Source organism: Kitasatospora sp. NPDC001664 (assembly GCF_053596675.1).
Genome location: NZ_JBSFGS010000005.1, coordinates 57,672 through 115,342, shown reverse-complemented (window position 1 = coordinate 115,342; position 57,671 = coordinate 57,672). Strand labels below are relative to the sequence as shown.

Here is a 57,671-nt window from a genome sequence, read left to right as displayed (position 1 = left end):
GCTCAGTTCGTGCAGCGTCACCCCGTGCGAGGCGGCCAGCTCGCCGATGTGGGCGAGGTCGCCGTCCTCGATCTCGTAGGCGCCGTCCGGCCCCGGGGTGGCGTTCAGCCCGGCGCCGTGCAGCGCGGTGAGCAGCTGCTCCACGTGCGGGGTGCGGACCCGGACCGCCGAGCGGGAGTTCTGCTTGATGAACTCCGCCATCGAGAGGTTGGCCAGCAGCCGGCCGCGGCCGATCACCACGAGGTGGTCGGCGGTCAGCGCCATCTCGCTCATCAGGTGGGAGGAGACGAAGACGGTGCGGCCCTCGGCGGCCAGACCCTTCATCAGGTTCCGGATCCACAGGATGCCCTCGGGGTCCAGCCCGTTCACCGGCTCGTCGAACATCACGATCTCCGGGTCGCCGAGCAGCGCGGAGGCGATGCCGAGCCGCTGCCCCATCCCGAGCGAGAAGCCGCGCGAGCGCTTGCGGGCCACGGCGGTCAGCCCGACCAGCGCGAGCATCTCGTCCACCCGGGCGCGCGGGATGCGGTTGCTCTGGGCCAGCCAGAGCAGGTGGTCGTACGCCGTCCGGCCCGGGTGCACGGCCTTGGCCTCCAGCAGCGCGCCGATGTACTTGAGCGGCTCGCTGAGCTGCCCGTAGCGCTTGCCGTCGATGGTGACCCGGCCGCTGGTCGGGCGGTCCAGGTCGAGGATCATCCGCATGGTGGTGGACTTGCCCGCGCCGTTCGGCCCGAGGAAGCCGGTGACCACCCCCTGGGGGACCTGGAAGCTCAGCCGGTCCACGGCGACGGTGTCGCCATAACGCTTCGTCAGCTCGTGCAATTCGATCATTTGCGCTCCCTCACTCTCCGTCAGGCTATGACAAAGCGGACAGAGCAGCGCGCTGCTGCGGCCGGTCGGTGTGCCGCCATACGGTGGGCACCATGACTCTCCCCGCTCACGGCACCCACGGCGTCGGTACGCCGCTGGTGCTCCTGCACGCCTTCCCGCTCTCGGCCCGGATGTGGCAGGCCCAGCTCGCCCCGCTCGCCGACGTCGCCACCCTGATCACCCCCGACCAGCGCGGCTTCGGCGCCACCCCCGTCGGCGACGCGCCGCCCTCGCTCGACACCGTGGCCGACGACCTGGTGGAGCTGCTGGACGAACTGGGCCTGGAGCAGGCGGTGTTCGGCGGCCTCTCGATGGGCGGCTACGTCGCGATGGCGCTGGCCCGCCGCCACCCCGAGCGGATCGCCGGACTGCTGCTGGCCGACACCAAGGCGACGGTGGACACCCCCGCAGCCAAGGCCAACCGGGAGCGGATCGCGGGGGCCGTGCTGGCCCGGGACAGCGTGGCGCTGCTGGCCGAGGAGAAGATCGAGGACGGGCTGCTCGGGCCCGGTGCGGACCCCGAACTCACCTCCCACGTACGGGAGATGATCGCCGCCGCCTCGCCCGCCGGAGTGGCCTGGGCCCAGCGGGCGATGGCCGCCCGGCCCGAGTCGCTGGCCGCCCTCCGGGCCCTGGACGTGCCGGCGGTGGTGGTGGTCGGCGAGCACGACGCCCTCACCCCGCTGGCCGAGGCCCGCCTCATCGCGGAGGCCCTCCCCGGCGCCGAACTCACCGTCATCCCGGGCGTCGGCCACCTGAGCTCCCTGGAGGCCCCCGAGAGCTTCAACGCCGCCGCCCGGGCCCTCCTCCGCCGCTGCTGACCCGACAGGCCGTCAGCGGCCCTCTGACGGCCCGCCAGGCAGTGGCCTCAGGGGCGCGGGGCTCTGCTGATCGGCGGCTCCGCCGCGGGGCGCGCGGGGGAACGGCAGCACGGGCAACTGGCTCGCCTGCCCCGACCTGGCGGTGGTCCGCCTTCCGTACTCGCGCAGTTCCTCGCGCCCCTGGGGCCTTCGGCCCCGAGGCGCTGCCCTGCCGGGCGTCGCCGCGCATGCCAAAGGGCCCGCACGACCTCCCCGGAGGGGGTGTGCGGGCCCTGAGGGTGGGTCAGCGGGACTGCTGGGCCGGGACGCCGAGGGAGTCGTCGGTCGGCAGCGAGGCGGCCGCGACGGCGGCACCCGTGAGGGTGGCGAGCATCTCGCGGACGTTGGTGAGCTGGGCGTTGATCGAGTCGCGGCGGTTGGTGAGGGCCGCGAGCTCGCGCTCGGACTCGCTGCGGATGCGGTCGGCCTTGGCGTTCGCGTCGGCCACGATGTCCTCGGACTGGCGCTGGGCCGTCTCGACGGTCTGGCGGGCGCGGCGCTCGGCGTCGGTGCGGAGCTTCTCGGCCTCCAGGCGGAGCTGCTCGGCGCGGTGCTCGATCTCGGCGAGGCGCTTCTCGGCCTTGGCCTGACGGGCCGCCAGGTCACGCTCGGACTGCTCGCGGCGCTTGGCCAGGTTGGTCTCGAACTCGAGGGCGGCCTGGGCGGCCTTGGTGCGGGTCTCCTCGAAGAGGGCGTCCGCCTCCTCGCGCTTGTTCTGAGCGTCCTTGTTGGCCTCGGCGCGCAGCTGGGCGCTGTCGCTCTTCGCCTTGTCGACGATCCGCAGACCCTCGTCCTCGGCCTTGGCCTTGCGGTCCTTGGCGTAGTTCTCCGCCTCGGTGCGGACCTGCTGAGCGGCGGCCTCGGCCAGCTCGCGGTGCTGCTCGGCGGCGCGGTGCGCCTCGTCGCGCAGGTCCTTGGCCTCCTCCTCGGCGAGGCGGAGGATCTTCTCGACCCGGGCACCCAGGCCGGCGTACGAGGGCTCCTGCTCGGAGACCGCGGCCTGCGCGCTCTGGGTCTCCAGGTGGAGCTCCTCGATGCGCTTCTCCAGCGCGCCGATCCTGGTCAGGGCGGAGTCGCGGTCGGCCACCAGCTTGGTGATCCGCTCGTCGACCTGGGCACGCTCGTACCCACGGCGCACCAGGTCGAAGCCGTGAGGGGAGTGACTGTCGCTCATGGGGTTCTGGGCTTCCTGTCGTTAACCGCTGAGGTGGTTGAGGGAATCCTGACACGTTATCGGAGTGTCTACGGCGAAACGCCGTTGCTCCACGGACAATGTCCGCTCAATCGGGTGGTGCGCTGCCGGTGCGATTGCCCCCCGAACGGGGAGAACCGACACCGGCACCGGCCTTCGCCGCCCCGTCCTTCTTGCCACTGCTTCCCCCGTTGGCCTGGGCGACCGGTGACGGCGCCTCGAAGGCCTCCAACGCGGACAGGACGTCCTGCACCCGAGAGATCTCGGTGTTGATGTCCTTGCGCCGGCGGACCAGTTCGTCCAACTCCCGGCGGCCCTCGTCGGTCACGCGCTGCGCCTCGGCCTTCGCCTCGGCCAGCATCCGCTCGGCCTCCTCGGCCGCCAGCGCGAGCTGCTCCTCGGCGGTCTCGTCGGCCCGCTTCAGCCGCTTCTCGGCCTGGTCGGAGGCGGCCTCCAGCTGCTGCTCGGCCTCCTCCTGAGCGGCCGTCAGCTTCTGCGCCGCCTCCTCCTCGGCGGCGGCCAGCGCGGCCTCCGCGTCGGTGCGCAGCCTGTCGGCCCGCTCGGTGGAGGCGGCGAGCTTCTGCTCGGCCTCCTTGAGCAGGCCCTCCGCCTTGCGGACGGCGGAGATGCGCACCTTGCCGGCCTCGGCGGAGGCCTCCGAGGTGAGCTCGGCGGCCTTCTCCTCGGCGTCGGCGACCAGCTTCGCCGCCTTCTCCTCGGCCTCGGCGACGGCCGTGGTGGCCTGCTCCTCGGCCTCGGTGAGCTGTTCCTGAGCCGCCGTCACCAGCGCGTCCACCCGCTCGCCGGCCGACTTCATGGCCTGCGCGTTCTCCTTGCGGGCCCGCTCGTGCAGGGCCTCGATCTCGGAGTCGGTGCGCTCGCGCAGCTCCTCGGCGCGCTCGCGGATGCCGGTGGCGTCCCGGCGGGCCTCGGAGAGCAGCGCGTCCGCGTCGGCGCGGGCGCGCTCCACCTCGGCCTGGCCGGCCGCCTCGCCGGCCGCGGTGAGCCGCTCGGCCTCCTTGCGGGCGGCCGCGACCATCGCGTCGGCCTGCTCCTCGGCGGCGGCGGTGGTGGCCAGGGCGGTGGCCTGGGCGTCCTCGCCGAGCGACTCGGCGTCCGCGAAGGCCTTCTCCAGCACGGACTTGGCCTGCTCGCGGGTGGCCCGGTCGAACTGCTCGGCGGCCTCGCGGGTCTCCGCGTCGTAGGCGTCGGCCCGGCCACGGGTGGCCGACTCGTAGTCCTCGGCCAGGGTGCGGGTGGCGAGGGCGTACTCCTCGGCCTCGGCCCGCAGCGCGGCGGCGAAGTCCTCCGCCTCGGCGACGGCCGCGGCGCCCCGCTGCTCGGCCTCCGCCGTGGTCCGGCGGGCCTCCTCCTCGGCCTCGGCCCTGGTCCGCTCGCCGAACTCCAGCGCGTCCTGGCGCTCGGCGCGGGCCTCGGCGCGCAGCTGCTCGTCGTAGGCCTCGGCCTCGGCCCGGTCCCGGGCGATGGTGTCGGCGGTGCGCTCGCGGTCGACGGCGAGCTCGGCGGCGATCCGCTCGCGCAGCGCGGCGGTCTCCTCCTCCGCGTCGGAGCGCAGCGCGGCCACCTCGGCCTCGACGGCGGCGCGCAGCGCCTGCGTCTCGGCGGCGGCCAGCTCGCGCTGCTCGGCGGTCTCCAGCTCGGCCAGCTCGCGGGTGTCGGCGGCCTCCCGCTCGGCGGCTGCGCGCAGTTCGGCGATCTGCTGGGAGGCGGCTTCGTGCAGTCCGGCCACGGACTGCCGGACCTCGGCGGCCTCGTCCTCGGCGGCCGAGACCAGCCCGGCGGCCTCCTTCTCGGCGTTGGAGCGGAGCTCGGCCAGCTCGGTGGTGGCCAGGGCCCGCAGCACGCCGACCTCGGTGACGGCGGCGGCCGCCTCCTCCTGGGCCTGCGCCAACTCCCGGGCACCCTCGGCCCGCAGCTCCTCGGCCTCCCGCCCGGCGGCGGCCAACTGCTCGGCCACCTCGGCGGCGGTGCGCTCGCGCAGCTCGGTGGTCTCGGTGCCGGCCTCGGTGCGCAGCGCGGCCACCTCGGCCTCGACCGCGGCGCGCAGGGCGTCGGTCTCGGCGGCGGTGCGCTCGCGCAGGGCGTCGGTCTCGGCGGCCGTGCGCTCGGTGAGTTCGGTGGTCTCCCGGGCGGTGCGATCGGTGAGCTCGGCGCTCTCCCGGGCGGTGCGCTCGCGCAGCTCGGTGGTCTCCGCCTCGGCGGCGGCCCGGAGTTCGGCGGTCTCGGCGGCGGTCCGCGTGGTGAGCTCGTCCGCTTCGAGCGCGGCGGCCTCCCGGTCGGCCCGGGCGGCGGCCAGCAGTTCGGCGGTCTCGGTCTGCTCGCGGTCCAGCGCGGTCTGCGCCTGGGCCCGCTCGCGGCGGCTCTCCTCGCGCAGCGCCTCGGCCTCGGTCTCGGCCTCGCCGCGGCGGCGGACCGCCCAGGCCTCGGCCTCGGCGCGGTGGCCGTCGGCCCAGTCGGAGGCCTCGGTGCGGGCGGCCTCGGCGGCGGCCCTGGTCTCGGCAGCCAGCGCCTCGGCCGCGGCCTGCGCCTCGGCCCGCACCCGCTGGTCGAACTCGACGGCCTCGCGCCGGAGTTCGGCGGTCTCCCGCTCCGCGGCGGAACGGTTCTCGGCGGCCGCCGCCTTGGCTGCGGCCAGTGCGTCCTGGCCGCGCTGCTCGGCGGTGGCGGTGACCTTGCGGGCCTCCTCGCGGGCCCGGGTCAGGGTCTGCTCGGCCCGGCCCTGGGTCTCGGCGGCCCGCTCCTCGGCCTCGGCCCGCAGCCGCTCCAGCTCGGCGGCGGCCCCGGCCCGCAGCTCGTCCGCGTCGGCCTTGGCCTTGGTCAGCAGCTCCTCGGCGGTCTTCGCGGACTCCTCGATCCGGAGCACCGCCTGGCGCCGGGCCTCGCCCTCGACCCGCTCCGCCTCGGTGGTGGCCCGTGCGTGCAGCTCCTCGGCCTCGGCGCGCAGCCGCTCGGCCTCCTGGTGCGCCCGGGTGAGCTGCTCGCGGATCGCGGCGGCGTCCTCCTGGGCGGCGTTCTGTGCCTGTTCGACGGCGGCCTGAGCCTCCGTCAGCAGCTGGTCGGCCTCCTCGGCCGCCTCGGTGCGCAGCCGCTCCGCCTCGGCGGTGCCGGCCGCGACGGCTTCGGCCGCCTCCCGGGCGGCCCGGGCGACGGCCTCCTCGGCCTGCTTGGCCGCCTTGGCCAGGTGCAGGGCCGCGTCCTTGGCGCCCTCCGCCCGGCCGGCCTCGCGGGCCTCCTCGTGCAGCCGGGCGACGGCGGCCTCGGCCTCGGCGCGCTGCTCCGCGACGGCCCGCTCGGCCTCGGCGCGCTGCTCGGCGATGGCCGCCTCGGCCTCGGAACGCAGCTCGTTCGCGACCGACTCGGCGGCACCGCGCAGCCGCTCGCCCTCCTCGGCGGCGGCGGCCCGGGCGGCCTCGGCCTCGGCCTTGACGGTGGCGGCCTCGGCCTTGATCCGGTCGGTCTCCTTGGTGGCGGTGGCCACCATCCGGGCGATCTCGGCCTTGGCGGTCTGCGAGCGCTGGTCGGAGGCGGCCTCGCCGTCGGCGACCAGCCGCTGGACGGCGGCCTCCGCCTCGGCCAGCTGCTGCTCGGCGGCGGCCTCGGCCTGCGCCCGCAGCTCGGCGGTCTCCTGGCGGGAGCGCTCGGCCTCGGCCAGCACCTCGGCCCGCAGCCGCTCTATCTCGGCCTGGGCGGTGCCCAGCGCCTCGGTGGCGCGCTGCTGGTCCTCGGCGGCCTTCAGCTTGAGCTGGCTGATCTCGGCCTGGGCCTCGTCCAGCCGCCGCTCGGCGGCGGCCTGGGCCTCGGCCAGCCCCCGCTCGGCGGCGGCCCGGGCCTCCACCAGGCGCTGTTCGGCGGCGGCCTGGGCGCCGGCCAGCTGCTGCTGGGCCTCGCCCGCCACCGCCTCGGCCTGGGCGTTGGCCTGCTGGGCCTGCTCGGAGGCGGCCCGGAGCAGGCGCTCGGCGTCGTTCTGGGCGCGCAGCAGGGCGGCCTCGGCGGCGGCCTGGGCCTCGCCGCGGGCGGCGTCCACGTCGGCGGCGGTCTGCGCGCGGGCCTGGTCGGCCAGCGCCTCGGCCTCGGCCCGGGCGGCGGCGACCAGTCGGTCGCACTCGGCGCGGGCGTCCTGGAGCAGGCGCTGGGCCTCCTGCTCGGTGCCGGAGCGGGTCTGCTCGGCCCAGGCGACGTTCTCGTTGACGTGCCGTTCGGCGCTGTGCCGGAGCTCGGCGAGCTCCTCCTCCAGCTGGCGGCGGCGGGCGTTGTACTCCGCCTCGATGCGGGCGGTGCGCTCGGCCGCCTCGGCCATCAGCCGCTGGGTGGCCTGCTGGGACTCGTGCAGCTGGCGCTCGGCCTCGGCACGGAGCTGCTGGGCCTGCATCTCGGCGTTGCGGAGCATCTGCTCGGCCTGGCCGGAGACGGAGTCGAAGGCGCGCGGCTGGGCGAGCTGCCGACGGGATTCGTGCAGCTTGGCCCGGAGCACCTCGACCTGGTAGGCGAGGTCCTCGGCATGCTGGACGGTCTTGTCCCGCTCCTTGCGAGCCCGATCCAACTCGGCCTCGAACTGGGAGAGGTGATCGTCAGCCTCGTAGCGGTCGTAGCCCCGCACTCCGCGGTCCCATCCATCTCCTGGTCGCGTCCTCGACCCGGCCCTCGCGACCCCCGTGGCGGGGTCGTTCCGGCTGGTCCTTGCAGCCGTGGCGGGTGCCACGGTCGGAGCCCGGGGGCGTCCGGCGCGCGGTCGTTCCGCGCTCCGCCGTCCGGGTGGACTCCTGAGCGAACTCTTGCCTGTGGAGAATGGTGACAGATCCGAACTGCGACCGTGTCGTCGCGCCCGGTTGGTGGACTCCCCTTGAGCCGGGACCAGCCTCGGCTGCCCCCGTCATCGGCCGTGCCCGCAGGACCGGTCCTCCCCGGAGCTCCGCGCACCCGGGCATTGTAGTGGGACGGCCTGCGGAGGGAATGGCCCCGGTGCGCTTTTCGGAGGTTACTGACGGGTCGCCACCCGGTGGACGGTGCGGGGCCGTACGGGCACGACCCCGCCCCGGGCTCAGTGGGCCTCGTGCGCGCCGCCCTCGGCGGAGGTGACCAGCTCGGTCAGCACGCCGCCGCAGTCCTTGGGGTGCAGGAAGGTGATCCGGGAGCCCATCGAGCCGATCCGCGGCTCCTCGTAGAGCACCCGGACGCCCTTGGCCTTGATGTCGGCCGCGTCGCCGTCCACGTCGGCGGTGCCGAAGGCGATGTGGTGCACGCCCTCGCCGTTCTTCGCGAGCCACTTGGCGACGGTGGAGTCCTCGCGGGTCGGCTCCAGCAGCTGGAGGTAGGACGCGCCGCCGTCCGAGGTGTCGTTGATCTTGAGCATGGCCTCGCGGACGCCCTGCTCCTCGTTGACCTCGCTGTGGAAGACCTCGAAGCCGTAGGTGGCGCGGTAGAACTCGACCGTCTTGTCGAGGTCGAAGCAGGCGATCCCGATGTGGTCGATGCGGGTCAGCACGGCTGGCCTCCGGGGGAGAGAGTGAGGGGTTTGGAAGGTGGGTACCAGTGCAGCGCACCGAGTTGACGCAGCGCCAGCACGTCACGTGCGAGCCTGCTCACAATTCACCGGCCCGTGCTGACACAGTGTTGACCGATGGGTGACACGTGCCGCTGATCACACCTCGGCTCCGGTGACGCCCGGGTTACGGCTCAGTACATTGAGGCGGCATCCCCACACCCTCATGCCTGACGCGCGAAGGGGCTCGTCTCATGACTACTTCAGTGATCGTCGCCGGTGCCCGGACCCCCATGGGGCGGCTGCTCGGTTCGCTCAAGGGCTTCTCCGGCGCCGATCTCGGCGGCTTCGCGATCAAGGCCGCGGTGGAGCGTGCGGGCCTGACCCCGGACCAGGTCCAGTACGTGATCATGGGCCAGGTGCTCCAGGCCGGCGCCGGCCAGATCCCGGCCCGCCAGGCCGCCGTCAAGGCCGGCATCCCGATGAACGTCCCGGCACTGACCGTCAACAAGGTCTGCCTCTCCGGCCTGGACGCCATCGCGCTGGCCGACCAGCTGATCCGCGCGGGCGAGTTCGACATCGTGGTGGCCGGCGGCCAGGAGTCCATGACCAACGCCCCGCACCTGCTCCCGAAGTCCCGCGAGGGCTTCAAGTACGGCGCGATCGAGATGCTCGACTCGATGGCCCACGACGGCCTCACCGACGCCTACGAGTCCATCCCGATGGGCGAGTCCACCGAGAAGCACAACACCCGTCTGGGCATCGAGCGCGAGGTCCAGGACCGGCTCTCCGCGCAGTCCCACCAGCGCGCCGCCGCCGCCCAGAAGAACGGCGTCTTCGAGGCCGAGATCGTCCCGGTCGAGATCCCGCAGCGCAAGGGCGACCCGGTGCTGTTCTCCCAGGACGAGGGCATCCGGGCGGACACCACCGTCGAGGGCCTCGCCAAGCTCCGCCCGGCCTTCACCAGGGACGGCACCATCACGGCCGGCTCCGCCTCGCAGATCTCCGACGGCGCCGCCGCGGTGATCGTGATGAGCAAGGCCAAGGCCGAGGAGCTGGGCCTGAGCTGGATCGCCGAGATCGGCGCCCACGGCAACGTCGCGGGCCCGGACAACTCGCTGCAGTCGCAGCCGTCCAACGCGATCAACCACGCCCTGTCCAAGGAGGGCATCGGCGTCGAGGACCTCGACCTGATCGAGATCAACGAGGCCTTCGCCGCCGTCGCGTACCAGTCGATGCTGGACCTCGGCGTCTCCGAGGACAAGGTCAACGTCAACGGCGGCGCGATCGCGCTGGGCCACCCGATCGGGATGTCCGGCGCCCGGCTGGTGCTGCACCTGGCGCTGGAGCTCCAGCGCCGCGGCGGCGGCACCGGCGCGGCCGCCCTCTGCGGCGGCGGCGGCCAGGGCGACGCCCTGATCGTCCGGGTGCCGCGGCAGAGCTGAGCGTAGGTGGTCATCCCGGGGGCGCGGGGAACTGCGCGCAGGGGAACGGCAGCACCGGCAACTGGCTGATGGAGCCTCAGTTGCAGGTGAGTGGCCTTCCGCCTCGCGCAGTTCCTCGCGCCCCCGGGCGTAACCACGTACGTTCCCTGCGCCCTGCGGGGCGTGACCACGATCGAGGAGTGCGAAATGGTCGACGTTGCGGCGCTGGTCGAGCAGGCCCGGGAGGGCCGGCCGCGGGCCGTGGCGCGGTTGATCTCCCTGGTGGAGAACGCCGCGCCGCAGCTGCGCGAGGCGATGGCGGCCCTGGCGCCGTACACCGGGCGGGCGTACACGGTGGGGCTGACCGGGTCACCGGGGGTGGGGAAGTCGACCTCCACCTCGGCGCTGGTGACGGCGTACCGCAAGCTCGGCAAGCGGGTCGGCGTGCTCGCGGTGGACCCGTCCTCGCCGTTCTCCGGCGGGGCGCTGCTGGGCGACCGGGTGCGGATGCAGGACCACGCGACCGACCCGGACGTGTTCATCCGCTCGATGGCCACCCGGGGGCACCTGGGCGGGCTCTCCTGGGCCGCTCCGCAGGCGCTGCGGGTGCTGGACGGGGCGGGCTGCGAGGTGATCCTGGTGGAGACCGTCGGGGTCGGGCAGTCCGAGGTGGAGATCGCCGCGCAGGCGGACACCTCGGTGGTGCTGCTGGCCCCGGGGATGGGCGACGGGATCCAGGCGGCCAAGGCCGGGATCCTGGAGATCGGTGACGTCTTCGTGGTGAACAAGGCGGACCGGGACGGCGCGGACGCCACCGCCCGGGAGCTGAACCACATGCTGGGCCTGGGCGAGGCCCGGGCGGCGGGGGACTGGCGGCCGCCGATCGTGAAGACCGTGGCGGCCCGCGGCGAGGGCATCGACGAGGTGGTCGAGGCGCTGGAGAAGCACCGCGCCTGGCTGGCGGAGAGCGGTGAGCTGACGGTCCGCCGGCGGCGCCGCGCGGCGGACGAGGTCGAGGCGATCGCGCTGTCCGCGCTGCGGGCGAGGATCGGCGACCTGCGCGGGGACCGGCACCTGTCCGCACTGGCGGAGCGCGTGGCGGCCGGCGAGCTGGATCCGTACGGTGCGGCCGACGAGCTGGTCGCCGGGCTCACCGAGGCCTGAGACGCGCGTCGGCCGGACACCCGGGGGTGTCCGGCCGACGGTGCGTCAGGCGCCGGTCAGCTGCGGCCCTTGAGGCCGCGCAGGTGCTCCGCGACCGGGGCGAGGGCGGCGAACAGGGCGTCGATCTGCTCCGGGGTGAAGCGGTCGATGAAGTGGTGCCGGACGGAGCGCACGTGGTCGGGGGCGACCTTGCGCAGGATGTCCCAGCCGTGCTCGGTGAGGTGGGCGAAGAGGCCGCGCCGGTCGCCCGGACACTCCTGACGGAGCACCAGGCCGGCCGACTCCATCCGGGTGATCTGGTGCGAGAGCCGGCTCTTGGACTGCAGCGTGGCGGTGGCCAGGTCGGTCATCCGCATCCGCCGGTCGGGGGATTCGGAGAGCACGACCAGGATCTCGTAGTCGTTGTTGGCCAGCCCGTGGGGCTGCAGTTCGCGGCCGAGCTGGTACTCGAGCAGGTGGCTGACCTCCAGGTGGGCGCGCCAGAACTGCTGCTCCTTGGCGGTGAGCCAGGGGGTCTCCTCCTCCGCCACCGGCGGGGAGGAGACCTCTGCGGGGGTGTCGGTAGAGGCGTCCATGGCAGACAGCATACCGAGATAGTTCAAAGTTCTACAATCGTACGGCGGGCCCTAGAGTCCGAACCGCCGCCCGAGATCGCCCAGGTTGCCCAGCCCCGGGACGTTGATGTTGGGCAGCTGCTGCCCGCCGTGCCCCGCCTGGTGGGGTACACCGTACCCGCCGCCGGGGACGCCGGCCTCGGCGTGCACCACGCCGACCGAGCGCTCGGCCATCAGGGTCTCGCTGGACTGGATCAGCACCGTTCCGGCCCCGATGAACTCGAACTGGTGCTCCTCGCCGGAGGCGCCGCCGATCCCGGTCAGCTGGCGCAGCCCGCCGAGCAGGCCGGTCATGTAGCCGTGGTCGTAGTGGTGGCAGGGGGCCGGGCAGTCGGCCCAGCCGACCAGCGCCTGCGGGTCCACCTTGATCGGCGGCTCGACGAAGTGCACCGGGCCGTTGGAGGCGGCCACGAACTTGCCGGTGCCGATCAGGGTGAGGAAGCCCGGGATGATCGACTGCTTGAGCTGGAGGGTCGGCTCGAAGGCCAGCAGGTTCCCCGAACGGACCGTCAGGTTGCCGTTCTCCAAGTCGTAGGAGTTCAGGTCGAAGGCGCGGTCGGCGAGCAGCAGCTTGCCCCGGCCCTCGGCCACCACCCAGTCGGAGGCGTGCAGCGGGGAGTTGAAGTTGCGCCCCAGTGCGCGGTCGATCGAGCCGTGGCCCACACCCGTGAAGCGGACGTCGCCGTAGTAGGCGATCATCTTCCCCTTCTGCAGGTAGTAGGGGCCGTTCAGCTCGACCGAGAAGCAGTACGGGTTGACGTTGTCGTTCACCGGCAGGCTGTGCACGTCGTGCACCGGCGGCGGCTCCGGCATGCCCTGGCCGGGCTGCGGCATGTGCTGGGTGGGCGCCTGCGGCGGGTACCCGGGCTGCTGCTGGGGGTAGCCCGGTTGCTGCCCGTACGGCTGCTGGGGCGGCGGCGGGTAGCCCGGCTGCTGGCCGTAGGGCTGCTGCGGGGGGTACGGCTGCTGCGGCGGGTAGGACATCAGAGCTTCTCCTCGCTCGCCTGGACGTACACCACACCGTGGCCCGAGAGCTCCAGCTGGAACGCCTCGCCGGAGCCGCGGCCCACCATGTCGCGCCACCCCAGCGAGGTGGACAGCTTGTTCTGCACCTGGCCGCGGTGCGCCACGTAGGCCTGCGGGTCCACGTGCACCGGCTGGCCCGGCTGGATCTGCAGCTCGACGAAGCCGCCGTGCGCCATCACCGCGACCGAACCCTGGCCGCTGAGCTGGGTGGTGAACAGGCCCTGGCCGCTCATCTGGCCGCGCACCATGCCCATCACCCCGCCCTGCGAGCCGAGGAAGACGGTGGACTGCTGGAGCGTGCCGTCGAAGGCGAGCAGCCGGTCGGCCTCCACCAGCAGGGTGTCGCCGGTGAGTTCGATGATCTGGATGTGGTGGCCGCCGTGGCCGAAGAGCACCGAGCCCTGGCCCTCGACGTTCATCAGCGGGGTGTCCTCGTTCGCCACCCGGCGACCGATCATGCCCATCACACCGCCCTGACCGCCCATCACGTTGGGGGTGAAGGAGACCTCGCCGGTGTAGGCGATCATCGAGCCGCGCTGGCTGAGGATGCGCTGGCCGGGGAAGACCTTGGCCTCGATCAGCTTGGAGTTGACCTTGGTGAACGGCATCAGACGTCGCCCCCGATGGTGAGCCGCTCGGAGGGCTGGACGTAGACCAGGCCCTCGCCGTTGAACTCGACCTGCACGGCCTCGCCGCCGCCCTCGCCGATCAGGTTGGCGGTCCAGCCGCCGCCCGACTTCAGCGCCCGGTTGAGGTTCCCGGTGTGCGCGATGTACGCGCCCGGGTCCACCCGCAGCGGCAGCCCCTGGGAGACCCGCAGGATGACCGCCGGGCCCTTCGAGGTGACGGCCGCCCAGCCGTGGCCCTCCACCTTGGTGGTGAACAGGCCGGTGCCGGAGGCCATCCCGTTGAGGCCGGTGAAGCTGGTGCCGGTGCTGAGGCTCGCCTCGGTGCAGAGGAGGTTGTCCGCCTCCACGTAGAGGGTCTCGCCGTTCAGCCGGACGAGGTTGATCTCGGTGGCCCGGTCGGCGAAGTAGCAGGTGCCCTGCCCCTTCACCTCCATGACCTCCATCTGTTCGCCCGTCAGCCGGCGGGTGACCATGCCGCGCAGGCCGTCACCACCGCCACTGAGCTTCTTGAAGTTCATCTGTCCGGTGTACGCGACCATGCAACCGTTGCGGGCCTTGACCGAGTCGCCCGCCAGGTCGACGGCGAGCACTTTGGAGCCCTGGAGTCGAAACTGTGCCACGCGCTGAAGATAGCGGTCCGGTTCGCGCCGGGGGAGGGGCCCCGGGGCCACTGGTACAGATCCGGTACACGAGGGCCCCCGCCGTCCGGGTGAAGGTAAAGGGCGGGTCATAATGGCGGGGCCGGTTTGTGCGCCGGTTCACAAGCCCGCCGACGTTACGAGGTACCCACCGTGAAGAGCAGTGCCGTCCACCGCCTGCGCCTGGTCTCCGCCCCCGAGGGCCTGTCCTTCATCCTGCTGCTGATCTGTTCGCTGCTGAAGCGGACGACCGACTTCAACGCGGTGCCCGTGATGGGCATGGTGCACGGCGTGCTCTTCGTCCTCTACGTGGTCTTCCTCGCGCTGGCCTGGCAGAAGCAGCGCTGGGACGCCAAGCGCGGCATCGTGCTGTTCGTGCTCTCCGTGCTGCCCTTCGGCGGCTTCGCGGCCGAGCGGATGCTGGCCAAGGAGGAGCGCGGCGAGTACCCGGCCGCCGGGCAGCCCGCCGCGGCCTGACCGCCCGGAACGACACGAAGGCCCGGTCCTCCCCTCCGGAGGGACCGGGCCTTCGCGCGTTCAGGCGGTACTAGCGGTGCTGACGGGACGTCACTTGACGTTGACGCCGGTCCAGGCGGCCGCCACCGCGTTGTACTCGGCGCTGCCGGTGCCGTAGAGGTCCGCCGCCGCCTTGAGGGTGCCGGTGCGGGCGCCCGCGTAGTTGGTGGTGGAGGTCCAGTACACGGTCAGCGCGCGGTACCAGATGGCCGCGGCCTTGGTCCGGCCGATGCCGGTCAGGGTCGAGCCGTTGGCGGTCGGGCTGTTGTAGCTGACGCCGTTGACGGTCTTGGCGCCGCTGCCCTCGGAGAGCAGGTAGAAGAAGTGGTTGGCCACGCCCGAGGAGTAGTGGACGTCCAGGTTGCCGACGCCGGAGGACCAGTAGTCGGCCGAGCCGCCGTCCTTGGAGGGCTTGTCCATGTAACGGAGCGGGGTGCCGTCACCGTTGATGTTGATCAGCTCGCCGATCAGGTAGTCGCCCTTGTCGGCGGCGATGTTCGCGGTGAACTCGACCATGGTGCCGAAGATGTCCGAGGTGGCCTCGTTCAGGCCGCCGGACTCGCCCGCGTAGTTGAGGCCCGCGGTGTTGGAGGTGACGCCGTGGGTCATCTCGTGGCCGGCCACGTCCAGCTCGGTGAGCGGGTGGGTGTTGGAGGCGCCGTCGCCGTAGGTCATGCAGAAGCAGCCGTCGTCCCAGAACGCGTTGACGTAGTTGCGGCCGTAGTGCACGCGGCTGTAGGCGCCGACGCCGTCGTTGCGGATGCCGAGGCGGCCGAACGAGTTCTTGTAGTAGTCCCAGGTGGCCGCGGCGCCGAACTGGGCGTCCACGGCGGCGGACTGGGCGCTGGAGACGGTGCCGGTGCCCCAGACGTTGTCCGCGTCGGTCAGCAGGGTGCCGTTGCCCGAGGTCTTGTTGTTGAGCGTGGTGGTGTACATGTTGCCGCGGCTCGGGTCCTTCAGCTGGTACGTCGAGCCGGAGGTGTTGGTGGTCAGGGTGACCGAGCCGACGAAGACGCCCTTGCCCGAGCCGGTGGCCGCGGCGGCCAGGTACTGCTCGTGGGTGGAGAGCACCTCGCCGGTGGCGGCGTCGGTGACCAGCTTCTGCGCGGACGGGATGTCGTTCTCGCGCACGCCCTCGACCACGGTCTCGTAGGCGAGGCGCGGGGTGCCCGAGGTGGCCCAGACGATCAGCTTGGCGGCGGAGGTGCCGGTGACCTGCTTGATCGGGGCCTCGTCCTTGTCCACCGTCAGGCCGACGGTGGCCTGCACGGCGCCCTTGGCCTGCTTGGCGGCGTTGTCGGCCGGGACGGCCGGGGTCAGGCTGGGCAGCGCGATGGCGGCCTCGGTGGCCTTGTCCACGGAGAGGACCTTGCCCTTGGCGCTCAGGTGGGCGACCAGGTCGCCACCGAGCACCGACAGGCCGGCGTAGGTGCGCTCGAAGCGCAGGTGCCGGGCACCGTCGGCGTCCACCACGGCGTCCTTGGCGACCAGGGCCTCGTCCTTGCCCAGGCCGAGGGCCTTGGCGACGGCCGGCGCGTACGACTGGGCCAGCGCCTTGAGCTCGGCGCGCTGGGCGGTGACGGCGCCCTTGCTGCTCGCCGGAACGGGGGCGGCCTGCGCGACGGCGCTGACCTGGATGGCACTGGCGAGGATCACCGAGGCGGAGAGAGCGGCTCCGACAGTCAGCGTGCGCTTCATGTGCGGGTTCCTTCCGAAGTTCAACCGCGTGTGCGCGGTCGCACCTCGCTCCGGGGCGCCGGGGTTGGCGGCCTGTGGGGCGGAACGGGTGCTGACGTGCTGCTCCGTGCGGTCACGCGGCACGGCCGGATGTGGTGGGGCGGCCGTGCCGTACGGGGCTGGCGAGAAGCATGACTAATGCAGGTGCTGAAATGACAGGTCTCAGTCGAGAGTTGGCCAGCACCCGCCAGTTCCGCACGCTCCGTGATGGCCGGATCGACGCCCTGACATGACGGACATGTCGGTCAAATAGGGGCAGCGGTACGGAGTTTCGACCCGAACGGAAGCTGAACGGCCGTCGAAATCCGGCAACTGTCCAGACCAATCCCCGTGTTGCGGACACATTGCGGGTAATCGGGACTCTGGTACGTACCAGAAGTGCCAGTGGCGGGACTTCGCCACCGCGGGCGTCTTGTCGCTTTGACGGTGTACCTGCTAAATGCCGGACGGCCGGCCCCCGGAGAGGGGGCCGGCCGTCGGAGTGCCGTTGAGGGGACGTCAGTTGACGCCCACCGCCGACCAGGCGGCGGCGACGGTCTTGTACTCGGTGCTGCTGGCCCCGTAGAGGGAGGAGGCCGCGCTCAGGGTCGCGGTGCGGGCGCCCTTGTAGTTGGTGGTGGAGGTCATGTAGGTGGTCAACGCCTTGTACCAGATCGCGGCGGCCTTGGTCCGGCCGATGCCGACGATGGTGGAGCCGTTGGAGGTCGGGCTGTTGTAGCTGACGCCGTTGATCACCTTGGCGCCGCTGCCCTCGGCCAGCAGGAAGAAGAAGTGGTTGGCGACGCCCGAGGAGTAGTGGACGTCGATCGAGCCGATGCCCGAGTACCAGGTGTCCTTGGACTTGCCGTCCTGGGAGGGCTTGTCCATGTAGCGCAGCGGCTTGCCGTTGCCGAAGATGTTGATCTTCTCGCCGATCAGGTAGTCACCCGGGTCGACGGACAGGCCGGCGGACCACTCGACCATGGTGCCGAAGATGTCCGAGGTGGCCTCGTTCAGGCCGCCGGACTCGCCGGAGTAGACCAGGCCGGCCGTGTTGGAGGTGACGCCGTGGGTCATCTCGTGGCCGGAGACGTCGAGCGCGGTCAGCGGGTTGGTGTTGCCGGTGCCGTCGCCGTAGGTCATGCAGAAGCAGCTGTCGCTCCAGAACGCGTTGACGTACGCGTTGCCGTAGTGCACCCGGCTCAGCGCGCCGACGCCGTCGTTGCGGATGCCGAGGCGGTTGAAGCTGTTCTTGTAGTAGTCCCAGGTGGCCACCGCGCCGTACTGGGCGTCCACGGCGGCGGACTGCGCGTTGGAGGCCGAGCCGGTGCCCCAGACGTTGTCGGCGTCGGTGAACAGGGTGCCGTTGCCCGAGGTGCCGCCGGCCAGGCCGGAGGTCCGGGTGTTGCCCCGGGTCGGGTCCTTCAACTCGTAGGTGGAGCCGGTGTAGTTGGTGGTCAGGGTGACCGAGCCGACGTGCACGCCCTTGCCCGAGCCGGTGGCGGCGGCCGCCACGTACTGCTCGTGGGTGGAGAGCACCTCGCCGGTGGCGGCGTCGGTGATCAGCAGCTGGGCGGAGGGGATGCCGCCCTCGCGCACGCCCTCGACCACGGTCTCGTAGGCGAGGCGCGGGGCACCGGAGACGGCCCAGACCGTCAGCTTGGCGGCGGAGGTGCCGGTGACCGACTTCAGCGGGGCCTCGTCCGCGTCGATGGTCTGGCCGACGGTGGCCTGCACGGCGCCCTTGGCCTGCTTGGCGGCGCTGTCGGCCGCGACGGCCGGGGTCAGGCTGGGCAGCGCGATGGCCGATTCGGTGGCCTTGTCCACGGAGACGACCTTGCCCTTGGCGCTCAGGTGGGCGACCAGGTCACCGCCGTGCACGGCGAGGCCGGCGTAGGTCCGGTCGAAGCGCAGGTGCTTGCTGCCGTCGGCCTCCAGCACGGCGTCCTTGGCGACCAGCGCCTCCGAGGAGCCGAGGCCCAGCGCCTTGGCCACCACGGGGGCGTACGACTGGGCCAGTGCCTTGAGTTCGGCGCGCTGGAGGGTCGAACCCTTGCTGCTCACGGAGACCGGCGCGGCCTGGGCGACGGCGCTGACCTGGATGGCACTGGCGAGGATCGCGGTGGCGGAGAGAGCGGCGCCGACCGTCAGCATTCGCTTCACGTACGGGTTCCTTCCGTGGGGGCCGACCGCGGTCGCGGTCGCGGGCGGCACCGGCCATGAGGGTGGGGTGGCGGTGCCGTACGGGATGGCCAGAAGCATGACAATCCATCAGGTGAAATGACAGGTCTTCGCCGGGTATTGGCCGGGTCCCGCCAGTGCGCCCCCGCCGTGCGGTGGCCGGATCGCTGCGCCGGGCACAAGGGGCATAGCGGGACGGAACCTCCGTGCTCGCGGGCAGAGCCGCGACGCGGCCCGCCACCGGGCCGTGAGAATCGGCAACTCCCGTTCCCCTGCCGGTAGTTGCTCACCGTAGCGATCGGCTGCACGCTCGGTGGCGATCCGGCGGCCCCGCTGGCGGGACCCCGCCAGGTGTGACCCTTGTCCACCATCGTGGACAGCCGCTACCCAAGGGCCGACTCGCGGGTACGGTGGGGCGATGCCCAAGCCGCTAGCTCTCGACTTCGACCCGATCGCCCGCGCCGAGGCGCACTGGACCGACCGGTGGGGCGGTGCGCCCGCGATGCCGGCGATCACCTCGGTGATGCGGGCCCACCAGATCCTGCTCGGCCGGGTGGACGCGGTGGTCAAGCCGTACGGGCTGACCTTCGCCCGGTACGAGGCACTGGTGCTGCTGACCTTCAGCCGGACCGGCGAACTCTCGCTCTCCAAGATCGGCGAGCGGCTGATGGTCCATCCGACCAGCGTGACCAACACCGTGGACCGGCTGGAGCGGGCCGGCCTGGTGGCCCGCCGCCCCAATCCGCTGGACGGCCGCGGCGTGCTGGCCTCGATCACCGACCGGGGCCGCGAGGTGGTCGAGCAGGCCACCCGGGAGCTGATGGCGATGGACTTCGGCCTGGAGGGCTACAGCGAGGAGCAGTGCCGGAAGATCTTCGAGGTGCTGCTCCCGCTGCGGGTCGCGGCCGGCGACTTCCAGGGCTGAGCGCCCGGGCCGACCCCCGCGGATCGGTGCCCGTGAGGGCGGCTACCCTCGATGCCATGAAGCAGAGTGTGCTGACCCGCTACCGGGCCCTGGCCTACGTCACCGGCGTCCTCCTGATCCTGCTGACCCTCGGCATGGTCGGGAAGTACGCGCTGGACAGCTCCGCCGCGGCCTCGTTCACCTCGGTGGTCAGCATCGCGCACGGGTGGCTCTACGTGGTCTACCTGGTGTTCGCCTTCGACCTGGGCTCCAAGGCCAAGTGGCCGATGGGCAAGCTGGCCTGGGTGCTGCTGGCCGGGACCATCCCGACCGCCGCCTTCTTCGTCGAGCGCAAGGTCTCGCGCGAGATCGCCCCGCTGATCGTGACCGAGCAGCCCGCGCAGGCCTGACCCGACACAGCCCGGCCCCGCTCATCGGCAGCCATCGACATTTACTAGGACGTCCGAGTAAATTGTCGGGACAAGCCGAAGCTGTGCCCTGCCCCACAAGGGCGGCGGCCGTGAGTTGAGTGGAGTCCTGACGTGGACGCCGAGGACATCGAGGCAGGCCGGCAGCGCTGGCAGCAGCGCTACGACAAGGCCCGGAAGCGGGACGCGGACTTCACCACGCTCAGCGGTGACCAGGTCGAGCCGGTCTACGGCCCGGCCCCCGGCCAGCCCGTGGAGGGCTTCGAGCGGATCGGCTGGCCGGGCGAGTACCCGTTCACCCGTGGCCTGCACGCCACCGGCTACCGCGGCCGCACCTGGACGATCCGTCAGTTCGCCGGCTTCGGGAACGCGCAGCAGACCAACGAGCGCTACCGGATGATCCTGGAGGCCGGCGGCGGCGGGCTCTCGGTCGCCTTCGACATGCCGACCCTGATGGGCTACGACTCCGACGACGCCAAGTCACTCGGCGAGGTCGGCCACTGCGGCGTGGCGATCGACTCGGCCGCCGACATGGAGGTGCTGTTCGACGGCATCCCGCTCGGCGACGTCACCACCTCGATGACCATCAGCGGCCCGGCCGTGCCGGTCTTCTGCATGTACCTGGTGGCGGCCGAGCGCCAGGGCGTCGACCCCTCGGTGCTCAACGGCACGCTGCAGACCGACATCTTCAAGGAGTACATCGCCCAGAAGGAGTGGCTCTTCGCCCCCGAGCCGCACCTGCGCCTGATCGGCGACCTGATGGAGTACTGCGCCACCGGCATCCCGGCCTACAAGCCGCTCTCGGTCTCCGGCTACCACATCCGCGAGGCCGGGGCGACGGCCGCGCAGGAGCTCGCCTACACCCTGGCCGACGGCTTCGGCTACGTCGAGCTCGGCCTCTCCCGGGGCCTGGACGTGGACGTCTTCGCCCCCGGCCTGTCGTTCTTCTTCGACGCGCACCTGGACTTCTTCGAGGAGATCGCCAAGTTCCGCGCCGCGCGCCGGATCTGGGCCCGGTGGATGCGCGACCGCTACGGCGCGAAGACCGAGAAGGCGCAGTGGCTGCGCTTCCACACCCAGACGGCGGGCGTCTCGCTGACCGCCCAGCAGCCGTACAACAACGTGGTGCGCACCGCCGTCGAGGCGCTCTCCGCCGTGCTCGGCGGCACCCAGTCGCTGCACACCAACGCGCTGGACGAGACGCTGGCGCTGCCCAGCGAGCAGGCCGCCGAGATCGCGCTGCGCACCCAGCAGGTGCTGATGGAGGAGACCGGCGTCGCCAACGTGGCCGACCCGCTGGGCGGTTCCTGGTACGTCGAGGCGCTGACCGACCGGATCGAGGCGCAGGCGGAGGAGATCTTCCAGCGCATCCTGGACAAGGGGACGGCCGACCACCCGATCGGGCCGATCACCTCCGGCATCCTGCGCGGCATCGAGGACGGCTGGTTCACCGGCGAGATCGCCGAGGCCGCCTTCCAGTACCAGCAGTCGCTGGAGAAGGGCGACAAGCGCGTGGTCGGCGTCAACTGCCACCCGCGCAGCGTCACTCCCGAACTGGAGATCCTCCGGGTCAGCCACGAGGTCGAGCGCGAGCAGGTCCGGGTGCTCGGCGCCCGCAAGGACGCGCGTGACGAGGTCGCGGTGCGGGCCGGGCTGGACGCCATGCTGGCGGCCGCCCGTTCCGGGGAGAACATGATCCCGCCGATGCTCGACGCGATCCGGGCCGAGGCCACCCTGGGCGAGATCTGCAACGCGCTGCGCGGCGAGTGGGGCATCTACCAGGAGACCGCACGGTTCTGACGGACCCTCATCCGGGCCCCCGGCGGCCGAGGCGCACGCGGAAGAGCGCGCCGCCGCCGGGGGCCCGCTCCGCGTCCAGCTCCAGGCCGTGGGCCCGGGCGATCTGCCGGGCCATCGCCAGGCCGAGGCCCGAGCCGGGCAGGGCGCGGGCGGACGGGGCCCGGTAGAAGCGGTCGAAGACGTGCGGGAGGTCCTCCGGGGAGATCCCCGGGCCGTGGTCCCGCACCGTCAACTCCCGCTCGGTGAGCGTCACTTCGACCGGTCCGCCGGGCGGGCTGAACTTGGCCGCGTTGTCCAGCAGGTTCCCCGCCAGCCGCACCAGCCGGGCCGGGACGCCCGGGATCGTCACGTCGGCGGCCAGGGCGGCCTCGAAGCGCACCGCGGGCCAGTGGCCCCGGGCGGTCTCCACGCAGTGCGCCACCAGCAGGTCGAGGCGGACGGTCTCCACCAGGGCCTGCGGTTCCTCGTCCCTGGCCAGCTCGATCAGGTCGTTCACCAGCCCGGTCACCTCCCGCAGCTGCCGCTGCAGCCCGGCGGCCGCCCGCTCCCGCTGCTCGGGCGTCAACCGCTCGACCCGGCCCAGCAGTTCGGCGTTGGTGCGCAGTGCCGTGAGCGGGGTGCGCAGCTCGTGCGAGGCGTCCGCGACCAGCCGCCGCCGGGCCGTCACCGACTGCTCCAACTCGCCCAGCATGGTGTTGAACGCCCGGGCCAGCCGGGTGACTTCGTCCTCGCCGCGGCCCTCGGGCAGCTCGATCCGGACGGTGGCGTCCCGGGTGGCGGCGATCCGCTCGGCGGTCGAGGTCAGCCGGGCCACCGGGGCCAGCCCGGTCCGGGCCACCGCGTAGCCGAGCCCGCCGGCCAGCAGCACCCCGGCCCCGGCCACCGCCGCGAGCAGCTCCCCGGCCTGGCGCACGCCCTGCTCCACCGTGTCGGAGCGCAGCGCCACCTGGACGGCCCGGCCCGGCTCGGCCTCGTAGGGCGTGGTGAGCATCCGCGCCGGGTGCCCGTCCACGGTGACGGCGGTGAAGTACGCCGCCCGCCGCCCCGCCGCCACCTGCCGGGTCGCCCCGGTGACCGGCAGCAGCCAGGGCGCCGACGGGTCCCGGCCCGGGTCGGCCGGGACGATCTGGGTGCAGGGCGGGGCGGCCAGGTAGCCGCACTCGCCGTGCAGCACCTGCGGGGGCTGCCCGCGCTGCTGCTGCTTCACCAGGGTGGCGTGCTGGGTGAGCGTCAGGTCCAGTTGGTGCACCAGCTCGTAGCGGATCACCACGAAGGCGGCGGCGCACACGCCCAGCGCGACCAGGGCCACCGCCGCCGAGGTGGCCAGCGCCAGCCGGGTGCGCAGCGGGCGGCGGCTGCGCCAGCGGGCGTGCTCGCTCATGCGTCACCGAGGCGGTAGCCGACCCCGTGGACGGTGTGTACGAGTCTCGGCTCGCCGCCTGCCTCCAGCTTCCGGCGCAGGTAACCGACGTACACCGCCAGGGAGTTGGAATCCGGCCCGAAGTCCGCGCCCCAGACCCGCTCCATCACCAGCTCGCGCGGCAGGGCCTGGCCCGGGTGGAGCAGCAGCAGCTCCAGCAGGGCCGACTCGGTGCGGGTGAACTCCAGCGGCCGCCCCCCGCGCCGGCCGGTCCGGCTCACCGGATCCAGTGCCAGGTCGCCGTGGGTCAGCGCCCCGTCCGTCGCCTCCGGGGCGGCCCGGCGCAGCAGCGCGCGCAGCCGGGCGGTCAGCTCGTCGAGCGCGAAGGGCTTGGCCAGGTAGTCGTCGGCGCCCGCGTCCAGCCCGTCCACCCGGTCGCTGACCGAGTCCTTCGCGGTGAGCACCAGGATCGGCGTCCGGTCGCCGAGGGCGCGCAGCCGCCGGCAGACCGCCAGGCCGTCCAGCCCGGGCATCATCACGTCCAGCACCAGCGCGTCCGGCTCCCAGCCGCCCAGCTCGGCGAGGGCGGCCAGGCCGTCCGGTGCGCCCCGGGTGGTGTACCCGGCCACCGCGAGACCGTCCTCGACGGCGGCCCGCACCTCCGGGTCGTCGTCCACCACCAGGATCCTCGGGCTGCTGCTCATGGGGACAAGCATGGCAAACCGGGCTATTAGAACTCTCTTACGACGCCCCGTCAGGCTCCTCGGCCATGACAGAACAGAGCTTGTCGGTGGTGATCGGAGCGGGCGGCACGGGTGGCCACATCTACCCGGGCCTGGCGCTCGCCGAGGCGCTGCGCCGGGCCAGGCCGGAGGCGGAGATCTCCTTCGTCGGCACCGAGCGCGGACTGGAGACCACCCTGATCCCCGCCGCCGGGTACCGGCTGCACACGGTGGACATGATCCCCTTCGACGCCTCGCTCGGACTGCGCCGCTACCTGCTCCCGGCCGCTCTGCTGCGCTCCGGCGCGCAGTGCCGGGAGATCCTGCGCGCCCAGGGCGCGCAGATCGCGGTGGGCATGGGCGGCTACCCGAGTGCGCCGGTGATCCTCGGGGCCCGGATGGCCGGACTGCCCAGCGTGGTGCACGAGTCCAACGCCGTGCCCGGCCGGGCCAACCGCTTCGCCGCCCGGCTCACCCCGCACCTGGCCCTGGCCTTCGACCGCACCCGGGCCCACCTGCCGGCCGGGGTGGAGGCGGAGACCGTGGGCATGCCGATGGTCTCCGCGGTGGCCGGGATGGACCGGGCCGCGCTCCGACCGGAGGCGCGGGCCCGGCTCGGCGTGCCGCCCGGTGCCCGGTTGGTGGTCTTCAACGGCGGCAGCCTCGGCGCGGCCCGGCTCACCGAGGCGGCGCTCGGCCTGGCCGAGCTCTGGCGCGGCCGGGACGACGTCCGACTGCTCGTCAAGACCGGCCCGGCGGCGCTGGCCCGGGCCCGTTCGAGCCTGGCGGGGAACCCGGTCGCGGAGGCCGTCCCGTACCTGGACCGGATGGACCTCGCCTACGCCGCCGCCGACCTGGTGGTCTGCCGGGCCGGCTCGGCCACCGTGGCGGAGCTGGCCGGCACCGGCGTCCCGGCCGTGCTGGTGCCCTACCCGCACGCTCCGCACGACCACCAGACCCACAACGCCCGGGTGCTCACCGACGCCGGGGCCGGCCTGCTGCTGCCCGACGCCGAGTGCACCGCCGGGCGGCTGGCCGAGCTGGCCGGCCCGCTGCTGGCCGATCCGGCCCGGCTGGCCGCGATGGGCCGGGCCGCCGACCCGGGGACGCACGCCGAGGCGGCGGACCTGCTGGCGGCCAAGGTGCTGCGGACCGTCCGCGGACACCACCGAGACCTGAGGAGGGTCGCATGAACGACTGGACGGACCGGACGGACTGGACCGGACGGCGCGTGCTGGTCACCGGCGCGGAGGGCTTCATCGGCTCGACGCTGGTCGACCTGCTGGTGGCGCGCGGTGCGTCGGTGCGGGCGCTGGTGCACTACAAGCCGTACGCCGAACGCGGCTACCTGGCGCGCTACCTGAGCGGTGGTCAGGTGGAGATGCTCGCCGGGGACGTCCGCGACCCGGGGCGGGTGCAGGACGCGGTGGCGGGCTGCGACACCGTCTTCCACCTGGCCGCGCTGATCGGCATCCCGTACAGCTACCAGGCGCCCGAGGCGTACGTGCAGACCAACGTGGTCGGCACCCAGAACGTCGCGGCGGCCTGCCTGCGGCACGGGGCCCGGCTGGTGCACACCTCCACCAGCGAGGTGTACGGCACGGCGCGGACGGTGCCGATCACCGAGGAGCACCCGCTGCAGCCGCAGTCGCCGTACTCCGCCTCGAAGATCGGCGCCGACATGGCGGCGCTCGCGCACTGGCACTCCTTCGAGCTGCCGGTGGTGGTGGTCCGGCCGTTCAACACCTACGGTCCGCGGCAGTCCGCCCGGGCGGTGATCCCCACCATCCTGGCCCAGCTCCACTCCGGTGCCCGGCAGATCAGGCTCGGCTCGACCACCCCGACCCGGGACTTCACCTTCGCCACCGACACCGCGGAGGGCTTCCTGGCGGCGGCGCGGTCCGAGGCGGCGCTGGGCCGGGTGCTCAACCTCGGCACCGGTCGGGAGATCTCCATCGGCGACCTCGCCCACCGGCTGATCGCCGCCTCGGGCCGCGAGGCCGAGGTGGTCACCGATCCGGGCCGGCTGCGGCCGGGCGGCAGCGAGGTCGAGCGGCTGCTCTCCGACAACCGCCTGGCCCGCGAACTCACCGGCTGGCAGCCCCGGGTGACCCTCGACCAAGGCCTGCGGGAGACCTCCGCCTGGGTCGCCGCCCACCTCGACGCCTTCGCCCCGGGCCGCTACCAGGTCTGACCCGCCGCAGGGCCGAGCCGTTTCCGGGCCGAGCCGCCGTCACGTCCGAGCCGCCGTCAGCAGGGCGGCCGCCGGGGCGCGGTCGCTCAGCCCAGCCGGGAGTCCAGCGCGCGCTGCCCGCGCCGGATCCACCGCAGCGGCCAGCGCGCAAGCACGTAGAGGCAGGCGGCCCAGCCGAGGGCGTGCACCGCCCAGACGCCGGCCATCGTCGGCCCGCCCCAGGCCTGGTGGTAGTCGGTGTCCCCGTACCAGAGCGGGTAGCCGAAGTTCCGCACGGTGTTGAAGACCGCGTAGGCGACCAGGACCAGGGCCGTCAGGTCCAGCGGCAGCCCGAGCACGCTCCGCGCCAGGGGCCGGCCGGCTCCCCGCCCGGCCCGGGCGGTCCGGAGCAGCCCGGTGGGCAGTGCGAGGCCGGCCCGGAGGGCGTCGGTGGCGAGGTGGCGGGGGTGGGCGAGGGTCGTGGACGGCATCGTGGGCACCTTCTCGGTCGGTCCGGCTGACGGGCCCCACCCTGCCCGGCGCCCACCTGACCCGTCGTCATACCGGGGAGCCGACCGCGGGGTCGTACCACGGTATGACCGGCGGCCCGGGGCGCTGCGGGCGTCCTCGGCGCCGCCGCCTCAGCCGCCCAGCAGGCCCGGGAGGGGGTTGAGGAGCAGGGTGGTGAAGCGGTGCACCCAGTCCGGGGTGACGGGTTCGCCGCTGACCAGCATGCGGTGTTCGACGGTGCCGGCGATGGTGTCGAAGATGATGGCGATCTCCTCGCAGGCGGTGGCCTCGTCCAGGTCCGGTCCGAGTTCGCCGCGGCGCTGGGCGTTGAGCCGGCCCTGCTGGACCAGGTGCTTCTGCGGGTCGACGATCCGCTCGCGGATGCGCCGCCGCAGCAGCGGGTCGCGGGTGCCCTCGGCGAACAGGGCGAGCAGGGCGGCCTGGGTCTCGGGGCGGGCGAGGAGCTCGGCGAAGCGGAAGACCACCGCCTCGATGTCGGCCCGCAGGCTGCCGAGGTCGGCGACCTCCAGGTCGTCGAAGAGGCTGGCGACGGCGTCGACCACCAGTTCGTTCTTGGAGGGCCAGCGCCGGTAGAGGGTGGTCTTGGCGACGCCGGCCCGGGCCGCCACGTGGCCCATGGTGAGCCCGCCCCAGCCGAGCTCGGCGAGGGCGGCCCTGGTCGCGTCGAGGATGGCGGTGTCGGCGGCGGCGCTGCGCGGCCGCCCCTTGCCGCGCGGGTGCGCGGGAGCGGGGGCGAGGGCCGGAGCGTTGTCCGCGGTGAGGGCCGCGTCCGGTTCCGGGGCGGGCTGCCGGGTGGTGGGGGCCACCGAGCCTCCTACGGTTTACCTGCAAGTAACTTGGCCTGCATACGGTAGCGACAGACTGGCCGGAGCGGCATCCGCAGGCCGGGGGAAAGTGGGGCAGCTCACGTCCCCACCGGCCCGGAAGGGCTTGCGGCACCGGCCCGGTGAGCAGATACGCTACGACTCGTAGCGAATAGAGCGACAACCACGCGTCCGGCCCAGGGATCGGGCGGACGCGGGGCGCGGGTGGGGATCCGCGCCAGCCCTCCTTCGACTACGCCGGGAGGCGACTCCCGCCGACGCCGGGGGGACCGCCCGGCGGTGCCGGGCGACCGGCAGTTCCACCGGGCCTTTTCCCGGCGGTTGGCACACGTCGGGGGCGCGGACGGGGGAGGATGGTGCCATGCAGTCACCGAATTCGCGTCTCAACAGCTCCGCCCTGCGTGGTGCGGTCGACCTCGCCGCAGTGAAGGCGGCCGGTGAGGCCGCCCAGAAGGCCGAGCAGGTCCGGGCCGAGCGGGCCCGCCAAGCGGCGGCCGGGGGTGCGGACGACTCCGCCTCCGCCGCCTACCCGCTGGTCATCGACGTCAGCGAGGACACCTTCGAGGCCGAGGTGGTGCAGCGCTCCGCCGAGGTCCCGGTGGTGGTGGACTTCTGGGCCGAGTGGTGCGGGCCGTGCAAGCAGCTCAGCCCGATCCTGGAGCGCCTGGCCGAGGAGTACGCCGGCCGGATCGTGCTCGCCAAGATCGACGTCGACGCCAACCAGCTGATCGCCCAGCAGTTCGGCATCCAGGGCATCCCGGCCGTGATGGCCGTGGTGGCGGGCCAGTTGGTGCCGCTCTTCCAGGGCGCCGAGAACGAGGCCAACGTCCGCAAGGTTCTGGACCAGCTGATCGCCGTCGCCGAGCAGCGCTTCGGCATCGTCGGCGGCGCGGTCTCCGCGGACGGCGCCCCCGTCGCGCCGGTCCGCCCGGAGGACCCGGCGCTGTCCGCCGCGCACGACGCGCTGGACCGCGGTGATCTGGGCGGCGCGATCCAGGCGTACAAGAACGTGCTGACCGACCAGCCGGGGAACACCGAGGCCAAGCTCGGCCTGGCACAGGCCGAACTCCTGCACCGGGTCGAGAAGTTGGACCCGCAGGTGGTCCGCACGGCGGCCGCCGCCGGCCCCAAGGACGTGGCGGCCCAGCTGGACGCGGCCGACCTGGACCTGGTCGGCGGTCACGTCGAGGACGCCTTCGGGCGTCTGGTGGACACCGTGGGCCGCACCTTCGGCGAGGACCGGGACACCGCCCGGCTCCGGCTGCTGGAGCTGTTCGAGGTGATCGGCGCCGAGGACGAGAGGGTCGTCAGGGCGCGTACCGCGCTGGCCCGGGTGCTGTTCTGAGCACGACCCTGGCACGGCGTGTGACCTGCGGTGCCGTGGGAGATTTGGCGACATTGCGCAGGAATCCACAGGCGTTTATCAAATCTTGACCACACCCCCCACTCGTCACCTCCGGTGACGATGGGGGGTGTTTCGTCCCTGTTTCCACTGGATGAAGCCCCCGGTCGGGCGGGCTGGTGTCACTGTCCGTGATGGTGCCTTGGATTCCATGATCAACGGGTGCTGATGTTGGATTACCCGTCAGTAACGCACCTCTTGTACTTCGCCTGGGATTCAAGCACGATCGGCGACGCCCGGTCCTCTCTCCAGAGGTCCCCGCCGGGCCGCCGCCGGTCCCCGCCGGCGGTCGGAGGGCAGGGGGGTATCCGCAGATCCCACACGCGGTTCCTGTCCTTCTTCGGCTGCACATCCGTGCGGTCGTTGGTTGTCGCCGCTACCGAGGACGCAGCTCTCTCCCATCCCAGGTCGGCGCCGGGCACGGGTGGCCCGGCACGGCCAGGAGATGTGCGTCCCAGAAGGAGGACACGCATGTCCCAGACTTTCGGCAAGACCCGCTGGAAGCGCTTCGCGCTCGTGATGGTCCCCAGCATCGCGGCCACCGCCGCGATCGGCGTGGGCATCGCCAACAGTGCCCTCGCGGCCTCGTTCGCCGTCTCCGGGCAGCGCTTCAAGGTCACCGTCGACGAGCTGAACGGTGAGAAGTTCGCCCAGTTCGGTTCCTTCGACGCCGAGGTCAACGGCAAGGTCCACCCGGTCGCCATCTCGGCGTTCGACAAGGCCCGCCTCAAGAACATGTGCCAGTCGGTGGTCACCACCCCGAGCCTGCTCGGTCTGAAGCTGCCCGAGGTCACCATGCGCCTCGAGGCCGGCAACAGCGACGACGTGAACCGTCAGGTCGAGGCCGAGAACCTGCTGATCGACCTGGACAGCCTGCGTGGTGACGCGGAGTTCGGGAACATCAACATCGGCCAGGACGCCTCCACCCTCGACGGCACCGCCACCAAGGACTGGAAGAGCGCGCTCGGCACCGGCAAGCCGGCCGGCGCGATCGGCTTCTCGCAGGCCGCCAAGACCGCCAAGCTCACCAACGTGAAGCAGACCGCCTACGCCACCTCGGCCGGCACCTTCAAGCTTCGCGGCCTGTCGCTCGACCTGTTCCTGGGCAGCAACGGCAAGGGCAAGGAGTGCTTCTACGAGGAGCCGAAGACCGGTTCCGTGCTCGACCCGAACGCGGCCGCGCAGTAGTCGGACGGACCGTCGCACGACGGTCCACCAGGCCGGGGCCGGCCTTCGCCGACCCCGGCCGCACCATCTCGCTCTTCCACCTCGTAGATCCCGTCGAGGAGTTGCATCGTGTCCAGCGCAACTGCCCAGTCCTGGCCGGAGGCCGGGAGCCCGTTCAACCGTGCACGGACCGGGTTCCGCAACTGGCGCCGCTCCAGGCCCTTCTGGGGCGGTCTGCTGGCCATGATCGCCGGTGTGCCGATCCTGTACCTGCCGTACCACAGCCTCAACCTCAACGGGATGACGGTGCAGATGGCCACCACGGCCGGCGCCGGCTCGCTGGTCATCGGCCTGCTGATGATCGCGCTCGGCCTCACCGGCTGGTTCCAGCCGGTCGTCCGGGTCTTCGCCGGGGTCGCCACCACCATCCTCGCGCTGGTCTCCATCCCGATGTCCAACCTGGGCGGCTTCGGGCTCGGCCTGATCCTCGGCCTGGTGGCCGGCGGCCTGCTGGTCTCCTGGGCGCCGAACGAGGCCGAACCGCCGGTGATCGGCGCCGAGTTCACGGAGTACCCGGCCGACGGGCAGCAGGTCGCGCAGTTCCAGGCCGCTCCCGAGCAGGCCGCTCCCGGGCAGACCGACCAGACCGACCAGGCCGCGCAGACCGAGGCGCTCCCCGTCCAGCGCACCGCCGAGGAGCAGCCGGCGCAGCCCGAGCAGGGGGAGCAGCGGTGACCGACGCAGTCGAGCCGGGCGCGGCCACGGTGCCCGGCCCCCGGCACGCCGCGCCGCGCCGCACCGGGCGGCTGCGGGGCCGCGCGTTCGCGCTGGCCGCGGTGCCGACCGCGCTGCTGATGGGCGCGATCCCGACCCTGGCGCAGGCCGAGCCGAAGACCTCCTGCGGTGCGGCCACCGCGCCGGACGCCATCCTGGAGGAGACCCCGGTCCCGAAGAGCGAGCTGACCCCGCTCCCCGGCCCGGGTCTGCCCAGCACGGTGCCCTCCGCGCCCGCGAGCCCGTCGGCCCCGTCCACTCCGTCCGCCTCGCCGACCGCGGCGAGCCTCACGGGCGGCGGACGGACCGTCAGCAACGCGGTCGCGCTGGGCGGTTCCGGCACCGCGAAGGTGTCCCAGGCCGGGCTGATCGACGACCTGCTCGGCGTCTTCACGCCGAAGTCGCCGAGCCCGACCCCGACCCCGGCGCAGCCCCCGAAGCCGGCCCAGGCCACGCCGACCCCGGCGACCGGCCCGGGTCAGCCGGCCACGCCGACCCCGACCGCCGGGACGCCGCAGTCGCGCACCGGCACGAGCGCGGCCCCGCAGTCCCCGGCCGCGCAGCCCTCCTCGGCCCCCTCGGCCAAGGCGGCGGCGAGCCCGTCCGCGAAGTCCGCCGAGAAGGCCAAGCCCGGTGCCGCGCCGAGCGGTTCGGCGAGCCCCTCGGCCGACCCCAACTGCGCGGTGGACACCCGTTCGGCGAAGGCGCTGGCGGCTGGCCCCGGGCACGTGGTGCCGGAGCAGAACTGGACGCTGCGCTCCACCCTGCTGGCCCTGCACGGCTCGGTCTTCAACGGCGTCTACGACGTCCGGACGCCGACCGGCACCAAGCGGGTGCTCAAGTTCACCACCGCCTCCGTGGACATCGAGAACCTCGACATGTCGACGATCGAGGTGCCGGGCTACACCTTCCACGTGAAGGGCGGGCCGGGGACCACCTCGACGATGCGCCAGGGCCCGATCACCATGTACGTGGAGAGCCTGTCCGGCCACCTCACCGAGGTGATCGGCCTGCCGATCCCGATCGACCTGGGCGAGATCACCCTCACTCCGGACACCCTGCCGCGCTGGCTCTGGGACATGCTCAGCACCGTCCCGATCCCGCTGGACCTCAAGCTGAAGGACGCCAAGGCCGTGCAGGCCGGGCAGTTCGGCGGCACGCTGAAGATCCCCGGCATGCGGCTCTACAACGACCAGACGCCTTACTAGGACGCGAAGCGAACGGGCCGTCACCTCCGAGGAGGTGACGGCCCGTTCGGCGTTCCCGCAGGGTCAGGAGCGGGTGCCCAGGTGGTGGACCTGGACCATGTTGGTGTTGCCGGGGATGCCGGGCGGGGAGCCGGCGGTGACGATGACGGTGTCGCCCTCGTTCAGCCGGCTCAGGGCGAGCAGCTCCTGGTCGACCTGGGCGACCATCGCGTCGGTGGTGTCCACCTGCTCGGTGACGTACGCCTCGACGCCCCAGCTCAGCGAGAGCTGGGCGCGGGTCGCGGCGTCCGGGGTGAAGGCGATCACCGGGATCGGCGAGCGGTAGCGGGACAGGCGGCGGGCGGTGTCACCGGACTTGGTGAACGCGACCAGCGCCTTGGCGTTGAGGAAGTCGCCCAGCTCGCAGGCGGCGCGGGCGATCGAGCCGCCCTGGGTGCGCGGCTTGCGGCCCGGGTTGAGCGGCTGGAGGCCCTGCGCGAGCAGCTCCTCCTCGGCCGTCTCGGCGATCCGGCTCATGGTCTTGACCGTCTCGACCGGGTACTTGCCGACGCTGGACTCGGCGGAGAGCATGATCGCGTCCGCGCCGTCCAGGATGGCGTTGGCGACGTCCGAGACCTCGGCGCGGGTCGGCCGCGAGGCGTGGATCATCGACTCCATCATCTGGGTGGCGACGATGACCGGCTTGGCGTTGCGGCGGGCCAGGGTGATCAGCTGCTTCTGGACCAGCGGCACCTTCTCCAGCGGGTACTCGACCGCCAGGTCGCCGCGGGCCACCATGATGGCGTCGAAGGCGAGGACGATCTCCTCCATCGCCTCGACCGCCTGCGGCTTCTCGATCTTGGCGATGACCGGCACACGAATGCCGACCTCGTCCATGACCTTGTGCACGTCGTCGATGTCGGCCGCGTTCCGCACGAAGGACAGTGCGACCATGTCGACGCCGAGCTCCAGGGCGAAGCGCAGGTCCTCCTTGTCCTTCTCGGACAGGGCCGGCACGTTGACCGCCGCGCCGGGGAGGTTGATCCCCTTGTTGTTCGAGAGCACGCCGCCCTCGACGACCACGGTCTTCACGCGGGGGCCGTCGACGCTGACGACCTCCAGGGCGATGACGCCGTCGTTGATCAGGACCGGGTCGCCGGGCTTCACGTCGCCGGGCAGGCCCTTGTAGGTGGTGCCGCAGATGTGCTGGTCGCCCGGCACGTCCTCGGTGGTGATGGTGAACTCGTCACCGTTGTCGACCGTGACCGGGCCGTTGGCGAAGGTCGCCAGACGGATCTTCGGGCCCTGGAGGTCGGCGAGGATGCCGATGGTGCGACCGGTGTCCTGGGACACCTGGCGGACCTTGCGGTACCGCTCCTCGTGCTCGGCGTGGGAGCCGTGGCTCATGTTCAGTCGGGCGACGTTCATGCCCGCTTCGACGATGGCCTTCAGCTGTTCGTAGGAGTCCGTGGCGGGACCCAGGGTGCAGACAATTTTCGCTCGGCGCATATCGGTCAGTCTATCCGTTCGTGTTATCGGTGCATTCGGCCCGAAAGCTGAGGAATCGTCAACGAACTGTCCCGAGGGATGGGATGCTGATGGTTCGTCAGGTTTGGTGTACCAGAGCGAAGGACTGCCTGGCGATTTCCAGCTCCTCGTCGGTCGGCACCACCGCCACCGCGACCCGGGAGTACTCGGGCGAGATCACCCGGGCCTCACCGGAGCGGACCGCGTTCAGCTCGGGGTCCACCGCGATGCCGAGCTCCTCCAGCCCGGCGCAGGCGGCCGCCCGGACGGGGGCGGCGTTCTCGCCCACCCCGGCCGTGAAGGCCACCGCGTCCACCCGGCCGAGCACGGCGTAGTAGCCGCCGAGGTACTTGCGCAGCCGGTGCACGTAGGCGTCGAAGGCCAGCTTCGCCTCGGCGTCGCCCTCCTCGGCGCGGCGCATCACCTCGCGCATGTCGTTGTCCCCGCACAGGCCCAGCAGGCCGGAGCGGCGGTTCAGCAGCTCGTCGATCTGATCGATGCTCAGGCCGCCCACCCGGTGCAGGTGGAAGACCACGCCCGGGTCGATGTCACCCGAACGAGTGCCCATCACCAGGCCCTCCAGCGGAGTCAGGCCCATCGAGGTGTCCACGCAGACCCCGCCGGAGACGGCCGAGACCGAGCCGCCGTTGCCCAGGTGCAGCACGATCACGTTGACCTCGGCCGGATCCTTGCCGAGCAGCCGGGCGGTGGCCCGGGAGACGTACTGGTGCGAGGTGCCGTGGAAGCCGTAGCGGCGCACCCGGTGCTCGTCGGCGGTCTTGCGGTCGATCGCGTAGCGGGCCGCGTACTCCGGCATGGTGGCGTGGAAGGCGGTGTCGAAGACCGCGACCTGCGGGAGGTCGGGGCGCAGTGCCCGGGCCACCTCGATGCCGGTGATGTTGGCGGGGTTGTGCAGCGGGGCGACCGGGATCAGCCGGCGGATCTCGGCCAGCACCTCCTCGGTGACCAGGGTCGGCTCGGTGAACCGCAGCCCGCCGTGCACCACCCGGTGGCCGATCGCGGCCAGCTCGGGGGAGTCCAGGCCGAGGCCGTCGGCGGTCAGCTCCTCGGCGACCGCCTTGAGCGCGGCGGCGTGGTCGGCGAACAGCGCCGAGACCTCGCGCTTCTCCCGGCCGTGCGGGGCGTGCACCAGGCGGCCGCCGCTCTCGCCGATCCGCTCGACCAGGCCGGAGGCCAGCCGGGAGCCGTCCACCATGTCGATCAGCTGGTACTTGACCGAGGAGGACCCGGCGTTGAGGACGAGTACCCGGGTGGCTCCGGTCACGAGGCGGCTCCTTGGTTCTGCGCCGGTCCCTGGCCCTGGGCCTGGATGGCGGTGATGGCGACGGTGTTCACGATGTCCTGGACCAGCGCCCCCCGGGACAGGTCGTTGACCGGCTTGCGCAGGCCCTGGAGGACCGGGCCGACGGCCACGGCCCCGGCCGAGCGCTGCACGGCCTTGTAGGTGTTGTTGCCCGTGTTGAGGTCGGGGAAGATCAGCACGGTGGCCCGTCCGGCGACCTCGGAGCCGGGCAGCTTGGTGGCGGCCACGTTCGGGTCGACCGCCGCGTCGTACTGGATCGGGCCCTCGACCAGGATGTCCGGGCGCAGCTCGCGGACCAGCTCGGTGGCCTTGCGGACCTTGTCCACGTCCGCGCCGGAGCCGGAGGTGCCGGTGGAGTAGGAGAGCATCGCGACCCGGGGCTCCACGCCGAACTGGGCCGCGGTGCCGGCCGCCTGGATGGCGATGTCGGCCAGCTGCTGGGCGTCCGGGTCGGGGTTGACCGCGCAGTCGCCGTAGACCAGCACCTTGTCGGCCAGGCACATGAAGAAGACCGAGGAGACGATCGCCGCGCCGGGCGAGGTCTTGATCACCTCGAAGGCCGGGCGGATGGTGGCGGCGGTGGAGTGCACCGCGCCGGAGACCATGCCGTCGGCGATGCCCTCCTGGACCATCAGGGTGCCGAAGTAGGAGACGTCGGTGACCACGTCCAGGGCCAGCTCGACGGTCATGCCCTTGTGGGCGCGCAGCTTGGCGTAGAGCTCGGCGAACTGCTGGCGCAGCGGGCTGGTGGCCGGGTCGACGATCCGCAGCCGGGCGCCGTCGCCCCGGTCCAGGTCTTCGGCGGGCACCGCGATGCCCAGCGCGGCTGCCTTGCGGCGCACCTCGTCCGGCTGGCCCAGCAGGGTGAGGTCGCAGATGTTGCGGCGCAGCAGCACCTCGGCGGCGCGCAGCACCCGCTCCTCGGTGCCCTCGGGGAGCACCACGTGCCGGCGGGCCGACCTGGCCCGCTCCAGCAGCTCGTGCTCGAACATCATCGGGGTGACCCGCTCGGACTTGCCGAGCTCGATCCGCTTGGTCAACTCGGCGGTGTCCACGTGGAGTTCGAAGAGTCCGAGGGCGATCTCGGCCTTCCGCGGGCTGGCCGGGCCGATCCGGCCCTCCAGGTGGGTGAGGGCGGCGGCGGTCAGCCAGCTGCCCTCGGGGACCACGGCCACCGGGGTGCCGGGGGCCAGCCGGCCGGCCAGCGCCATCACGTTCGGCCCGGGGTGCTGACCGAGGGTCAGCAGCACGCCGGCGATCGGCGGGGCGCCCGCCGCGTGCGCGGCCAGCGAGCCGATCACCAGGTCGGCCCGGTCCCCGGGGGTGACCACCAGGGCGCCGTCGGTCAGCGCGTTCAGGAAGGTCGGCAGCATGGCGCCGCCGAAGACGAAGCCGCGGACGTCCCGGGCCAGCCCGGCCGCGTCGCCGAGCAGCACCTCGGCGCCGGTCGCCTCGACCAGCTGGGCCACCGTGGGGGCGGCCAGCGCGGGCTCCTCCGGGAGGACGTAGGACGGGACGGAGAGCTTCTCGGCCAGCACCCGCTGGATCTGCTGCTTGGCGCCGGGGGCCACCCGGTTGGCGATCATCGCCAGCACCGAGCAACCCAGGTCGCGGTAGGCCCGGTGGGCGTTGCGCACCTCGGCGATGACCGCCGTCGGGTCCTCGTCGTGGCCGCCGACCACCGGCAGCACCCAGGCGCCGAACTCGTTGGCGAGGCGGGCGTTGAAGGCCAGCTCGTCCGGGATGTTGGTGTCCGCGAAGTCGGTGCCGAGCACCAGTACGGCCTGGCAGCGGCGCTCCATCGCGTGGAAGCGCTCCACCAGGGTGGAGACCAGCTCGTCCTGCCCCTGGGCGGCCTGCAGGGCCGCGGCCTCCTCGTAGGTGAGGCCGTACATCTCGTTGGTCGGCAGGTCCAGCCGGTACCGGTCGCGCAGCAGCTCCACCACGTGGTCCGACCCGGCCTCGCCGGGCGCGTTCGCGTGGACCAGCGGCCGGAAGACCCCGACCCGGTCCACCTGACGGGTGAGCAGTTCCATGACCCCGAGTTCGACCGCCTGACGGCCGTCCCCCCGGTCGATCCCGGTCACGTACACGCTGCGCGCCACCTGGCAGCTCCGTTTCGGTCGTCCCTCAGTCAGCGGTCACATCGACCATACATTCGCACTGGTGAGGGACGTCCGCATGTGCGCACACCCGTCGGAGGCAAGGGACGAAGGTCACCGGACCGCCGGGCCACAGGGCCCTGACGGCCGGTCAGCCGAGGCCGTCCGCTCCTGCCGCGGCCCGGGTGGCGGCGGCAGGAGCGGTCCGAGGGACGTCGGTGCGCGTCGGGCGCGGTCAGGCCGGGCGGAGCCAGATGGTGGAGAGCGGGGGAAGGACCAGTTCCGTGCTGCGGGGCTGGCCGTTCCAGGGGGTGGCCTCGGACTTGACGGGGTGGGAGTTGGCGATGCCGCTGCCGCCGTACTGCTCGGCGTCGGTGTTGAGCACCTCTTCCCAGAGCTGCTCGCGGCCGGGGAGCTGGGGCAGGCCGACGCGGTGGCCGTGGCGGACCACGGGGGAGAAGTTGCAGACCGCGACCAGCGGGGTGCCGTCGGCGGCGTGGCGGACGAAGGAGAGCAGGTTGTCCTCGGCCGCGCCGCCGTCCAGCCAGCGGAACCCGTCCGGGGTGGTGTCCTGCTCCCAGAGGGCGGGGGTGGCCAGGTAGGTGTGGTTGAGGTCGGCCACCAGGCGGCGCACGCCGAGGTGGTCCCCGGCGGCCGGCCAGTCCTCGCCGAGCACCCACCACTGCGGGCCGTCCTCGTGGCTCCACTCCGCGCCCTGGGCGAACTCCTGTCCCATGAACAGCAGTTGCTTGCCCGGGTGGGCCCACATGAAGCCCAGGTAGGCCCGGTGGTTGGCCCGCTGCTGCCACCAGTCGCCGGGCATCTTGGAGACCAGGGCGCGCTTGCCGTGCACCACCTCGTCGTGCGAGATCGGCAGCACGTAGTTCTCCGACCAGGCGTACACCAGGGAGAAGGTGATCTCGTCGTGGTGGTGCTTGCGGTGCACCGGCTCCTTGGACATGTAGACCAGGGAGTCGTGCATCCAGCCCATGTTCCACTTCAGGCCGAAGCCCAGGCCGCCGGAGTCGGTGGGCCGGGTGACGCCGTCCCAGGCGGTGGACTCCTCGGCGATGGTGACCACACCGGGGCAGCGCCGGTAGACGGTGGCGTTCATCTCCTGGAGGAAGGCGACGGCGTCCAGGTTCTCCCGGCCGCCGTACTGGTTCGGGGTCCAGGCGCCGCCCTCGCGGGAGTAGTCGAGGTAGAGCATCGAGGCCACCGCGTCCACCCGCAGGCCGTCGACGTGGAACTCCTCGCACCAGTAGACCGCGTTGGCCACCAGGAAGTTGCGCACCTCGGTGCGGGCGTAGTCGAACTCCAGGGTGCCCCAGTCCGGGTGCTCGGCGCGCAGCGGGTCGGCCGGCTCGTAGAGCGGCTCGCCGTCGAAGCGGGCCAGCGCGAAGGCGTCCTTGGGGAAGTGCGCGGGCACCCAGTCGACGATCACGCCGATGCCGTGCCGGTGCAGGGTGTCCACCAGGAAGCGGAAGTCGTCGGGGGAGCCAAGCCGGGAGGTCGGCGCGTAGAAGCCGGTCACCTGGTAGCCCCAGGAGCCCCCGAAGGGGTGCTCCATCACCGGCATGAACTCCACGTGGGTGAAGCCCAGGTCCTTCAGGTAGCCGGGGAGTACGGCGGCCAGCTCGCGGTAGGTGGTCAACTCCGGCCGCCAGGAGGCGAGGTGGAGCTCGTAGACCGACATCGGGGCCCGGTGGTGCACCGTGCGCTCCCGGCGGGCCATCCACTCCCGGTCGTCCCACTCGTACGCCGAGCTGGTCACCACCGAGGCGGTGGCCGGCGGCACCTGGGTGGCCCGGGCCAGCGGGTCGGCCTTCTCCAGCACCTGGCCGTGCCGGGTGTGGATCTCGTACTTGTACGTGGTGCCCTCGGCCAGTCCCGGCACGAAGAGCTCCCAGACCCCGGAGGAGCCCAGCGAGCGCATCGGGTGGCCGGTGCCGTCCCAGTGGTTGAAGTCGCCGATCACCCGCACGCCGGTGGCGTTCGGGGCCCAGACCGCGAAGGCGGTGCCGGCGATCCCGGCCACCGTGCGGACCTGGCTCCCGAGTGCCCGCCAGAGCTGCTCGTGCCGGCCCTCCCGGATCAGGTGCAGGTCCAGCTCGCCCAGGGTGGGCGGCAGCCGGTAGCCGTCCTGCTGCTCCAGCGGCTCGCCGCCGGGGTAGCTCACCCGGAGCGAGTACGCCGGGATCTCCGGAAGGCCCGTCAGCAGGCCGGTGAACAGGCCGCGCTGGAGGTGGGTCAGCTCCACCGGACCCTGCCCGGTGAGCACCACCACGCGTTCGGCGAACGGGCGCAGCACCCGGATCGTCACGCCCTCGGTGGTGAGGTGGGCGCCGAGCAGGGAGTGCGGGTCGTGGTGCTCGCCGGAGAGCAGCCGGTCGATCTCGCCGGGGGGCAGCGGGGCCTCGGGCAGCCGCAGCGCGGTCTCCTGGCGGCGGACGGGCGCTGCGGCGGCTGGCTCGGGCGAGGGCTCCGGTGAGGGCTCCGGGGTGAGTGCCGTCGGCTCCGCCGTGACCGCGACGGGGCGGGGCGGGGCCGGCGGGTGGGTGCGCCCGGGGCGGGGCTTGACGCGGCGGTGGGCCGGATCGCCGGGCCGCTCGGGCAGGAAGGTGGCGGGCACGGGTGTGCTGCGGTCGCGCTTCTGGCCGGGCGGGGTCACGGCGGGGTCCTCCTGCGGGGGGGTCGGGCGGATCGTCGGAACGGGGCGGGGGAGCGGGGAGCGGGGAGCGGGGGCGGCGTCAGACGGTGAGGGCCAGGCGGTTGATGGCGGCCAGCGGGATGGGGAGCCAGCTCGGCCGGTGCCGGGCCTCGTAGACCACCTCGTAGACCGCCTTGTCGATCTCCAGCGCGCGCATCAGCTCCGGCGCCGAGTGCGGGTCCGTCCCGCCGCCGGCGGTGTAGCCCGCGCAGTACGCGGTGCGGTTGCGCCCGGCCCAGGCGGCGGCCAGGTGGGCCAGCTCCGGGTCGGCGGGGGTGCCGGCCAGCAGGTGGGCCGCGGCGTAGTCGAAGGAGCGCAGCATGGCGGCCACGTCGCGCAGCGCCGGCTGCGGGAGCCTGCGCTCGGCCAGCGGCTTCGCGGGCTCGCCCTCGAAGTCCAGCAGGACCCAGCCGTGCGGGGTGCGCATCGCCTGGCCCAGGTGCAGGTCGCCGTGGATGCGCTGGACCGAGAGGCCGTCCAGGTGATCCGCCGTCAGGGCGCGGAAGGCGGCCCGCAGCGCGGTGCGGTACCGGGCCAGGCCGGGCACGGCGGTGACCGCCCGGTCCAGCCGGTCGGCCATCTGGGCGGCCAGCAGGCTGGTCTGGGCGCGGTCCAGTCGGGCCACCGGCATGGAGCGGGCCAGCACCCGGTGGACCTCGGCGGTGGCCCGGCCGAGCCGGTGCGCCTCGATCGCGAAGTTGCCGGGGGAGGGGTCGCCCTTGAGCCGGCCGACCTGGTCCAGGGCCAGCACCCAGCCGTCCTCGGCGTCCGGCAGGTAGCGCTGGAGCAGGCCGAGGGTGGCCGGTTCGGCCCCCTCCATCCGGCTCTCGAACCAGGCGGCCACCCGGGGGATCCGGGTGGAGCCGGCCCGGGAGAGCGCGAGCGAGAGCTCCAGGTCCGGGTTGGTGCCGGGGCTGATCCGGCGGAACAGCTTGAGGATGAACTCGGTGCCGTAGATCACCGAGCTGTTGGACTGCTCGGCGGTGGAGGCCCGGCCGGGCAGGTGGGCGGGCAGGCCCGGGCCCGGGGTGCGGCGGAACGACAGCGCGCCGAACCGGTCACCGGTGGCCAGGTGCTCCAGCAGACGGCCCGTCAGCTCCGGGTCGTGCACCGCGTCGTAGAGCGCGGCGCCGTCGTGCTGGCCGCCGGTCAGCCGCCCGAGCACGGCGGTCGGCGGCAGGCCCAGGGAGTGCTGGGAACGGATCCCGAGCATCAGCTGGTAGATCTCGCCGGGCGAGTCGTCGCCCGCGTACTCGACCCGCAGCAGCAGGTGGAGCAGGGCCGGGTCGCCGACCTGGAGCGGGGTGCCGACCAAGGGCGTGAGCCCGGTGATCGCGCGCCCCTTGCCCGCGTACCAGCGCTGGCCGGGCAGCCAGGCCGCGATCAGCGGCAGGGCGGACTGGACCAGCTCGCTGACCCCGACAGCGGTTCTCCGGACCCCGGTGCTCCGCGCTCCGACCGGGGCGGTGGCCGCTCCGGACGGATCTTGGTGCAGGTGGGCCTGAGAACGGGAGGTTTCGGACATGACTCCCTTTCCCCGGAAGCGGGCCGACTGCCCGACGGGTCTGGCCGGGTCCGTCAGTCTTCCGGATTTCGGCGGCGCGGCGGCGACGGCACGCGAGCCTGGCTCGGGTGTCACGCCATAGTGTGGGTGGCCGTTGGGCTGTTCTCCGTACGCGGTGGTGCAGAGCGGAGCCCGGGGGCGCGAGATCGTGCTTCGCGCCCCCGGGGCCTGTGGCAGGTGAACTGACTGATCGTTACTTCACTGCTTGCGAGGATTGCGCAGCTGGAACCAGTAGAAGCCGTGCCCGGCCAGGGTCAGCAGGTACGGCCACTCGCCGATGGACGGGAAGCGCACACCGCCGATCAGCTCCACCGGGTAGCGTCCCCCGTACCGCCGCAGATCCAACTCGGTCGGCTGCGCGAACCGCGAGAAGTTGTTCACGCACATGACCAGGTCGCCCTCGTGCTCGCGCACGAAGGCCAGGACCGCGGGATTGCTGGAGGGCAGTTCGGTGTAGCTGCCGAGGCCGAACGCCGGATTGAGCTTGCGGATCTCGATCATGCGACGCGTCCAGTGCAGCAGCGAGCTCGAACTGCTCTGCTGCGCCTCGACGTTGGTCACCTGATAGCCGTACACCGGGTCCATGATGGGCGGCAGACTGAGCCTGCCCGGGTCGGCCGAGGAGAAACCCGCGTTGCGGTCCGGGGTCCACTGCATCGGGGTGCGGACGCCGTCCCGGTCGCCGAGCCAGATGTTGTCGCCCATGCCGATCTCGTCCCCGTAGTAGAGGACCGGCGAGCCGGGCAGCGAGAGCAGCAGGGCGGTGAACAGCTCGACCTGGTTGCGGTCGTTCTCCAGCAGCGGGGAGAGCCGGCGGCGGATGCCCACGTTGGCCCGCATCCGCGGGTCCTTGGCGTACTCCGCGTACATGTAGTCGCGCTCCTCGTCGGTGACCATCTCCAGGGTCAGCTCGTCGTGGTTGCGCAGGAAGATCCCCCACTGGCAGTTGCCGGGGATGGTCGGGGTCTTGGCCAGGATCTCCGAGACCGGGTAGCGCGACTCCCGGCGGACCGCCATGAAGATCCGCGGCATCACCGGGAAGTGGAAGGCCATGTGGCACTCGTCGCCGCCGGAGGAGAAGTCCCCGAAGTAGTCGACGACGTCCTCCGGCCACTGGTTGGCCTCGGCCAGCAGCACGGTGTCCGGGTAGTCCGCGTCGATCTCCTTGCGGACCCGGCGCAGGAACTCGTGGGTCTCCGGGAGGTTCTCGCAGTTGGTGCCCTCGCGGGCGAACAGGTACGGCACCGCGTCCAGCCGGAACCCGTCGATCCCGAGGTCCAGCCAGAACCGCAGCCCCGCGATCATCTCCTCCTGGACCCGGGGGTTGTCGTAGTTCAGGTCCGGCTGGTGGGAGAAGAACCGGTGCCAGAAGTACTGCTTGCGCACCGGATCGTAGGTCCAGTTGGAGGTCTCGGTGTCGACGAAGATGATCCGCGCGTCCGGGTACTGCTTGTCGTCGTCGGCCCACATGTAGAAGTCGCCGTACGGCCCGTCCGGGTCGCGGCGGGACTCCTGGAACCACGGGTGCTGGTCGCTGGTGTGGTTCATCACGAAGTCGATGATCACCCGCATGCCGCGCTTGTGCGCCGCGTCCACGAACTCCACGAAGTCGGCCAGGTCGCCGAACTCCGGCAGCACCGACTTGTAGTCGGCCACGTCGTACCCGCCGTCCCTGAGCGGCGAGGCGAAGAACGGCGGCAGCCAGAGGCAGTCCACGCCGAGCCACTGCAGGTAGTCCAGCTTCGAGGTGAGGCCCTTGAGATCGCCCACCCCGTCCCCGTTGCTGTCCTGGAACGAGCGCACCAGGACCTCGTAGAACACCGCCCGCTTGAACCACTCCGGGTCGCGGTCACCCGGCGAGGTCTCGGCGAAGGTGTCGGGCACGGGATCGTTCACTGTCACTGAGGGTTCCTCCGAACCGTGAGGAGGTGGGCCGGCCCGGTGGTGGGGTCGAGCCGGACGTAGTTGTGGCGGTGCCAGGTCCAGGAGGCTCCGGTCAGTTCGTCGTGCACGGCGAGCGGGCCGTCCCAGGGGAGGGTGACGGTGGCTTCCTGGGGGTGGTGGGGATCGAGGTTGACCACGGTGAGGACGTGGTCGGTGAGGCCGTCCTCGGTGGTGGCGGTCTTCGAGTAGGCGATCAGGGCGTCGTTGTCGGTGGGGTGGAAGACCAGGTCGCGCAGCTGCTGGAGGGCGGGGTGACGGCGCCTCAGCCGGTTGAGGGTGGTGATGAGGGGGGCGAGGGTGTCGGTGCGGGACCAGTCGCGCGGGCGCAGCTCGTACTTCTCGGAGCTCGCGTACTCCTCGGAGCCGGGCTTGGCGGGCTGGTTCTCGTAGTGCTCGAAGCCCGCGTAGATCCCCCAGCTCGGGGCGAGGGTGGCGGCGAGGACGGCGCGAAGGGCGAAGGCGGCGGGGCCGCCGTCCTGGAGGTGGCCGGGCAGGATGTCCGGGGTGTTGGCGAAGAAGTTGGGGCGCATGTAGGAGGCGGCGTCACCGGTCAGTTCGGTGAGGTACTCGGTGAGTTCGTCCTTGGTCTCGCGCCAGGTGAAGTAGGTGTAGGACTGGTGGAAGCCGACCTTCCCCAGGGTGTGCATCATCGCCGGGCGGGTGAAGGCCTCGGCCAGGAAGACCACGTCGGGGTCGGTGCGGGCGATGTCGCCGAGCACCTTCTCCCAGAACAGCACCGGCTTGGTGTGCGGGTTGTCGACGCGGAAGATCCGGACGCCGTGGGCCATCCAGTGCCGCAGGACCCGCAGGGTCTCCTTGACCAGGCCGTCGAAGTCCTGGTCGAAGGCGATCGGGTAGATGTCCTGGTACTTCTTCGGCGGGTTCTCGGCGTAGGCGATGGTGCCGTCGGCGCGGTGGCTGAACCACTCGGGGTGCTTGTTGACCCAGGGGTGGTCCGGGGAGCACTGGAGGGCGAAGTCCAGGGCGACCTCGATGCCGAGCGCGTTGGCCTCGGCGACGAAGAAGTCGAAGTCCTCGATGGTGCCGAGGTCGGGGTGGACCGCGTCGTGCCCGCCCTCGGGGGAGCCGATCGCCCAGGGGGAGCCGACGTCGTGCCGACCCGCCGTCAGGGAGTTGTCGGGGCCCTTGCGGTAGGCCCGGCCGATGGGGTGGACGGGCGGCAGGTAGAGCACGTCGAAGCCCATCGCGGCCACCGCCGGGAGCCGTTCGGCGGCGGTGCGGAAGGTGCCGGAGACCGGCGGGTGGTTGCCGTCCGGGTCGACCAGGGCGCCCTCGGAGCGGGGGAAGAACTCGTACCAGGAGCCGTAGAGCGCCCGCTCCCGGTCCACCTGGAGCGGCAACGGCCGGGTGGAGCTGATCAGTTCGCGCAGCGGGTAGCGCTCCAGCAGGGCGGTGACCTCGGGGGCCAGCGCGGCGGCCAGCCGGGAGAGCGGGGAGAGCTCGGTGTCGCGCAGCGCGTCGGCGGCGGCCAGCACGTGCGCCCGGCCCTCCTTCTTGGGCACGCCGGCGGCGGCGCGCTCCAGCAGGGCGGCGCCCTCCTCCAGGACCACCGCGGTGTCGATCCCGGCGGGGAGCTTGATGCCGGCGGTCCGGCGCCAGTGGGCCACCGGGTCGCCCCAGGCCTCCACCAGGTAGGACCAGCGGCCCGGCGCGGTGGGGGTGACGTGGGCGCCCCAGCGGTCGGTGCCCGGGGCGAGTTCCTCCATCGGGGTCCACGGGGCGCTGCGGCCGCGCGGGTCGCGGAGCACCACGTTGGCGTTGACCGCCTCGTGGCCCTCGCGGAAGACGGTGGCGGTCACCTGGAACCGTTCGCCCACCACCGCCTTGGCCGGGCGGCGCCCGGCGTCGATCTGGGGGGAGACGTCCAGGACGGGGATGCGGCCGATCACGGTGGTGCTCTCTGTCGTCTTGCGGGCGGTGGTCTTCCGGGGGGCGGTGGTCTTCTTGGCGGCGGCGGCGGTCTTGGTGGGGGTCTTCGTGGTGGTGGTCGCGGTCTTCGTGGCCGTGGTCTTCGTGGTGGCGCTGGTCTTCGTGGTGGTGGTCCTGCGCGGGGTGGTGCCCTTGCGGGCCGTCCGAGGGGCGGGGAGCTCCGGTTCCGACGGCGGTTCGAGGGCCGCCGCGCCGTGAGTCGGTTGATCCCGCGTGTCACCGTGCATGCCTGACTCCTGCCCGAGGGGGGACTGCGTGGGTGAGAGAGGACCTGCTCCGGAGACCTGCCCGCGCGCGTCCCGGCGCGCGTCGCATCGGGCGCGCTCCCGTGCGACCCAACCCAACCGAGAACGACGGGCAGGTGTACGAGGACACGCCTGATCACGAGCACACAGACCGAATGGGCTAAGGAAATTGAAAGATCGTCGGCAAGGAGGGTTTCCGGACGTGAAGCAGGCAGAGGAGGCGCCACCCGGATCGCACTCCCCGCCGCAGCTCCGACTTTTGTCCATCCTGGCACCCTCGGCAAGACCTACGGATGGGTAAGCGGGTGATTTCGGACGGTATGCAGGGGTGAATCGGCCAGCGGAAACGCGCGCGTTGCGGAGAGTTCACGTGCCCCCGGGGCGGGCGCGGAATTGAATGCGCCCCCGCGCGCCCCCATGCCGCCGAATGCGCCCGTTGCGATCTCATCAATGGGCCGTCCGGGTGCCGAATACGTCAGTTGACGGACCTTCAGCTCGCCCGCCGGGTCTAGGCTGCACGCCGTGAAGGCAATCCGCAGATTCACCGTGCGCACCGTCCTGCCCGAACAACTCCAGCCGCTGCACGAGCTCGCGCTCAACCTCCGCTGGTCCTGGCACCCGGAGACGAGGGAGCTCTTCCGCTCCGTCGATCCGGAGGTCTGGGCCGCGGTCGGTGAGGACCCCGTGCGGCTGCTCGGCGAGGTGCCGGCGGACCGGTTGGCGGCACTGGCCGCCGACCGCCGCTTCCTACGCCGGCTGAACGACCTCGCCGACGAGCTCCGCGACTACCTGACCGGACCGCGCTGGTACCAGTCCGCCCCGGCGGCCGGCGACGGCGCCGGCGCGCTGCCCGCCGCGATCGCGTACTTCTCGCCGGAGTACGGCATCGCCGCCGCGCTCCCGCAGTACTCCGGCGGCCTCGGCATCCTGGCCGGGGACCACCTCAAGGCCGCCAGCGACCTGGGGGTCCCGGTGGTCGGCGTCGGCCTGTTCTACCGGCACGGCTACTTCCGTCAGTCGCTCTCCCGCGAGGGGTGGCAGCAGGAGCGCTACCCCCTGCTCGACCCGGACGAGCTGGCCGTCAGCCTGCTCCGCGGGCCCGACGGCACCCCCTGCCGGGTCGAGCTCGCGCTCCCCGCCGGCCGCAGCCTCACCGCGCAGATCTGGAAGGCCCAGGTCGGCCGGGTGCCGCTGCTGCTGCTCGACTCCGACATCGAGTGCAACAACGCCGCCGAGCGCGAGGTCACCGACCGCCTCTACGGCGGCGGCAGCGAGCACCGGCTGCTGCAGGAGATGCTGCTGGGCATCGGCGGCGTCCGGGCGGTCCGGACGTACTGCCGGCTCACCGGCCACCCGGCGCCCGAGGTGTTCCACACCAACGAGGGCCACGCGGGCTTCCTCGGCGTCGAGCGGATCCGCGAACTGATCAACGGGCCCGAACAGTTGGGCTTCTCCGCGGCCCTGGAGGCGGTCCGCGCCGGGACCCTCTTCACCACCCACACGCCCGTCCCGGCCGGGATCGACCGCTTCGACCGGGAGCTGGTGGCCCGTCACTTCAGCGGCGACGCCGCACTCCCCGGCGTCCCCGTCGAGCAGGTGCTCGCGCTCGGGGTGGAGAGCTGGCTCGGCGGCGACCCCAAGCTCTTCAACATGGCCGCCATGGGCCTGCGGCTGGCCCAGCGGGCCAACGGCGTCTCGACCCTGCACGGCGAGGTCAGCCGGGGCATGTTCAACGGACTCTGGCCGGGATTCGACGCCACCGAGGTGCCGATCACCTCGGTCACCAACGGCGTCCACGCCCCCACCTGGATCGACCCCGCGGTGGTCCGGCTCGGCGCCGGGGAGCTCGGCCAGGAGCGGATCGAGGAGGCGATGGCCACCGGCGAGGCCCGCCGCTGGACCGGCCTGGAGCGGATCGGCAACACCGAGGTCTGGGAGCTGCGCCGCACCCTGCGCACCCAGCTGGTCGAGGAGGCCCGGCTCCGGCTGCGCGCCTCCTGGCGCCAGCGCGGAGCCGGCGACGCCGAGTTGGGCTGGGTCGACTCCGTGCTCGACCCGTCCGTGCTCACCATCGGCTTCGCCCGCCGGGTGCCCTCCTACAAGCGGCTCACCCTGATGCTGCGGGACCAGGAGCGGCTGCGCTCCCTGCTGCTGCACCCGACCACGCCGGTGCAGATCGTGGTGGCGGGCAAGGCCCACCCGGCCGACGAGGGCGGCAAGCGGCTGATCCAGCAGCTGGTGGACTTCGCCGACGACCCGCAGGTGCGGCACCGGATCGTCTTCCTGCCGGACTACGACATGGCGATGGCCCGGCACCTCTACCCGGGCTGCGACGTCTGGCTGAACAACCCGCTCCGCCCGCTGGAGGCCTGCGGCACCTCCGGGATGAAGGCCGCCCTCAACGGCTGCCTCAACCTCTCCATCCTGGACGGTTGGTGGGACGAGTGGTACGACGGCGAGAACGGCTGGGCGATCCCCACCGCCGACGGCGCCTCGGCCACCCTCGACCCGGAGAGCCCGGAGGCCGAGCGGCGGGACGACCTGGAGTCGGCCGCCCTCTACGACCTGATCGAGCACCAGGTCGCGGCCCGGTTCTACGACCGCGGCGCGGACGGGCTGCCGCACCGCTGGATCGCGATGGTCCGGCACACCCTGGTCACCCTCGGGCCCAAGGTGCTGGCCGGCCGGATGGTCCGGGAGTACGTCGAGCGGCTGTACGCCCCGGCCGCCGAGGCCCAGCGCGAGCTGGCCGCCGGCGGGCACCTGGGCGCCCGGGAGCTGGCCGACTGGAAGGCCGCCGTCCGGGAGGCCTGGCCGTCGGTCCGGGTCGAGCACGTGGAGGCCGAGGGTTCGGCCGAGGCGCAGGAGTTGGGGTCCGCCCTGACCGTCCGGGTGCAGGTCGCGCTCGGCACCCTGGACGCCGCCGACGTCGAGGTCCAGGTCGTCTCCGGCCGGGTGGACGAGACCGACGGCATCTCCGACGCCGTCACCCTCGCCCTCAAGCCCACCGGGGGTCCCGACCTCGACGGCCGCCACCGCTACGAGGGCACCCTCGAACTCTCCCGCACCGGCCCGTTCGGCTACACGGTCCGGGTCCTCCCCTCCCACCGCCTGCTCGCCTCCCCGGCCGAACTCGGCCTGGTCGCCCTCCCGGCGGAGACGGCGGGGATGGAGACCGGCGTCCTGCGCTGAAATCCCTTGCGCGGCTGACCCTTCCCGCTTATCGTCACTCTGACATTAAGCAGGAGGGGTCGTCGTCATGTCCTGGACCGAGGTACTCGGATTCGTCACCGGCGCCGTGTGCGTCTGGCTCACCGTCAGGGCGAAGGTGTGGAACTTCCCGGTCGGGATGGCCAACAACGTCTTCTTCCTGCTGCTGTTCTGGGGCGCCGGCCTGTACGCCGACGCCGGGCTCCAGGTGGTCTTCCTGGTCCTGGCCGCCCACGGCTGGTGGCAGTGGGTGCGCGGCGGGGAGCGGCGGCTCGGGCGCGAGGTGCGGTACGCCTCGGCGCGGGAGACGGTGCTGCTGGGGCTGCTGCTGGTCCCGGTGACCGCGGGGCTGGCCGCCCTGCTGGGGTGGGCGCACGGCAGCGCGCCGTTCTGGGACGCGCTGACCACCGCGCTCTCGCTGGTGGCCCAGTGGCTGCTGAACACCAAGAAGGTGCAGACCTGGTGGTTCTGGATCGCCGCCGACCTGGTGTACGTCCCGCTGTACGCCGCGAAGGGGCTCTACCTGACCTCGGTGGTGTACCTGCTGTTCCTCGGCCTGTGCGTGGCGGGGCTGCGCGGCTGGCGGCGCGCGGCCGCCCCGGAGCCCGCGGTGGGGGTGGCGGCATGACGTTCCGTCACGGCCTGGTGATCGGCAAGTTCTACCCGCCGCACGCCGGCCACCACTTCCTGGTCCGGGCCGCCGCGGACGCCTGCGAGCGGCTCACGGTGGTGGTGATGGCGGCGGACGTCGAGACGATCCCGCTCGCCGAGCGGGTGGCCTGGCTGCGGTCGGCCCATCCCGGGGCGACGGTGGCGGGGGTGGTCGACAACCTGCCGGTGGACTACGAGGACGAGGAGATCTGGGCCGGACACGTCGCGCTGATGCGCTCGGCGCTGACGGCGGGGGACGGGCCGGTCGAGGCGGTGTTCAGCTCGGAGCCCTACGGGGTGGAGCTGGCGCGGCGGTTCGGGGCGGCGCCGGTGGTCCTGGACGTGGGACGGGAGACCTTCGCGGTCTCGGGGACCGCCGTCCGGGCCGATCCGGTGGCGCACTGGGGAGAGCTGGAGCCGCCCGTCCGGGGATGGCTGGCCCGGCGGGTGGTGGTGCTCGGCGCCGAGTCCACCGGCACCACCACGCTCTCCCGCGACCTGGCCGCGGCACTGCGGGCCCGCGGCGGTCCGCACGCCCGGACCGGCTGGGTCGCCGAGTACGGGCGGGAGCTGACGGTGGCGAAGCTCGCGGTGGCGCGGGCGGTGGCCGCGGCCGGCGGGCCGGTGCCGACGGTCTTCGACCTGGAGTGGACGGACGCCGACTTCGAACTCGTCTGCCGGCGTCAGACCGAGGCGGAGGGCCGGGCGGCCCGGGACGGGGGGCCGGTGCTGGTGTGCGACACGGACGCCCTGGCGACGACGGTCTGGCAGGAGCGGTACGTGGGGGCGGTGACGGACCCGGTGCGGGCCCTCGCCGGGGGGCTGCCGCCGCGGGCGCTGTACCTGCTCACCTCGGACGAGGGCGTGCCCTTCGACGACGACGGCCTGCGGGACGGGGAGCACCTGCGGGGGTGGATGACCGGGCGCTTCCGTGAGGTGCTGGGCGCGGGGGCGGTGCCCTGGCGCGAACTGACGGGCACCCGCACGGAACGCCTCGCGGCGGCCCTGGCTGCGGTCGACGAGATCCTGGCGACCGGCTGGAACCTCGCCGACCCCTTGGGCTGAGCATCGGCCGGGCTTCGGCAGGGCAGCGACCCCAGGGGCGCGAGGAACTGCGCGAATCGGAAGGCGGCGCACCGGCAACTGACCCACCGTCAGCCAGTTGCAGGTGCTGCCGTTCCCCTGCGCGCAGTTCCTCGCGCCCCTGCGGGGCGCAACCACCCGAGCCCGTGCGGGGCGCAACCACCCGAGTACCTGCGGGGCGCTTCCGCCTAGACCAGGCTGTCGCGCCAGGCCTGGTGGAGGTCGGCGAAGCGGCCCTGGCCGGAGATGAGGGTGGCGGGGGTGCCGTCCTCGACGATGCGGCCCTGGTCGAGGACCAGGACGCGGTCGGCGATCTCGACGGTGGAGAGGCGGTGGGCGATGATCACTGCCGTCCGTCCGGCCAGGACGGTCCGCATGGCCTGCTGGACGGCCTGTTCCCCCGGCACGTCCAGCGAGGAGGTGGCCTCGTCGAGGATCAGCACCGCCGGATCGGCGAGCAGCGCCCGGGCGAAGGCGACCAGTTGGCGCTGGCCGGCCGAGATGCGGCCGCCGCGCTTGCGGACGTCGGTGTCGTATCCGTCGGGCAGGGCGGCGATGAACTCGTGGGCCCCGATCTCCCGGGCGGCCTGTTCGACCTCGGCGCGGGTGGCGCCGGGCCGGCCGATGGCGATGTTCTCCGCGACGGTGCCGGAGAAGAGGAAGGACTCCTGGGTGACCATCACCACGCCCCGGCGCAGCTCCTCGGTGGGCAGGTCGCGCAGGTCGACGCCGTCGAGGCGGACGGAGCCCTCGCTGGGGTCGTAGAAGCGGGCCAGCAGCTTGGCCAGCGTGGACTTGCCCGCGCCGGTGGCGCCGACCACGGCGGTGGTCTGCCCGGCGGGGAGGACCAGGTCGAAGCGGGGGAGGACCTCCGCGCCGGAGGGGTAGGCGAAGCGGACGCCCCGGAAGGCGGCCTCTCGGCCCTTGCCGTCGGCGGCGGGCAGCGCCTGCGGGGCGGCGGGCTCGGCCACGCTGGGCTCGTGGGCCAGCAGGCCGGCGATCTTCTCCAGTGCGGCGGCGGCGGACTGATAGCTGTTCAGGAACATCGCCAGCTGGTCCAGCGGGTCGTACAGGCGGCGCAGGTAGAGCACGAAGGCGGTGAGCACGCCGAGCTCCAGGCCGCCGTCGGCGGCCAGCACGGCGCCGAGCAGGACGACGCCGGTGATCCAGGTGTTGGCGGTGGCGCGGGAGATGGTGACGTAGCGGGCCATCTCCAGCAGGCCGTCGGCGGTGGCGTGGGCGGACTGACGGTTCACCAGGTCGAAGGCCCGCTGGTTGGCGGCCTCGCGGCGGAAGGCCTGCACCGGGCGGATGCCGTTCATGGTCTCGGTGAAGCGGACGATCACCGAGGCGACCGCCGTCCGGGAGCGCCGGTAGACCTTGAGCGAGCGGCGGCGGAAGGAGCGGACGGTGAGGTACATCGGCAGGAAGGAGAGCAGCGCGGCCAGGCCGAGCCGCCAGTCCATCACCACCAGGACGGCGGAGATGTACACCACCGAGAGGCCGACGGTGAGCAGTTCCTGGAGGCCCTCGGCCAGCAGCTCGCGCAGGGCGTCCACGTCGCTGGTGGCGCGGGAGATGATCCGGCCCGAGGTGTAGCGCTCGTGGAAGTCCAGGCCGAGGCGCTGGGCGTGGCGGAAGATCCGGCCGCGCAGGGTGAGCAGGATGTCGTTGTTGATCCGGCCGCTGAGCCGGATGAAGGCGCGCTGCAGCACGGTGGAGAGCGCGGCGCAGCCGAGGTAGGCGGCGATCACCGCGATCAGCGGGCCGGCGTCGTGCTCGCGCATGGCGGGGACGCCGCGGTCGATGGCGACGGCGACCAGCAGCGGGCCGGACTGCAGGGCGGCCTGCTGGAGCAGGATCACCAGCATGGCGAAGGCGATCCGGCGGCGGTGCGGGCCGAGCAGTTCGCCGAGCAGTTTGCGGGGGGCGCCGGCCGGGACGGGGATGTCCTGGTCGTCGGAGGGCGGCGGCAGCTCCTCCTCGGCCTCGACGGGCGGGCTCTGCACGGTGGTGGTCATCGGGCGAGGCTCCGTTCCTGAGCATCGGAGTCGGCGGAGGCCTGACCGGTCATCAGCTCGCGGTAGGCGGGGGAGCGGTGCAGCAGCTCCTGGTGGGTGCCGACGTCGGCGATCCGGCCGTCGGCCAGCACGGCGACCCGGTCGGCGAGCAGCACGGTGCTGGGGCGGTGCGCGACCACCAGGGCGGTGGTGTCGGCCAGCACCTGGCGCAGGGCGCGTTCGACCAGGGCCTCGGTGTGCACGTCGAGTGCGGAGAGCGGGTCGTCGAGCACCAGGAACTCGGGGCCGCCGACCACGGCGCGGGCCAGTGCCAGGCGCTGGCGCTGGCCGCCGGAGAGGCTCAGGCCCTGCTCGCCGACCTCGGTGGCGGTGCCGTCGGGCAGCCGGTCGACGAAGCCGGCCTGGGCGGTGGCGAGCGCCGTGGCCAGCTCCTGCTCGGTGGCGTCCGGACGGCCCATCAGGACGTTCTCCCGGACCGAGGCGGAGAACAGGGTGGGCTCCTCGAAGGCGACGCTGACCAGCTCGCGCAGCTCGGGCAGCGGGATCGAGCGGATGTCCCGGCCGTCCAGGGTGACGGTGCCGCCGGTGGTCTCGTAGAGCCGGGGGAGCAGGGCCGTGAGGGTGGTCTTGCCGGAGCCGGTGGAGCCGACCAGGGCCATCGTCTCGCCGGGCCGTACGTGCAGGTCGATCCCGTCCAGCAGGTCGGGGGAGTCGGCGGGCGCGTCGGGGTAGCGGAACCGGACGCCGGAGAAGCGGATGCCCCGGTCCTCGGCGGCCGGCGGAGCGGGGGCCGCGGCGGAGAGGTCGTCCTCGGGTTCGTCCATCACCTCGAAGTAGCGGTCGGTGGCGGTGGCGGCCTCGTTGGCGTAGGCCAGCAGCCAGCCGAGCGACTCGACCGGCCAGCGCAGGGCCAGCGCGATGGAGAGGAAGGCGACCAGGGTGCCGACGGTCAGCTGGTCGTCGGCGACCAGGACGGCGCCGACGGCTAGCGCGATGCCGAGCGCGACCTCGGGCAGGCCGACGATGACCGCCCAGAGGTTGGCCAGCATGTCGGCCTTGCGGATCTCGGTGGTGCGCAGCTCCTCGGTCTGCCGCTTGAAGCGCTCGGCCATGGTCCGGTGGCGGCCGAAGGCCTTGAGGATGCGGATGCCGAGCACCGACTCCTCGATCACGGTGGCCAGGTCGCCGGTCTGGTCCTGGGCCCGCCGCGCGGCGGCGGCGTACCGGCCCTCGAAGTGGCTGGTCAGCAGCACCAGCGGGGCGACCGGCAGCAGCATGATCAGCCCGAGCCGCCAGTCCAGGACGAAGAGCATCGCCGAACCGGTCAGGAAGACCAGCGAGTTGACGATCAGGAAGACCAGCGGGAAGGCGAGGAACAGCCGCATGGTGAACATGTCGGAGGTGGCCCGGGAGAGCAGCTGACCCGACGGCCAGCGGTCGTGGAAGGAGACCGGCAGCCGCTGGAGCTTGGCGTAGAGGTCGCCGCGCATGGCGCTCTCCACCTCCGCCAGCGGACGGGCCACGATCACCCGGCGGACGCCGAACAGCCCCGCCTCGGCGAAGCCCAGCAACAGGAGCAGCCCGGCCAGCGGCCAGAGCGCGGACATGTCGCGGTGGGCGATCGGCCCGTCCACGATCCGCTGGAGCACCAGCGGTACCAGCAGCACGCTGCCGGAGGCGAGCAGGGCGGCGGTGACCGAGCCCGCGATCCGCCAGCGGGCGGTCCTCGCGTACGGCCACAGGCGCAGCAGCGAGCGCACCGTGGACCGTCTCGGCGGGGCCTGCGCGGCGGGAGGTGACGGTGTGTCGACGGTACTGAGCTGCTGTTTCTCGGCCACGGCCGAGAGGGTAAGCCGATCCGCTGACATTTCTCATCCGGTTTTACGGCCCTGTCGGCGAGAACCGGCCACCGGTGGGAGGGGGCGTGGCGGGACGGTGCGGGCGGGCCGCTCCGCGCGGAGGCCGCGCGACGGCCGCCTCTTGTGGGCGCCCCCGGCCGGTGCGGTTCGATCACCTCGGAGCGTGCCGCTCCGGTGCGCGAAAGAAGGAGTGCCGCGATGGTGTCCCCCCTGGCCCGGGTGCTCGCCGGGGCCCCGGTCGGCGAACTGGTGGCGGTCGCCGCCGGGGTCCTGGCCCGTCCGGCCCCGAGTCCCGTCCCGCCCGGCCCCGGCGGGGTGCCCCGGCCGCGGCTGAACGGCCCGACCGGGCTCGGGACCTCGGCCGCCCGCGCGTTCCGGCCGCTGCCCGCCCCCGGGGCCGCGGACCGGCCCGGGCTGTCGCTGCACTGCCCGCCGCCGGTCCGGGACGACCCGGCGCTCGGCGAGGAGGTGAACGAGCGGCTGGTCGCCTGGGCCGGCGACTGCGGCATCTACGCCGACCGGCTGGAGAAGCTGCGGGCCGCGCACTTCGGGCGGCTGCTGATGCTCACCCACCCCGACACCGAGGACCCGGACCGGCTGCTGGCGGCCGCCAAGTGCGCGCTCGCCGAGTGGGCGGTGGACGACTACTACTGCGACGAGGAGGCCGACGGAGCCGTCCCCGAGCTGGCCGGGGCCCGGCTGCTGCTGGCCAACGCGGCCGTCGACCCGGCGCACCTGCCGCTGCGGTACGCGCCCCGGCTGGAGCGCGGCCTGCGCGAGGACCCGGTGCTGGTCGCGCTGCGCAGCGCGCTGGAGCACCTGGCCCGGTACGCCTCCCCGCAGCAGGTGGCCCGGCTCAAGCACGAGCTGGCGGCCATCTTCGTCGCCTTCGGGGCCGAGGCGGCCTGGCGGATGGCTGCTGAACTGCCGCCGGTCTGGCAGTACCTGGTGAACCGTCAGCCGAACAGCTTCCTGCCCTGCATCGCGCTGGTCGACCCGGTCGGCGGCTACGAGCTGCCGGCCGCCGAGTACGCCGACCCCCGGGTCCGCCGGGCGGTCACCACCGCCTCGCTGGCCAGTGTGCTGGTCAACGACCTCTACTCGATGGCGAAGGAGAGCCGCTCCGGCACGCTCGACTTCAACCTGCCCACCCTGGTCGCCGCCGAGGAGGGGTGCTCGACGGAGGAGGCGGTGCGGCGCAGCATCGAGGTGCACGACGAGCTGGTGCGGACCTTCGAGGCCGAGGCGGCCCTGCTCGTCCCGACCGGCTCGCCCGCCCTGGCCCGCTACCTGGCCGGTGTGTACGCCTGGCTGGGCGGCAACCACGAGTGGCACCGCACCAGCCCGAAGTACCACGAGGGCTGATCACTCCCGGCGGCCGTCGGCGGGTGCGCGCAGCAGGACGAGCGAGCGCGCGGCCAGCGTGACGGCCCCGCCCCGCCCCGGGTCCCCGTCCCCGGGGCGGGCGGTGTCCACCACCGTCTCGTAGCGGCAGGGCCAGGGGTCGCCGGGCAGGGTGAAGGGGACGTCGACCGAGCCGCCGTTGAGCAGCAGCAGGAAGCTGTCGTCGGTCAACTCACAGCCGTGCTCGTCCCGTTCGGACATCGCGGAGCCGGAGAGCAGCATCCCGAGCACCCCGTCGGGGGCGTACCAGTCGCCCTCGGTCATCTCCTTGCCGCGCGCGTTGAACCAGACCAGGTCCCGCTGCCCGCCCGGGGCGGCCGCCCGGCCGGAGAAGAAGGCGCGCTGGCGCAGCACCGGGTGTCTGCGCCGCAGCCGGATCAACCGGCCGGTGAGCGCGGTGAGTTCGCGCCACTCGGGGCTGGCGAGCAGCGACCAGTCCAGCCAGCTGGTCCCGTTGTCCTGGCAGTAGGCGTTGTTGTTGCCGCCCTGGGTGCGGCCCAGCTCGTCCCCGGCGGTGATCATCGGCACGCCGGTGGAGAGCAGCAGGGTGCTCATCATGTTGCGGAGCTGGCGCAGCCGCAGGGAGCGGACGGCCGGGTCGGTGGTCTCGCCCTCCACGCCGCAGTTCCAGGAGCGGTTGTCGTCGGTGCCGTCCCGGTTCTGCTCGCCGTTGGCCTCGTTGTGCTTGTGGTCGTAGGAGACTAGGTCGCGCAGGGTGAAGCCGTCGTGCGCGGTGACGAAGTTGACCGAGGCGTACGGGCGGCGGCCGCCGCGCTGGTAGAGGTCGGAGGAGCCGGAGAGCCGGTAGCCCAGCTCGCGGACGTCCAGCCGGGCGCCGCGCCAGAAGTCCCGGACGGCGTCCCGGTACTTGTCGTTCCACTCGGCCCACAGCGGCGGGAAGCCGCCGACCTGGTAGCCGCCCGGGCCGACGTCCCAGGGCTCGGCGATCAGCTTCACCCGGCTGAGCAGCGGGTCCTGGGAGACGGCGCCGAGGAAGGGGTGGTGCATCTCCACCCCGTCCGAGCCGCGGGCCAGGGCGGCGGCCAGGTCGAAGCGGAAGCCGTCCACGCCCATCTCGGTGACCCAGTAGCGCAGCGAGTCGGTGATCAGCCGGACGGTGTGCGGCTGGCGGGTGTCCAGGGTGTTGCCGCAGCCGGTGTAGTCGGCGTAGCCGCGGCGGCTGCGGTCCAGCCGGTAGTACCCGGCGTTGTCGATGCCGCGCAGCGAGAGCGAGGGGCCCATCACCCCGCTCTCGGCGGTGTGGTTGTAGACCACGTCGAGGATCACCTCGATGCCGGCCGCGTGCAGCGCCCGGACCATCCGCTTGAACTCGCCGACCTGCTGGCCGCGGCTGCCGGTGGCGGCGTAGCCGGCGTGCGGGGCGAAGAAGCCGAGGGTGTTGTAGCCCCAGTAGTTGGTCAGCCCGCGCTGCTGGAGGTGGTCCTCGTCGGCGTACTGGTGCACCGGCAGCAGCTCGACCGCGGTGACGCCCAGGTCGACCAGGTGGCCGATGGCCGCCGGGTGGGCCAACCCGGCGTAGGTGCCGCGGAGTTCGCGCGGCACGCCCGGGTGCTTCATGGTGAAGCCGCGCACGTGCAGCTCGTACAGGACGGTCTCGGCCCACGGGGTCTTCGGGCGCTGGTCGTCGTACCAGTCGTCGTCGTCGTGGACCACCACCGCCTTGGGCACGTACGGCGCGGAGTCCCGGTTGTCCCGGACGGTGTCCGCCACGTCCTGCTCGGGCCAGCCCCGCACGGCGGCGCAGACCGCGTCGTGGGCGGTGTAACTCCCGTCCACCGCACGGGCGTACGGGTCGAGGAGGAGTTTGGCCGGATTCCACCGGGCTCCGGTCCACGGGTCCCAGCGGCCGTGCACCCGGTAGCCGTAGCGGGTGCCGGGCAGCACCCCGGGCAGGTAGCCGTGCCAGGTCTGGAAGGTCCGCTCGGTGAGCGGGTGCCTGGTCTCGGTCCCGTCCTCGGCGAAGAGGCAGAGCTCGACCCCCTCGGCGTCCGGTGCCCAGAGCGCGAAGTTGGTGCCCCGGCTGCCGTCCTGGTCGGTGCGGAAGCGCGCGCCGAGCGGCTGCCAGCTGCCGGGCCAGGGCACCGCCGGGTCGATCGCGCCGTGTTCCGCCCGTTCCCGCCGCTGCCAAGCCGTCATCGGCCGCACCTCTCCCAGCGCGGGACGTCCCGGGCCCCGCCTAGCTCTTGTTCCCTGATCGGCTGTCGCTGTCACGTGACGGATCGTGTCGTTGAACGATTCTGTCGCGTGCCGACCCGTTCCGACGTCTCCTGCGGGAATCGGCTCCCACGTGTCCGCACGGGATCAGGGTCGTTATGCCGGGCGGTTGTTGACGGCTGGGGTAGGTACGGAGGAACGGCATGCGCTCCCGGGTGGCGGTCGTGGTGGCGGTCGGGCTCTGCCTGCTGACCGCCTGCACCAGCGAGCGGCAGGTCGCTCCGAGCACCGACGCCGCCG

42 protein-coding genes (2 of these 42 cut by a window edge) are annotated in these 57,671 nt (G+C 72.8%); 18 read left to right on the top strand and 24 right to left on the bottom strand.

The genetic code is table 11. From position 1 onward, the window contains the following. Nucleotides 1-831 carry the 5' portion of an ABC transporter ATP-binding protein gene (locus ACWCYY_RS09330; RefSeq protein WP_449795583.1) on the bottom strand. Its footprint begins 153 nt before the window's first position, so the window shows 831 of its 984 coding nt (coding positions 1-831); its start codon is at nucleotides 829-831; its stop codon lies off the left edge, out of view. A 92-nt stretch (nucleotides 832-923) separates the two neighbouring features. Here ACWCYY_RS09330 and ACWCYY_RS09325 point away from each other — a divergent pair, with 92 nt between their 5' ends. After that, nucleotides 924-1,691, top strand: coding sequence for an alpha/beta fold hydrolase (locus ACWCYY_RS09325; RefSeq protein WP_449795582.1), 768 nt, complete (start codon nucleotides 924-926; stop codon nucleotides 1,689-1,691). A 283-nt stretch (nucleotides 1,692-1,974) separates the two neighbouring features. Here the strand turns inward: ACWCYY_RS09325 and ACWCYY_RS09320 are convergent, their stop codons facing one another. The 3 genes from ACWCYY_RS09320 to mce form a co-directional block, all read right to left on the bottom strand. After that, nucleotides 1,975-2,904 carry a coiled-coil domain-containing protein gene (locus ACWCYY_RS09320; RefSeq protein WP_345290136.1) on the bottom strand — a complete coding sequence of 310 codons (930 nt, stop codon included), beginning with the start codon at nucleotides 2,902-2,904 and terminating at the stop codon, nucleotides 1,975-1,977. A 106-nt stretch (nucleotides 2,905-3,010) separates the two neighbouring features. Further along, the gene (locus tag ACWCYY_RS09315) at nucleotides 3,011-7,540 is read right to left on the bottom strand and encodes a hypothetical protein (RefSeq protein WP_449795581.1); all 4,530 of its coding nucleotides are present in this window, start codon (nucleotides 7,538-7,540) and stop codon (nucleotides 3,011-3,013) included. 441 nt (nucleotides 7,541-7,981) lie between these two features. Then, nucleotides 7,982-8,425 carry a methylmalonyl-CoA epimerase gene (mce, locus tag ACWCYY_RS09310; RefSeq protein WP_345290138.1) on the bottom strand — a complete coding sequence of 148 codons (444 nt, stop codon included), beginning with the start codon at nucleotides 8,423-8,425 and terminating at the stop codon, nucleotides 7,982-7,984. A gap of 251 nt (nucleotides 8,426-8,676) precedes the next feature. Between mce and ACWCYY_RS09305 the strand changes: the two genes are divergently transcribed. Together ACWCYY_RS09305 and meaB are read left to right on the top strand one after the other, a co-directional pair. Continuing rightward, entirely contained in the window at nucleotides 8,677-9,867 is a 1,191-nt protein-coding gene (locus tag ACWCYY_RS09305; RefSeq protein ID WP_449795580.1) for an acetyl-CoA C-acetyltransferase, read from the top strand. Nucleotides 9,868-10,053: 186 nt separating this feature from the next. Next, nucleotides 10,054-11,010 (top strand): methylmalonyl Co-A mutase-associated GTPase MeaB, encoded by a 957-nt coding sequence (meaB, locus tag ACWCYY_RS09300; RefSeq protein ID WP_345290141.1) that lies wholly within the window; start codon nucleotides 10,054-10,056, stop codon nucleotides 11,008-11,010. Nucleotides 11,011-11,066: 56 nt separating this feature from the next. On the opposite strand, the gene ACWCYY_RS09295 is transcribed toward meaB, so the two are convergent. The 4 genes from ACWCYY_RS09295 to ACWCYY_RS09280 all read right to left on the bottom strand — a co-directional run bounded on the left by ACWCYY_RS09295 (nucleotide 11,067) and on the right by ACWCYY_RS09280 (nucleotide 13,899). Then, nucleotides 11,067-11,585, bottom strand: a complete 519-nt coding sequence (locus ACWCYY_RS09295) for a MarR family winged helix-turn-helix transcriptional regulator (protein ID WP_345290142.1) — start codon at nucleotides 11,583-11,585, stop codon at nucleotides 11,067-11,069. A gap of 51 nt (nucleotides 11,586-11,636) precedes the next feature. Further along, on the bottom strand, nucleotides 11,637-12,458 hold the full coding sequence (locus tag ACWCYY_RS09290; RefSeq protein ID WP_345290252.1) for an AIM24 family protein: 822 nt from the start codon (nucleotides 12,456-12,458) through the stop codon (nucleotides 11,637-11,639). Nucleotides 12,459-12,607: 149 nt separating this feature from the next. Continuing rightward, the gene (locus ACWCYY_RS09285) at nucleotides 12,608-13,258 is read right to left on the bottom strand and encodes an AIM24 family protein (RefSeq protein ID WP_345290143.1); all 651 of its coding nucleotides are present in this window, start codon (nucleotides 13,256-13,258) and stop codon (nucleotides 12,608-12,610) included. Continuing rightward, entirely contained in the window at nucleotides 13,258-13,899 is a 642-nt protein-coding gene (locus ACWCYY_RS09280; RefSeq protein WP_345290144.1) for an AIM24 family protein, read from the bottom strand. Before ACWCYY_RS09280 ends, ACWCYY_RS09285 begins: the two co-directional genes overlap by 1 nt. A 171-nt stretch (nucleotides 13,900-14,070) precedes the next feature. On the opposite strand from ACWCYY_RS09280, the gene ACWCYY_RS09275 reads away from it, so the two are divergent. Next, complete coding sequence (locus ACWCYY_RS09275; protein WP_345290145.1) at nucleotides 14,071-14,394, top strand: DUF3817 domain-containing protein; 324 nt, start codon at nucleotides 14,071-14,073, stop codon at nucleotides 14,392-14,394. Between the two features lie 90 nt (nucleotides 14,395-14,484). Here ACWCYY_RS09275 and ACWCYY_RS09270 read toward each other — a convergent pair whose 3' ends face one another. Both ACWCYY_RS09270 and ACWCYY_RS09265 read right to left on the bottom strand, forming a co-directional pair. After that, nucleotides 14,485-16,131, bottom strand: coding sequence for a M4 family metallopeptidase (locus ACWCYY_RS09270; protein ID WP_449795579.1), 1,647 nt, complete (start codon nucleotides 16,129-16,131; stop codon nucleotides 14,485-14,487). Between the two features lie 537 nt (nucleotides 16,132-16,668). Continuing rightward, nucleotides 16,669-18,303, bottom strand: a complete 1,635-nt coding sequence (locus ACWCYY_RS09265) for a M4 family metallopeptidase (RefSeq protein ID WP_345290253.1) — start codon at nucleotides 18,301-18,303, stop codon at nucleotides 16,669-16,671. Nucleotides 18,304-18,748: 445 nt separating this feature from the next. Between ACWCYY_RS09265 and ACWCYY_RS09260 the strand changes: the two genes are divergently transcribed. The 3 genes from ACWCYY_RS09260 (at nucleotide 18,749) to ACWCYY_RS09250 (ending at nucleotide 21,462) form a co-directional block, all read left to right on the top strand. Then, on the top strand, nucleotides 18,749-19,255 hold the full coding sequence (locus ACWCYY_RS09260) for a MarR family transcriptional regulator (RefSeq protein ID WP_345290148.1): 507 nt from the start codon (nucleotides 18,749-18,751) through the stop codon (nucleotides 19,253-19,255). A gap of 56 nt (nucleotides 19,256-19,311) precedes the next feature. Then, a complete protein-coding gene (locus tag ACWCYY_RS09255; RefSeq protein ID WP_345290149.1) occupies nucleotides 19,312-19,644 on the top strand; it encodes a DUF3817 domain-containing protein in 333 nt (110 codons plus the stop codon). Between the two features lie 132 nt (nucleotides 19,645-19,776). Further along, nucleotides 19,777-21,462 (top strand): acyl-CoA mutase large subunit family protein, encoded by a 1,686-nt coding sequence (locus ACWCYY_RS09250; protein WP_449795578.1) that lies wholly within the window; start codon nucleotides 19,777-19,779, stop codon nucleotides 21,460-21,462. A gap of 7 nt (nucleotides 21,463-21,469) precedes the next feature. On the opposite strand, the gene ACWCYY_RS09245 is transcribed toward ACWCYY_RS09250, so the two are convergent. Together ACWCYY_RS09245 and ACWCYY_RS09240 are read right to left on the bottom strand one after the other, a co-directional pair. Beyond that, the gene (locus ACWCYY_RS09245; protein WP_345290151.1) at nucleotides 21,470-22,843 is read right to left on the bottom strand and encodes a sensor histidine kinase; all 1,374 of its coding nucleotides are present in this window, start codon (nucleotides 22,841-22,843) and stop codon (nucleotides 21,470-21,472) included. Next, on the bottom strand, nucleotides 22,840-23,526 hold the full coding sequence (locus tag ACWCYY_RS09240) for a response regulator transcription factor (protein ID WP_449795577.1): 687 nt from the start codon (nucleotides 23,524-23,526) through the stop codon (nucleotides 22,840-22,842). Before ACWCYY_RS09240 ends, ACWCYY_RS09245 begins: the two co-directional genes overlap by 4 nt. 65 nt (nucleotides 23,527-23,591) lie before the next feature. Here ACWCYY_RS09240 and ACWCYY_RS09235 point away from each other — a divergent pair, with 65 nt between their 5' ends. Next, the gene (locus ACWCYY_RS09235) at nucleotides 23,592-24,737 is read left to right on the top strand and encodes a UDP-N-acetylglucosamine--N-acetylmuramyl-(pentapeptide) pyrophosphoryl-undecaprenol N-acetylglucosamine transferase (protein ID WP_449795576.1); all 1,146 of its coding nucleotides are present in this window, start codon (nucleotides 23,592-23,594) and stop codon (nucleotides 24,735-24,737) included. After that, a complete protein-coding gene (locus tag ACWCYY_RS09230) occupies nucleotides 24,734-25,738 on the top strand; it encodes an SDR family NAD(P)-dependent oxidoreductase (protein ID WP_449795575.1) in 1,005 nt (334 codons plus the stop codon). The genes ACWCYY_RS09235 and ACWCYY_RS09230 overlap by 4 nt, the downstream gene beginning before the upstream one ends. 86 nt (nucleotides 25,739-25,824) lie before the next feature. Here ACWCYY_RS09230 and ACWCYY_RS09225 read toward each other — a convergent pair whose 3' ends face one another. Next, complete coding sequence (locus tag ACWCYY_RS09225; RefSeq protein ID WP_345283605.1) at nucleotides 25,825-26,208, bottom strand: hypothetical protein; 384 nt, start codon at nucleotides 26,206-26,208, stop codon at nucleotides 25,825-25,827. 150 nt (nucleotides 26,209-26,358) lie between these two features. Continuing rightward, the gene (locus ACWCYY_RS09220; RefSeq protein ID WP_345283956.1) at nucleotides 26,359-26,919 is read right to left on the bottom strand and encodes a TetR/AcrR family transcriptional regulator; all 561 of its coding nucleotides are present in this window, start codon (nucleotides 26,917-26,919) and stop codon (nucleotides 26,359-26,361) included. A 514-nt stretch (nucleotides 26,920-27,433) separates the two neighbouring features. On the opposite strand from ACWCYY_RS09220, the gene trxA reads away from it, so the two are divergent. The 4 genes from trxA to ACWCYY_RS09200 all read left to right on the top strand — a co-directional run bounded on the left by trxA (nucleotide 27,434) and on the right by ACWCYY_RS09200 (nucleotide 31,623). Beyond that, nucleotides 27,434-28,417: a thioredoxin gene (trxA, locus tag ACWCYY_RS09215; RefSeq protein ID WP_449795574.1), complete on the top strand. Its 984-nt coding sequence runs from the start codon at nucleotides 27,434-27,436 to the stop codon at nucleotides 28,415-28,417. 528 nt (nucleotides 28,418-28,945) lie between these two features. Continuing rightward, the gene (locus ACWCYY_RS09210) at nucleotides 28,946-29,662 is read left to right on the top strand and encodes a DUF6230 family protein (protein WP_345290158.1); all 717 of its coding nucleotides are present in this window, start codon (nucleotides 28,946-28,948) and stop codon (nucleotides 29,660-29,662) included. 108 nt (nucleotides 29,663-29,770) lie between these two features. Continuing rightward, the gene (locus ACWCYY_RS09205) at nucleotides 29,771-30,376 is read left to right on the top strand and encodes a DUF6114 domain-containing protein (RefSeq protein WP_449795573.1); all 606 of its coding nucleotides are present in this window, start codon (nucleotides 29,771-29,773) and stop codon (nucleotides 30,374-30,376) included. Beyond that, the gene (locus ACWCYY_RS09200) at nucleotides 30,373-31,623 is read left to right on the top strand and encodes a hypothetical protein (RefSeq protein ID WP_449795572.1); all 1,251 of its coding nucleotides are present in this window, start codon (nucleotides 30,373-30,375) and stop codon (nucleotides 31,621-31,623) included. Before ACWCYY_RS09205 ends, ACWCYY_RS09200 begins: the two co-directional genes overlap by 4 nt. 63 nt (nucleotides 31,624-31,686) lie before the next feature. On the opposite strand, the gene pyk is transcribed toward ACWCYY_RS09200, so the two are convergent. The 7 genes from pyk to ACWCYY_RS09165 form a co-directional block, all read right to left on the bottom strand. Continuing rightward, complete coding sequence (gene pyk / locus ACWCYY_RS09195) at nucleotides 31,687-33,111, bottom strand: pyruvate kinase (RefSeq protein WP_345290162.1); 1,425 nt, start codon at nucleotides 33,109-33,111, stop codon at nucleotides 31,687-31,689. Nucleotides 33,112-33,208: 97 nt separating this feature from the next. Continuing rightward, a complete protein-coding gene (locus tag ACWCYY_RS09190; RefSeq protein ID WP_449795571.1) occupies nucleotides 33,209-34,414 on the bottom strand; it encodes an acetate kinase in 1,206 nt (401 codons plus the stop codon). After that, the gene (gene pta, locus ACWCYY_RS09185; RefSeq protein WP_345290164.1) at nucleotides 34,411-36,558 is read right to left on the bottom strand and encodes a phosphate acetyltransferase; all 2,148 of its coding nucleotides are present in this window, start codon (nucleotides 36,556-36,558) and stop codon (nucleotides 34,411-34,413) included. Before pta ends, ACWCYY_RS09190 begins: the two co-directional genes overlap by 4 nt. A gap of 232 nt (nucleotides 36,559-36,790) precedes the next feature. Further along, nucleotides 36,791-39,226, bottom strand: a complete 2,436-nt coding sequence (glgB, locus tag ACWCYY_RS09180; RefSeq protein WP_449795570.1) for a 1,4-alpha-glucan branching enzyme — start codon at nucleotides 39,224-39,226, stop codon at nucleotides 36,791-36,793. Between the two features lie 79 nt (nucleotides 39,227-39,305). Then, nucleotides 39,306-40,790, bottom strand: coding sequence for a maltokinase N-terminal cap-like domain-containing protein (locus ACWCYY_RS09175; RefSeq protein ID WP_345290167.1), 1,485 nt, complete (start codon nucleotides 40,788-40,790; stop codon nucleotides 39,306-39,308). A 237-nt stretch (nucleotides 40,791-41,027) separates the two neighbouring features. Continuing rightward, nucleotides 41,028-42,731, bottom strand: coding sequence for a maltose alpha-D-glucosyltransferase (treS, locus tag ACWCYY_RS09170; RefSeq protein ID WP_396296968.1), 1,704 nt, complete (start codon nucleotides 42,729-42,731; stop codon nucleotides 41,028-41,030). Further along, entirely contained in the window at nucleotides 42,728-44,683 is a 1,956-nt protein-coding gene (locus tag ACWCYY_RS09165; RefSeq protein WP_449795650.1) for an alpha-1,4-glucan--maltose-1-phosphate maltosyltransferase, read from the bottom strand. The genes treS and ACWCYY_RS09165 overlap by 4 nt, the downstream gene beginning before the upstream one ends. Before the next feature lie 807 nt (nucleotides 44,684-45,490). Here ACWCYY_RS09165 and glgP point away from each other — a divergent pair. From glgP to ACWCYY_RS09150, 3 genes are all read left to right on the top strand, one after another. Continuing rightward, on the top strand, nucleotides 45,491-48,160 hold the full coding sequence (gene glgP / locus ACWCYY_RS09160) for an alpha-glucan family phosphorylase (protein ID WP_345290174.1): 2,670 nt from the start codon (nucleotides 45,491-45,493) through the stop codon (nucleotides 48,158-48,160). A 67-nt stretch (nucleotides 48,161-48,227) separates the two neighbouring features. Next, nucleotides 48,228-48,806, top strand: coding sequence for a nicotinamide riboside transporter PnuC (gene pnuC, locus ACWCYY_RS09155; protein WP_345290175.1), 579 nt, complete (start codon nucleotides 48,228-48,230; stop codon nucleotides 48,804-48,806). Continuing rightward, nucleotides 48,803-49,894: an AAA family ATPase gene (locus tag ACWCYY_RS09150; protein WP_449795569.1), complete on the top strand. Its 1,092-nt coding sequence runs from the start codon at nucleotides 48,803-48,805 to the stop codon at nucleotides 49,892-49,894. Before pnuC ends, ACWCYY_RS09150 begins: the two co-directional genes overlap by 4 nt. A 206-nt stretch (nucleotides 49,895-50,100) precedes the next feature. On the opposite strand, the gene ACWCYY_RS09145 is transcribed toward ACWCYY_RS09150, so the two are convergent. Both ACWCYY_RS09145 and ACWCYY_RS09140 read right to left on the bottom strand, forming a co-directional pair. Then, complete coding sequence (locus tag ACWCYY_RS09145; protein WP_449795568.1) at nucleotides 50,101-51,933, bottom strand: ABC transporter ATP-binding protein; 1,833 nt, start codon at nucleotides 51,931-51,933, stop codon at nucleotides 50,101-50,103. Then, entirely contained in the window at nucleotides 51,930-53,771 is a 1,842-nt protein-coding gene (locus ACWCYY_RS09140) for an ABC transporter ATP-binding protein (protein ID WP_449795567.1), read from the bottom strand. The genes ACWCYY_RS09145 and ACWCYY_RS09140 overlap by 4 nt, the downstream gene beginning before the upstream one ends. Before the next feature lie 219 nt (nucleotides 53,772-53,990). Between ACWCYY_RS09140 and ACWCYY_RS09135 the strand changes: the two genes are divergently transcribed. After that, nucleotides 53,991-55,157, top strand: a complete 1,167-nt coding sequence (locus ACWCYY_RS09135; protein ID WP_449795566.1) for a family 2 encapsulin nanocompartment cargo protein terpene cyclase — start codon at nucleotides 53,991-53,993, stop codon at nucleotides 55,155-55,157. Here the strand turns inward: ACWCYY_RS09135 and glgX are convergent, their stop codons facing one another. Next, nucleotides 55,158-57,353 carry a glycogen debranching protein GlgX gene (gene glgX / locus ACWCYY_RS09130; protein WP_345290180.1) on the bottom strand — a complete coding sequence of 732 codons (2,196 nt, stop codon included), beginning with the start codon at nucleotides 57,351-57,353 and terminating at the stop codon, nucleotides 55,158-55,160. Nucleotides 57,354-57,574: 221 nt separating this feature from the next. Between glgX and ACWCYY_RS09125 the strand changes: the two genes are divergently transcribed. Further along, nucleotides 57,575-57,671, top strand: partial view of a L,D-transpeptidase gene (locus tag ACWCYY_RS09125; RefSeq protein WP_449795565.1) — the beginning only. It continues 1,097 nt past the right edge of the window; the window shows 97 of its 1,194 coding nt (coding positions 1-97); its start codon is at nucleotides 57,575-57,577; its stop codon lies beyond the right edge, outside the window.

Coding starts and splice junctions, on each gene's coding strand:
- ACWCYY_RS09325 (WP_449795582.1), top strand. CDS start 924: ATGACTCTCCCCGCTCACGGCACCCACGGCGTCGGTACGCCGCTGGTG.
- ACWCYY_RS09320 (WP_345290136.1), bottom strand. CDS start 2,904: ATGAGCGACAGTCACTCCCCTCACGGCTTCGACCTGGTGCGCCGTGGG.
- ACWCYY_RS09305 (WP_449795580.1), top strand. CDS start 8,677: ATGACTACTTCAGTGATCGTCGCCGGTGCCCGGACCCCCATGGGGCGG.
- meaB (WP_345290141.1), top strand. CDS start 10,054: ATGGTCGACGTTGCGGCGCTGGTCGAGCAGGCCCGGGAGGGCCGGCCG.
- ACWCYY_RS09295 (WP_345290142.1), bottom strand. CDS start 11,585: ATGGACGCCTCTACCGACACCCCCGCAGAGGTCTCCTCCCCGCCGGTG.
- ACWCYY_RS09290 (WP_345290252.1), bottom strand. CDS start 12,458: ATGCCGCAGCCCGGCCAGGGCATGCCGGAGCCGCCGCCGGTGCACGAC.
- ACWCYY_RS09285 (WP_345290143.1), bottom strand. CDS start 13,258: ATGCCGTTCACCAAGGTCAACTCCAAGCTGATCGAGGCCAAGGTCTTC.
- ACWCYY_RS09270 (WP_449795579.1), bottom strand. CDS start 16,131: ATGAAGCGCACGCTGACTGTCGGAGCCGCTCTCTCCGCCTCGGTGATC.
- ACWCYY_RS09265 (WP_345290253.1), bottom strand. CDS start 18,303: ATGCTGACGGTCGGCGCCGCTCTCTCCGCCACCGCGATCCTCGCCAGT.
- ACWCYY_RS09260 (WP_345290148.1), top strand. CDS start 18,749: ATGCCCAAGCCGCTAGCTCTCGACTTCGACCCGATCGCCCGCGCCGAG.
- ACWCYY_RS09255 (WP_345290149.1), top strand. CDS start 19,312: ATGAAGCAGAGTGTGCTGACCCGCTACCGGGCCCTGGCCTACGTCACC.
- ACWCYY_RS09245 (WP_345290151.1), bottom strand. CDS start 22,843: ATGAGCGAGCACGCCCGCTGGCGCAGCCGCCGCCCGCTGCGCACCCGG.
- ACWCYY_RS09240 (WP_449795577.1), bottom strand. CDS start 23,526: ATGAGCAGCAGCCCGAGGATCCTGGTGGTGGACGACGACCCGGAGGTG.
- ACWCYY_RS09235 (WP_449795576.1), top strand. CDS start 23,592: ATGACAGAACAGAGCTTGTCGGTGGTGATCGGAGCGGGCGGCACGGGT.
- ACWCYY_RS09230 (WP_449795575.1), top strand. CDS start 24,734: ATGAACGACTGGACGGACCGGACGGACTGGACCGGACGGCGCGTGCTG.
- ACWCYY_RS09225 (WP_345283605.1), bottom strand. CDS start 26,208: ATGCCGTCCACGACCCTCGCCCACCCCCGCCACCTCGCCACCGACGCC.
- trxA (WP_449795574.1), top strand. CDS start 27,434: ATGCAGTCACCGAATTCGCGTCTCAACAGCTCCGCCCTGCGTGGTGCG.
- ACWCYY_RS09210 (WP_345290158.1), top strand. CDS start 28,946: ATGTCCCAGACTTTCGGCAAGACCCGCTGGAAGCGCTTCGCGCTCGTG.
- pyk (WP_345290162.1), bottom strand. CDS start 33,111: ATGCGCCGAGCGAAAATTGTCTGCACCCTGGGTCCCGCCACGGACTCC.
- ACWCYY_RS09175 (WP_345290167.1), bottom strand. CDS start 40,790: ATGTCCGAAACCTCCCGTTCTCAGGCCCACCTGCACCAAGATCCGTCC.
- pnuC (WP_345290175.1), top strand. CDS start 48,228: ATGTCCTGGACCGAGGTACTCGGATTCGTCACCGGCGCCGTGTGCGTC.
- ACWCYY_RS09150 (WP_449795569.1), top strand. CDS start 48,803: ATGACGTTCCGTCACGGCCTGGTGATCGGCAAGTTCTACCCGCCGCAC.
- ACWCYY_RS09145 (WP_449795568.1), bottom strand. CDS start 51,933: ATGACCACCACCGTGCAGAGCCCGCCCGTCGAGGCCGAGGAGGAGCTG.
- ACWCYY_RS09135 (WP_449795566.1), top strand. CDS start 53,991: ATGGTGTCCCCCCTGGCCCGGGTGCTCGCCGGGGCCCCGGTCGGCGAA.
- glgX (WP_345290180.1), bottom strand. CDS start 57,353: ATGACGGCTTGGCAGCGGCGGGAACGGGCGGAACACGGCGCGATCGAC.